The sequence below is a fragment of the Maribacter sp. IgM3_T14_3 genome (assembly GCF_049603095.1).
Lineage (GTDB): Bacteria > Bacteroidota > Bacteroidia > Flavobacteriales > Flavobacteriaceae > Maribacter.
Genome location: NZ_CP187138.1, coordinates 3,371,369 through 3,429,039 on the forward strand (window position 1 = coordinate 3,371,369; position 57,671 = coordinate 3,429,039).

Below are 57,671 nucleotides of genomic sequence, written 5' to 3' on the forward strand. Positions count from 1 at the left end.
GTTATAATATACATCACGTATACTAATAAGCTACACTTTTATGAGAACACTTCTTTGTTCTATATGTTGTTTGTTTCTTTTCTATTGGAACGTAACTGCACAGAATTCAGCCGATTGTAGAACAGCTATTCCTGTTTGTGCCGATCAGCCTATTATGGGTATTGCCGGTGGAACTGGTGATGTTGATGATTTTGACCCAGATGTTATACTTCAAACTGGGTGTTTAGAAAAAGGTAGTCTTTCTTCCGCAAATGTTGAGTTTAATACCTCTTGGTTCGTTTTTAGTGCAGGTACGGGTGGTCAGGTCGGTTTTGATATTGAAGCATTGGCTACTTCGGGCTCTACGCCAACTGCCGAGTGGGATTTTGCTGTATATGGTCCAGATGTTGATTGCGGCGATATAAGTAATGGTACTGCGCAGCCCATTCGTTGTAATTATGAAGTTAACGATACTAATTTTACCGGGCTAGGGGTTAACCCTGATAGTGGAGAAGAAGGTCGTGCATCATTAACGGGCAGTCAGAATACGTATGATGAATATTTAGATGTGTTACCTGGAGAGATATATTACATATTGATAAATAATTTTGCAGATAATTTTACTGGAGACCCTGAACCTTTTATGTTGACTTTTACAGGTAGTTCTGTAAGTGATAGTCAAGATACTGCTCTAGATTGTACTTTGCGTGACGAGTTTTTAGGATTGGATATCATTGCCTGTGAGGGTGATGATCCAATAACGATTAGTGCATTGAATTCACCTGCAGGTGCAGATATTGCTAGCGTAGAGTGGACGGTCGATTATGAAGATGATGGGGTAGTAGATGATACCTTAACCGGTTCTGGTGATTTCGGAGCAGAGTTGGTTATTATTAGTCCTAATTCTGGTCGGTATTTCGCTACAATTACTACCATAACCGGTACACCACCAACTGTGGCTGATGATAGTGGGGTTTTAGTCACCTTTTTTGGTACACCTATTTTAGACCGTGTCGAAACATTAGATAGTAACCTATCTATTGATCCTGATCAAAATAATATTGAATTTTTTGTCGAAAGTGATGGAGATTATGAATATGCGATTAACGACGGTGTATTTCAAGATAATCCTGTTTTTATGAATGTACCGCCAGGAATTAATACGGTTGTTATTAATGATAAGAATGGTTGCGGAATTACTGATCCTATAGAGTTTTTGGTAGTAGGATATCCTAAATTCTTCACTCCAAATGGAGATGGAATAAATGATTATTGGAATGTGGAGGGAATTGAAACATTAAACAATCCTGTTGTATATATTTTTGATCGATATGGTAAGTTGTTGAAGCAGCTTGGCGCAAATGATAGTTGGGACGGAAATTTCAACGGACAGCAAATGACTTCTACAGATTATTGGTTCCGTTTTGAATATAGTGATATGGAAGATAATCTACTAGTAGCAAAAACCCGAAAGACACATTTTTCATTAAAGAGATAAAAAAAGGGGAGCAAATTGCTCCCCTTTTTTTATACCTATTTTTTTAATTCTAGAAATTTATAGTGTAGCTCAAAGTCGCATTGGTCATACTTCTATCTATTGTGGCAGGTGTCGTAATACCAGCATTGAATAATCTATCACTAATATCTTGTTGAGAGCGGCTTAAGGCAAAATCTAATTTACTTCCACCAAAATTATATCCAATACCACCAGAAACGGCGTTTAAATCGCCAATGGTGTTTCCGTTTGCATACGGACTCTGTTCAAATCGATATCCTGCTCTTAGACTTACTTGTTGAATTCTATATTCACCACCAAGTCTAAATGTAGAAACAGCACCTAGATCACTCGCAATTTGAGAATTTACGGTCTGAAAACTAGGGTCGTTTGAAGGTCTTAACTCAGAATTTGAAAAATCTTGGTAACTGTAATCGAAACTTAATAATCCGTCTTTCGCAAATATAACTGCTAAGCTACCCGTCGCCTTAGCCGGAGTTTTAATGGTATATCTTTCGAATAAATTCACAATATTAAAATCAATGAAATTTATATCTTCATCAGCTAAATCTGAATTTATACGTTGAGAAAAATCATCTTCTAAATGATACCAAGTTGGCGATTGGTAGCTGCCACCTAATCGTACATTTTCATTCAATTTGGCAATTGCGCCTAGACTAAAAGAGAAGCCATTACCTTCTGTTTGCAGATAGTTGTCAAAAGTTGTTCTCTGAATTTCAGAATCAGGTAAGTATCCACCTTCGCTGAATTGATCATATTGAGTATAAAGAACGCTGTGGAAATTTAAAGAAGCTCCCAGATAAATATTCTCTTTGTACTGTGAAGCTGCGTTAATGGTAAACTTACTATTATAACCAGTGGTTCTTCTTAAAAAATCTTGATCAACGGTATCATATAGAGCGTTACTAGTATAATTGGTAGTATTGTCATCCTCAGTTTCTGGATCAAGAACACCACCATAGTATCCTAAAAATGTTTGTTGGTCTCTAAAACCTTGGGCAGAACCAATGTCAAGATAGGCTTCTTCTAGAAATTCGTTATCTTGTAAAAGAATGGACCCAAAAGGTGTACCCTGTGCATATTCAGAAAAATAGGTATCTATACCTTGGTTGCTGCGACCCGATACGTAATATTCATTATCGAAATTATTTACCAAGTCATAATGGAACGCCAAGGTGAATTTTTGCCAATCGGAATTCGAATCTGTATTTTTAAATACAAACGCACCACCCAGTTGATTCAATTCGACGTTATTGTCTTTAGTATTTAAAACGTTACCAAAATAACCGGCATCATTACTTGTATTGTAATTGGATCCCGATATGGTAAAAAGGCTATTATTGAAAACTGCAGATCCTGCTGGGTTTACATTCAATGATGATAAATCTCCACCTAATGCGCCAAATGCGCCACCCATAGCTTGAAAACGGGCAGTACCTTGAAGGTTTTCTGTGCCATATCGCAAGGCTTCGTTTATGTTTTGTGCAGTACCAATGGCACATGCCACTAGTAATACGAAAGTTAAATATCTCTTCATAGCAATGATTCAATTTTAAAGTAAGTTTAAATTTTAATTTCTTCCGCGGCTACTACTTCTACTAGAAGAGCCGGATGATCTTGATGAAGAACCGCTGCTAGAACTTCTAGAGCTGCTACCTGAGCTTCTATAAGAACTACCGCTAGAGCTACTTCTTCCTGAGCTATAGTTGCTGCTTCTTGAGCTGCTGCCAGAGCTACGGTAAGATCCACTATTAGAACCGCGTGAGCTTCTACCTGTAGAATAATTACCTGAGCTGCTGCCAGAATTTCTATATGTTGACGTTCGTGGCACGGCAACCCGGCTACTTGATCTAGCAGTACTAGAACTAGATGTTCTAGGGCTGTTGCTATATCTACTGCTATTACTATAGTTTCGAGAAGAGCTACTGTTGTATCTTGGTGTTGCTCTAGTGCTTCTACTTGTTCTATATGCTCTATTTTGATCTACGCCAACAGTTCTTCGTGTAGTCGTATTGCCTGAATAGGTTCTTGAACTGCGTGTATTTGCAGAACTTCTAGCTGTGGTTGAACGTGCAGTACTGTTTCTATATCTTGGTGAATCTCCTCTTGTGTTTACATTAGAACGACCTCTCGCTGCTGTTGAAGAGATGCCGCTATTGTTTGTATTTGTTCTCGTATAATTTCCTCTTCTTGAATTGTTAACGGCATAGCTTCTGTTCGAGAAACGGTTGTTTCTATTATAGTTTCGGTTTCCGTAACCGTAGCCATAACCATAATTAAAGCCGTTGCCATAGCCCCAGTTGTTCCAGCCATTGCCCCAATTATTCCATCCAAAACCAAAACCGCCGTAACCCCAGTTGTTCCATCCTAAGCCAAAACCACCGTAGCCCCAGTTGTTCCATCTATTCCATCTGTTCCATCCCCAAGGTTGACCCCATCCGTTTCCATAAAATCCGCCATAGCCAACATTGTTCCAGCCCCATCCATAAAGCCCGCCATTATTCCAGTTATTCCATCCATTGTCATGAATGTATATGCTGACGTCAGCATTATTACTTCCCCAGCTGCCGTAACCTTGGTAGTCATTTGCAGTGGTGTAATAATCTGTTAATTGATCTTGTTGAACATCTTGATTTAAATCATTACTAGTGTAAGAATCTACATCTGTAAAAATTTCTTCATTCAATATCTCGCCATATTGATCTGCTTTTTCACCAAAATAGTTCGTATAAGTATCCGTTTCAGGATTATTCCGTGTGTAATTTCTCTGTTCTGGTCTTCTTTCTACCGTCGTTGAGGTATCATCAGAATAAATACCATCATTGTCGTAATAAGAAGATTGTTGGTAAGAACCGCAAGAAGCCGTAATAACTGCCAAGGTTACCAACATTGTTATGTTTCGAAATTTGTTGTGGGGTGTAGAATATATCATCGGATCAAAATTATATTGTTGAACATATTAAAAATAACTAGTTTTACTCAATTATTATATACTAATATGCACAAAATTTGTGCCAAAGTCCAGATAATGAGTAAAAATTTGACTAAGAGAAGCGAGGATTATAGCAAGTGGTATAACGAATTAGTGGTTAAAGCTGATTTAGCCGAAAATTCTGGTGTACGAGGTTGTATGGTTATAAAACCATATGGTTTTGGTATTTGGGAGAAAATGCAAGCCGGTTTAGATAAAATGTTTAAAGAGACAGGGCATGAGAATGCCTATTTTCCATTGTTTATACCGAAATCATATTTTAGCAAAGAGGCTAGCCATGTAGAAGGGTTCGCTAAAGAATGTGCTGTAGTAACCCACTACAGACTAAAAAATGCCGAAGATGGTAGCGGAATCATCGTTGATCCCGATGCAAAGTTGGAAGAAGAATTGATAGTTAGACCTACTTCTGAAACCATTATTTGGGATACCTATAGAAAATGGATTCAATCATATAGAGATTTGCCACTTCTAATTAACCAATGGGCAAATGTTGTTCGATGGGAGATGCGTACGCGCTTATTCTTAAGAACGTCTGAGTTTTTATGGCAAGAAGGGCATACCGCACACGCAACGGAAAGTGAAGCCATAGCAGAGGCAGAGCAAATGATGAACGTTTATGCAGATTTTGTTGAAAACCATATGGCCGTACCTGTTATAAAGGGTACTAAAACGGAGAGCGAACGTTTCGCTGGTGCAATAGAAACCTATTGTATAGAGGCATTAATGCAAGACGGTAAGGCATTGCAAGCCGGTACATCGCATTTCTTAGGTCAAAATTTTGCAAAAGCTTTTGATGTAAAATTTGCAACCAAAGAAGGTGGTAAAGAATATGTTTGGGCAACCTCTTGGGGCGTTTCTACCAGATTAATTGGAGCGTTGATTATGACCCATAGTGATGATAACGGATTGGTAATACCTCCAAAATTAGCGCCTATTCAAGTTGTTATTGTTCCTATATATAAAGGTTTAGATCAATTAGATAAAATTTCTGAGACCGTAAATGTATTAGTAAAAGAACTTAGGGCTAAAGGTATTTCTGTGAAGTTTGATAATAGGGATACACACAAGCCAGGTTTTAAATTTAATGAGTACGAATTACGCGGAGTTCCTGTAAGATTGGCAATTGGACCAAGAGATCTTGAAAATGGCACTTATGAGTTGGTTAGAAGAGATACCTTGCAAAAAGAGACTGTTGCAGCGACAGATGTAGTAGCTAAAATTGAGTTTTTAATGGAAGATATTCAAAAGAATATGTACCAAAAAGCGCTTGATTATAGAACAAATCATATTACAGAGGTGAATTCTTACGATGAATTTAAAAAAGTTTTAAAAGAAAAAGGCGGATTTATTTCTGCGCATTGGGACGGTAGTAAGGAGACTGAGGAACGTGTTAAAAAGGAGACGAAGGCAACTATACGTTGCATTCCCATCGATGCAAAAGAAGAAGAGGGCACATGTATGGTAACAGGTAAACCGTCTAATAAAAGGGTGTTATTTGCGAAAGCTTATTAATTTTTTTAAAAAATAATAAGTAGGTGTTGTGATAGTAAAAAATATTTGTATTTTTGCATCCGCAATTGCGCAAAGTATGGTCCGTTCGTCTAGGGGTTAGGACGCCAGGTTTTCATCCTGGTAACAGGGGTTCGATTCCCCTACGGACTACTAATAAACAGTTGGATGTATTTCCAAAAAATTGACATAATGGTCCGTTCGTCTAGGGGTTAGGACGCCAGGTTTTCATCCTGGTAACAGGGGTTCGATTCCCCTACGGACTACAAAAATTGAATGGATGAGAATCCGAAGAAATTATAATAAATTATAAAATGGCAAATCACAAGTCGGCATTAAAGAGAATCAGAAGAAACGAAGCAGTTCGTTTAAGAAATAGATATCAGCATAAAACTACACGTAATGCTATTAAAAGATTACGTTCAGAAGAATCTAAGAAAGATGCAGAGGCTCTTTTTCCAAGTGTTGTTAGTATGATCGATCGTTTAGCTAAACGTAATATTATACATGATAATAAAGCTGCCAATTTAAAGAGTAAGTTAGCAAAGCACGTAGCTGCTCTATAATTTAGCTTTAAAGTAAAAACTTAGAGCCTTCCTTTAATTAGGAAGGCTTTTTTTGTTGGATCTTTTTTGATAGCCTATTTTATTTAAGTACTTCGTTTGCTATTCTAAGCCTTTTCATTAATATAAGACCTATGATAATGCAAGTGTAAAATACGCCTATAGAAATGTAGTGGTATTTAGATAAATTATGGAGGATGAAAAAGTCGTATTCAAAAGATAAGATATACATGCTTATAGGGTAGCATATGTAAAAAAACAAAATGCCAATACTTAGCCAAAATAAAAGATTTCTATATATAGGTAATCTATGTTTTGTAATTATCAGTTTATATAAATAGGTTGATACTGTGTATATTAAAATTACCGATCCGATAATGATGGCAAAATTTTGAGGTTCCGTAAAAAAGTCTTGAAGAAATAGATTGCCAATACACGTTAGTAAAAAAGTTATTCCACCATATTTAATTATAATTTTAGTGAGTCTATTATCGTTCAACTGATAATAGACATAAAAGAAATATAGAAAGAAAATAACATCATATATATTAAAAATTATGGTGTTGTAATTGTAATATTCTTGTCTGTATACTAATTGAATGTCATCTACGTCTCTTACTATTAATCCTAATACTTCTGTCAAGAATGTATAGGTAAGAAGTATTGGAAAATACCTTAATACCGTATCATAATAAAGTTGATATTTAATTAAGCTTAAAACCAACGCTATAAAATAGAGTGGCATGAAGTAATTATCCAATAGGTACGCTAACATAGTTTTGACCTTGTTATTGTAAAATTATTGATTCTTTGGTGGTGGTACACCAGATCCTCTATTTAAGGTTAAACTTTGTGACTCTTGTAGACTAAGTGTTGCTGTAGCTGTTGAATTAGAACTAGGTGCAATAGACGCATACACTTTGTTTCTTTCTTGTATACGAGTGCTGTATCCCTTTATATCTTCAAAGTCGTTAGTTAAGGGTACTGCTTGCTTGCCTTTTGCACCTTGTGCAATGTAGAAAAGGTAATCTCGTTTTCCGTCATTATAAGTAGGGGAAAGCATTATAGAATTCTGTCTAGGGTGTTTAATGGAGTCTTTTGTGTTTTCAAAAACAACTTCATTTGGGTAATTGGAAAAATAAAATCTTAAAGTCGAAATTTCTACACCCGCTTCATCTGCCTCTTGTTCTATGTATTCTAAATACTGTTTAATAGTTTTGTAATCATAGTACACAAACCTTCCTACATCAAACTCTTTTTCATCTTTATTCTGCCTGTTTAACGAATCTTCATAATGTTGAATTAGCGGTACTCTTCGCTTGCTATATGAATCATACATGCTTTTTGCTTGGGGAATTGCAACAATCTGATTTGGTGCTGTAACCTTACCGTTCCCTAAATCTCCCTCTTTTTTCTTTTGTTCACAACCACTTATTGCAAGTAGAGTAATAACACTAGTAATTAATTTCCAAATACTCGGTGATTTTTTCATTGTTAAAAAAATTAAGTTTATAATGGATTTAATAAATATAAACAATATTAAATAGGGGGGAGTAATTCAATGTTTATTATAGATATTTTAAATTTCTCAAAATTGGGAACTGCTGATCTTTTTTTTTGGTTGAAATAATTAAGACCTCAAAAGGCAATGCAATTGAGGTCTTAATTATTGTTAAAAAGCGAACTAATCCCAATGCTTTGGTGGAGGTCCACCTTGTCCAAAGTTAAATAAAGTACTTAATTGTGAACTTAAAATCTTGATTGGTTGTGGATTTAGGGTGTTTTTTGAAAAATCTAAAATATTTTCATTTGGTTTGTCAAAAGAGAAGAAAGAACAATTTCTATTTCCTTTAAGAGTTGGAGCAAAAAATAGTGTTAAGTGATTAGCATAAATTCCGGCATCTTCGTTATTCTGGTGTGCTGCAAAAACAACATTTATGCCCGATAATGAAATGTTGTTTAGAGCAGCTTGATCATCAAGAAAAGAAAGATATTCCTCAAATTCTCCCACTTCATAGTATACAAATCTGGTGTCTAATTCTACAATAGCTGAAAATGGAGCGGTTATAGCATCATGATAATTGTTGTATAGTGTAATTGCTTCTGCCGATGATATTGAATGGGAATTATGTAGGATTAAGCTTTGATCTACTGATTGTAATTTATCAAAATCTTTAACCGTACTGTATGGTTCTCCTGCAAAGCGATGTAAATAAGTGATTTTATTATTATCAAACGAAAATGCACGGTGCAGGTCTAATTGTTCATCGTATGTCACTGGCGCAATAAAAATTGTTCTTTGATTATTTTTATTAGCACCAAGCAAAAAAGCAAATCTCGATATTTTAATTTGTTTATCTGAGCAAAAGTTTGTAACGTATATAAAATAATCTTTTAATGCCTTATAATCAAACCAAACAGCTCTAAGTGAATTTTGTGTGTAATTTGCTAATCTAGTTTGGTAAAAGTTGTTATAATAGGTAGTTGCCTTATTCAAAGGAATAATTTTGCTTGGTATCTGAACCTGTCGTTTTTTTAATTCGGGTACAGCAATTACATAATCGCAATCCATCTCTTTTTTCATATTTTATAATTTAAGTTTAACAAATGATTTCTCCAAATTAAATATTTAATTTTAAATTATTTATGTTTAATGATAAATTTTTTATGGGAATTGTAATTTTTATACAAAAGGTTGTGAATAATTGCTTGTTTTCTGGATCAACAAAAATTTCTATATTGTATATCCGTTTAATGTCCATTAGCTGTAATACTTGCTATCACTAGTCTATCGAATATTCTTTCGCCAAAGTACCTTCTATTGAGCTTATAAATGAACTCATTTAAGTAAAGTTGTAGATACTTTGCTTTGAATTTGTGATAAGTTCCTACAAAATTGCGTTTTGCATTGCTTATGGCAATATGCACCCATTTTAAAGTCTCTTTTGTTGTTTGTTCGGTCGACTTCTCGCTGATATGTATATCTACATAGTAGGCAATGTTTAAATAGGATGTACTCTTATCCGTAAAAACGATAGAATCATCATTGGCTATTGCTTGTTGTAGTGTTTGGTTTGTCCCTTCCACTTTATGATCTGTTAGCACCTTTGCTTTAAAGTATCTGGCTTGCCGTTCTATTTTTCCCGTCTCTATGTCCTCAAGAATAGTGCTTTCCGCCATTATCATTACATTGTTCTTTGTCTTGCTACCACGCCCTGCCTTCTGTGTTTTGTGTTTATGAGCGGAGGCTTCTATTGTAAAATATCCTTCATCTGCCTCTATCATATCTTCCAGAGTATAGCGGTCATCTCGTTGCCCCATTGCCTTACGGAGCTTATGGACCATAGCCCAGATTGGCTCATACCGTTTTAAACCTAGTTGGCGCTGAATCTCTTTGCTGGAAAAACCTTTTTTGGTGGTACTCAATAGAAATATTGTTTTGTACCAAATCATAAAGGATAGTTTGGAACTCTCCATTATAGTGCCGCTGCGCAAGGATATTCTTGCATTACAACTCTTACATTGATAGCTCCACTTGTTCTTGAGCCAATAGTGATTTGTGCCTTGACATCTATGACAAACAACACCTTGCAGGTCTCGTTACTCTTTAAAGTGTAATCTACAACTTTGTTCATCTGTAAAATGTACCCCAAAAAGAAAATATATCCATATTTAACTATCTTATTATCAAATAAGTATACGAAATTATATTAGAATTAGGGGTGTTTACGGACATACAAAATTTCTATTATTACGCTCTACCTAAAAAAATGTAGGGAAAATTTGTAAGCCTTAAAATATCTTTAAATATTGCCGTTGAGCTAAACTTTTTTCAACCATTTTAGTGTGATTCTTAAAACAAGAAATTATCAGTGCTTATTAAATCTTTTCGTCCATAATTTAGGTTTTATTTCAATAAAAAAAGTCCCGATTTCATAAAGTAATCGGGACTTTGAAATATGTTCAAAAAATTCTATTGATTCATCGTCATCAAGAACTCTTCATTATTTTTAGTTTGTTTAAATCTTTGCTCAATGAACTCCATTGCTTCAACAGGGTTCATATCTGCAAGGTATTTACGCATAATCCACATACGTTGCAGTGTTGCTTCATCTAATAACATGTCGTCTCTACGTGTACTAGAGGATGTAAGATCAATTGCAGGGAAAATTCTTCTGTTTGCAATCTTACGATCCAATTGAAGTTCCATGTTACCTGTACCTTTAAATTCTTCGAAGATAACCTCGTCCATTTTAGACCCAGTTTCTGTTAATGCAGTCGCGATAATCGTAAGAGAACCGCCACCTTCAATATTACGGGCAGCGCCAAAGAATCTTTTAGGCTTGTGCAATGCGTTTGCATCAACACCACCACTTAATACTTTACCAGATGCAGGCTGTACAGTATTGTATGCTCTTGCCAAACGTGTAATCGAATCTAAAAGAATTACAACATCATGACCACATTCTACTAAACGTTTTGCTTTTTCTAAAACAATGTTAGCAACACGTACATGTTCTGTCGGTTCCTTATCGAATGTAGAAGCTACAACCTCCCCACGTACATTACGTTGCATATCGGTAACTTCTTCTGGTCTTTCATCAATTAATAGTATTATTTGATAAACTTCTGGGTGGTTTGCAGCAATACCGTTCGCGATATCTTTTAAAAGCATGGTTTTACCAGACTTTGGTTGAGATACGATCATACCTCTTTGTCCTTTTCCGATAGGGGAGAACAAATCGATAATACGGGTAGATATCGTGCTTTGGCGTTCTGCCAAATTAAATTTTTCTTGTGGGAATAACGGAGTCAAATGCTCAAATGACACACGGTCACGAACAATTTGTGGGTCTATACCATTAATTTTATTCACCTTAATAAGCGGAAAATATTTTTCTCCTTCTTTAGGTGGTCTAACGTTACCTAATACGGTATCTCCTGTTTTTAAACCGAAAAGACGTATTTGCGATTGAGAAACATAAATATCATCAGGTGATGATAAGTAGTTGTAATCAGATGAACGTAAAAATCCGTATCCATCTTGCATGATATCTAAAACACCTTCACTGGCAATAATAGAGTCGAACTCATACTCAGGTTCTTTATACCTATTTTTTAAATCCTTGTCAAAATTGCTTTTGTCGTGAGTAGGTCTCGGATTAGGTTTTTTACTGTGATTGTTATTCTGAGGAGAATTCTTTTTATTTGGCTGGTTTACAGCTTTAGGCCTTGGTCTAGGTCTTTTTTGCTCAACAGGTTCTTTTGAATCACCTTCTTGACTACTTTCAGTTTTAACCGCATCAACTTTTGCAGTAACAACTTTTTCAACAGCTACTTTTGCAGGAGCATTAGTTTCATTGTTCGTATTTTTTTCAACACGAGGTCTAGGTCTTGGTTTTGGCTTCGGTTGCGGTTTTTCTGCAGAAGGTTTACTAGCTACTTCTGTGGTTGCAGGAGCAATCGCCGCAGCAACTTTCGGATTCGCAGCTTGTAAGTCCAAAATTTGATAAACTAAATCTAGTTTTTTTAAGGTCTTGAATTTAGGAACCTTTAGTCCTTTCGCAATTTCCTGTAATTCAGGTAGCTTTTTTGATTTTAAATCTGAAATCTCAAACATTAAGTAGTAGAATAAATTATAAGTAGTTTGTATTGTAAGAAGTAAATATTTTTTTGGATAATCTCTAGGAATGTTTTCCTTGATTGGTAGGTGTTATGACTTGATAACGTAGCAATATTACAAATTATTTTGAATAAAATGGTTATAATTTTTGAAAAGACCTGTATTTTTGCAACGTAAAGTGGTAATTGAATTATGATTCAAAGAATACAAAGCCTTTATTTAATTATTGTAGCAATACTTACGGGTGTTCTACCGTTCTTCTTTAGTCTATGGATACATGTAGATGGTACAGAAGTATTTGCAAATAATGAAATGCTTATTTCTATTGCCTTTTATGTAAGTGCTGTTCTAGCTATTTGGGCTTTGGTACAGTTTAAAAATAGAAAAACCCAGTTTGTAATTAACAGGCTGAATATGATATTAAACTTTTTTTTATTAGGATTTTTCGTTTATCGATCGCTAAACTTATCCGGAGAGACTTTGGTTTCTGAGAAGGGTATTGGGATGTTGATTCCAGTATTTTCTATCATTTTTTTGGCCCTTGCAAATAAGGCTATAAAAAAGGATGAAGATCTTGTAAAATCTGTTGATCGCTTGCGTTAGACCTATAATCTTAGTAGTATTAGTGCGTTAAAACCCGGGGTAGTTTCCGGGTTTTTTTTATGCCCTTACTTTTCTGAAGTCAAAGTACCCATTTCCATAATTATCACAAAAACATTGCAATTCTTCTATCTCTTGTGATACACTGTTTACTTTTTCTTGAATTATTCGTGATACGGCCTTTCTATGTTTGTCCCAAGAAACAGCAAGGCTAACGATAGTCGTTAGTTACCCTGTATTTAAACTAAACATTTTAAAAATTACGATTATGAAAAACAGAAAATTTGCCCTTGTGGTATTAGCTAGTGCCATGACCACTTTCTTCATTAGCTGCTCAAATGATGATGCGGAAGTAGTAACGGTGACAGAGACTGTTGAAGTAGATTCTTCATTACCAGTTGGCGATTTATTGGTGAGCTTGAGTGGTAACTTGGTTGCAGAGAGTGGTACACCAACACAAGGATTGGTAGAAGTAGGTGTTGATACTGACAATACTAATTTTGTTCGTTTTGCAGATGATTTTACAACGGAATTAGGGACAGGTACAGTAGGTATCTTTCTTTCCACTTCTGCAGTTTTTACTCCGGATCCAGCAAATGGTAATCCAGATTTAATGTTAATAGGTAATGTAGCCGGTAATGGAGAAATGTTCATAAAATTGAGTGATACACCCGATGCTAAATATACACACATTGTTCTTTGGTGTGCTACAGCTAACATACCATTTGGAAATGTTGCTTTAAACTAATATAGTTTTTTACTGCCTTTGGGAATAGAGACACATGATTCTGTTTTTCTATGTCTCCCAAAGGCTTTTTTTATTGTGTTGTATAAAACAATAACTACACCCTAATATAAAACAATTATGGAAAAAATAAAAAACATCACATTCATATGTTGTTGCTTCTTCGCTTTTTATACCCAAGCACAAAGTGGATGGACGAGAGAGGCAAAAGGATTTTATCTTCAGGCATCGGCGGCACATTTCTCTTCAAATACCTATTATACTACAGAAGGTAGATTGGCTGATCAAGGAAGTACTTTTAATACGAGTGCACTATTAATTTATGGCGAATACGGAATTTCAGATAGGTTTACGGCAATTGTTGATTTGCCATTGGTTCGTTTAAATAGTTTTAGCACTACAGAAACTGTTGGCGGTGTAGGTAATATTCAACTAGGGGTGAAGTATAAATTATTAAAAAGCTTCCCATTGTCATTACAGGTCGCATTAGATATACCGACTAATGATGGTAGTAATTTTGCGCAATCGAATAACGCTAATGCCTTTGGTGAGTTTGATGAAATAAATCTACCGGTTTCTGATGGGGAGTTTAATGTGTGGACAACCCTTGCAGCTTCACATGGTTTTAAAAATGGTAAAACTTACGCCTCTGCTTTCTCCAGTGTTAATTTTAGAACAGAAGATTTTAGTAATCAATTTCAGGCAGGGGTAGAGCTAGGTCATTTGTTTTTTGACAAACTGTATCTAATCGGTAAGCTTAAAATTCAAGAAAGATTATCTTCAGAAAACAATGTGCAAAGTGGATCTTTCCTATTCGGCGAGGGTACTACTTTTACTAATTACGGTATCACTACTATGTACAAGGTAACCGACCATTTTAATGTAGTGGCCCAATATTCTGACTATGCCGGTTTTTTAGTGGAGCGCAAGAATATTTACGATGGCGGTACATTTTCTTTAGGGGTTTCGTTCGAATATTAAAGAGCTAAAATACAGGGTATAGATTAGTGAAAATACCCTGTATTTTATCTTTTGCCTAACTCGATTACTTCAAGGTCTTTGATATTATCACCCTCTATAACAAAACGTAACATGGTACGTACTTGATGAAAACCATGCTTTCCGCATGCTCCAGGGTTCATGTGTAAAACACCTAACTTTTTATCCATCATTACCTTTAAAATATGCGAATGTCCGGATATGAATAATTTTGGCGGATTTTCTCTGATCATATCTCGGGTCCTCATATTATACTTAGGTGGGTATCCTCCTATATGGGTTATAAAAACATCAACACCCTCACAAAAAAATCGGTTGTTCTCAGGGAATTCTTTTTGAATAATATGGTCGTCAATATTTCCATATACTCCTTTCAAAGGTTTTAATTTCGCAATAGCATCGGTTACATATAAAGATCCAATATCACCGGCATGCCATACTTCATCTGCCCATTTTACATGCTTTAAAATGGCGTCGTCTATATGCGAATGAGTATCAGAAAGTAAGAGTATTTTAGTCATTTTTAGATTTCAATTTGATTGGGAAAATAGATTCGTTGTATCGAGCAATTGATATTCTTATTTGACTTTGCTAGATCGAATGTTAAAACGTATCCTTTTTAATACCTTTGTGAAGTACAAAACTAGCACATACTTTTGAGATTCTTCATTCAATTTTCATACTTCGGTAAAGCTTATCATGGCTGGCAAAATCAGCCCAATGCTATAACTGTTCAAGAAGTGCTTGAGAACGGCATGTCTAAACTCTTAAATTTACCTGTTTCGCTTATGGGTGCAGGTCGTACTGATACCGGTGTTCATGCCAAAGAAATGTATGCCCATTTCGATATTGATGCTTTAGATAATATACCTGAATATATTTTTAGATTAAATTCTTTCTTGCCAAATGATATTGCGGTTGATCGAATTTTTGAAGTAGAAGATGATGCACATGCACGTTTTCATGCTACGGAAAGAACTTATGAATATCATATTGATAAAAAGAAAGACCCTTTTTCTACAGATTTGGCTCATTTTGTAAAGAAAGACTTGGACATAGCTCAGATGAATAGTGCCGCGGTACTGTTGTTGGGTAAAAAGGATTTTGAATGTTTTTCAAAGTCAAATACAGATGTGTACACTTATATTTGCGACCTAAGAGAGGCAAAATGGGAGCTAAAAAATGATAAACTTGTTTTTACGATTACAGCAGACCGATTTCTGCGTAATATGGTTAGGGCCATTGTAGGAACATTAATTAATGTGGGATTGGGTAAATACCCTGCAGACTATGTTAATACCATATTAAAAAGCAAGGAAAGAACAAAAGCAGGCGTTTCTGTTCCTGCAAAAGGATTATATTTGACCTCTATTGTTTACCCCAATACTATTTTAAAGAATGGATAAGGATTCTGGCAAAGCATTTGACACTCGTCTTTTTAAACGCTTACTCGCCTATACAAAACCGTACAAAATCACTTTTTATGGCGTTGCTTTGGCTGCCATATTATTGTCTTGTTTTGCGATTCTTACTCCCCTAATTGTCAAGAAAATTATTGATGAAGCCATAAAAGAAAGCAATGCAGAAATGTTGCTTAACTTAACAATTGCTATGTTGGTGGTGTTGCTTGGCCAAGTAATCTGTCAGCTAGCTTTTAATTATTATGCAAACTGGTTAGGCGAATCTGTTATTAAAGATGTTCGTATAAGTCTCTTCAAGAAAATGCTTTCTTTTAGAATGAAGTATTTTGATAATTCATCATTGGGCGTGTTGGTAACGAGAGCCGTTGCAGATATGCAGCGAATAGGTGAGATATTCAGTCAAGGATTTTTCGTTATTGTGGCAGATTTGCTGAAAATGGTAGTTGCTGCTGTTGTTATGTTATTTATAAATTGGAAACTCGCTTTAATTGTTTTTGCGCTGTTACCAATAATTATGTATGCTACAAGATGGTTTCAAAAAGCTATGAAAGTTGCTTTTACAGAAGTTAGGGCAGAGGTTTCTAACCTGAATTCATTTGTACAAGAACGTATTACAGGTATGAAAATAGTACAGCTATTTACCCGAGAAAAAATAGAAAGCGATAAGTTTAGAGAAATTAATGAAAAGCATAAGAAAGCTTGGTTGAAAACAGTTTGGTATAACTCCATTTTCTTCCCTATTGCTGAAATTGTTTCTTCACTTACCGTGGGATTAATTGTTTGGTACGGCGGATTGCAAAATGTCGCTAATATATCTACAGATATAGCAGGTACAATTTTCGCTTTTATTATGTTGATCGATTTGCTTTTTAGACCACTTCGTCAAATTGCAGATAAATTCAATACCCTACAAATGGGGATGGTTGCCGCTAATAGAGTTTTTAAAATTTTAGATACCGATAGCCATATACAAAATATAGGTTCTTTTGAAAAAGATGTAGTTAATGGCGATATCAAATTTGATGATGTTCATTTTGGGTACTTAGAAGATGAAGAGGTTTTACACGGAATTTCATTTGATGTAAAAGCAGGAGAAACAGTTGCTATTGTTGGTGCTACAGGTGCAGGTAAGAGTACAATAATAAATTTATTGAACAGGTTTTACGAGATTAATTCTGGCGCTATCTTGGTTGATGGCGTGGATATTAAAGAGTACAATTTATCATCATTACGCACGCACATAGCCGTAGTATTGCAAGATGTATTTTTGTTTGCCGATACGATTGCCAATAATATTTCTCTAAAAAACCCTGCGATAAGTGTTTCTGATATTGAGAATGCAGCTAAAGCTATTGGTGTAGACGAGTTTATAACGAGTTTGCCAGGCGGTTATCAGTATAATGTAAAAGAGAGAGGCACCATGCTTTCTAGTGGTCAGCGTCAATTAATTGCATTTTTACGGGCTTATGTGAGTAACCCAAGTATTCTTGTGTTAGATGAGGCTACATCATCTGTAGATACGTATTCTGAGCAATTAATACAGTCTGCCACAGATAAAATTACGCAAGGGAGAACTTCTATAGTTATTGCCCACCGTTTAGCTACGATTAAAAAAGCCGATAAAATTATTGTGATGGATGCGGGTAATATCGTAGAAACCGGTACACACAAACAACTACTAAAAAAAGGTGGTTACTATAGTAATTTATATGAGGCACAATTCTTATCTGAGGAGGTTGCTTAATTACGTTACCATTTTTTGAAATGTGTCAGTAAAAAGTGCTGTATAAATTTGTTTAAAAAATTAAGAGTTTCTTGAAAATTACCTACGTTAAATGAAATGCTCATTAATTAATAGATGCGAAATCATTTAAATTAAATACTCCGGTAAGCATTAAAATAAGCATTATACCCATTATCGTAATAAAGAAGATTGTAATAACTAAAAATAGGTAGATCACTGATTTCCACAATAGATTCTTAATTGAATATCTATTTAATCTTTGTAAGACATAAATTGAATAAAGAAGTGTTGCAACTAGAAGTGGCTTACTCATCTCCACATAGTAATCAGGATTAATAACTAAAGTACCTATACCTATTGGAAATGTTACTATGCTATAATGGGCCATTATGTAGATAAAAACTACAATGTATTCTGAGAAGTTGTATTTTATTTTATTGAAAAGTAGATAAGCTGGTAAAGCTAAAACAGGAAAATATATCAAAAACATAAACGAGCTGTAATCAAATACAAATTCTGAATATTTTTCTGCAAACTCAGGATTCATGTTATTTGACCCACCCGTAAAATCTATATTTGACGCATAGAATTTTTTAATCAAAAAAACGGTTATTCCAGAAAGGGTTAAGGCTATACCTAGATAACTAATTGGATTCAAATATTTCTTTCGAGTACCTGAGATATAACCACTCAATACTACTTCTGGCTTTGAGAATAGATGTAAAAATGTTTTAAGAAAGCTGTTATCTAAATTAAAATATCTTTCAAAAATATCGAAACTTAAATTTTTTAAAGTTATTCTGTGACGTATAACCTTAGCACCACAATCAGGACAAAAACTATAGTCTGTTCTTAGGTTGGTATGGCAGTTTTTACATTCCACTAAATCAAATCTTGTTTAAGCATATTCCCCAATTGGGTAATGGAATCGTAAAGAACAAATTCTCCGTTTTTAATATAAGATATCAATCCTGTTTCTTCACTTACTACGATGCTTAGGGCATCGGTCTTTTCACTTATTCCTACTGCGGCTCTATGTCGTAATCCAAAACGCAGCGGAATATTACGCTCGTTCGAAACTGGTAAAATTACTCTCGTAGCAACAATATAATTTCCAACGATAACAGCAGCACCATCATGTAGTGTACTGTTTTTGTAAAAAATACTTTCAAGAATAGGTTGGTTAATTTCGATATTCATTCGATCGCCCGTGCTCTTTATAAAATCTAAGGAGTTGCTGCGCTCGATAACCAAAATAGCTCCTGTTTTGGTGCTAGCCATTTTCTCGCATGCTTTTAATATGGCCTCAACATCTGTATCTGTGGATAAACCTTCTTGCTTTAAGAATTTGAAATGCTTTACAAAGTTTCTCTTATTTGCGAAATTTGTAGAGCCGATCATTAAAAGGAATTTTCTGATCTCTTGTTGAAAAACTATGATTAGGGCAATAAGTCCGACTTGCATAAATGCACCTACCATACTGCTAATCATTTGCATATCTAGCAATTCGGTCAATTTCCAAAAAGCCCAGACAATGACAATCCCGATAAAAATATTGATAGCAACCGATCCCCTAACTAATTTGTAGATATAGTATAGAAGTACGGCAACAAATATGATGTCTAAAACATCTGTAATCTTAAAGTCAATAAAATTTAAAAAATCCAATCAGTTCCGTTTTAGTAAAATTAAGAAAATTGATAACAACAAATAGATATAAACTTAGGCATTTAATTGTTCATAGAGTTTTACACATTCCATGGCTTCTTTTACGTCATGTACTCTAAGAATTTTAGCCCCTTTTTGCAAGCAGACCATATGTAATGCCGTTGTGCCGTTTAATGCTTGATCGGCAGTTATGTTTAAAGTTTTATAAATCATCGATTTTCTGCTGATGCCTGCCAATAATGGGTGTTCAATGATTTTCATTACTTCCATATGGTTTAAGAGCTCGTAGTTTTGGTGCAAATTTTTAGCAAAGCCAAAACCTGGGTCAATGATAATATCTTTTATTCCTAATGCCTTAGCAGCCACCAATCTTTCAGAAAAAAATGAAAGAACTTCTTTTACAACATCTTCATAATCTATTTTTTGCTGCATGGTTTGTGGTGTGCCGCGCATATGCATCATAATGTATGGTACGTGTAATTTTGCTACGGTGGGGAACATTTTGTCATCCTGCAATCCCGCAGAAATATCATTAATTATGGCAGCGCCATTTTCAATGCATTCTTTAACAACACTACTTCTAAAGGTATCTATAGAGAGTATGGTGTCTGGAAAATTCTTAAGAATTAAATCAACAATAGGTACAATCCGTTTTAACTCGGTAGCTTCATCAACTTCTAAAGCACCTGGTCTAGTGCTATAAGCGCCAACGTCAATGAAAGTGGCGCCTTCGTTTAGCATTTTGTCAACCTGATTTAGAATACTCTTTTCGTCTTTGTATTTTCCGCCATCGAAAAAGGAATCGGGAGTAACATTCAAAATGCCCATTACCTTGGGCTGATCTAATGATAAAAGTTTACCGTTGCAATTTATCGTCATTATCAATTTTTAAAAGGAATTTGTGGCATTTTCCAAGTTTAAACCGCCAATCTTGATGGTTACAATTTTTTAAGCGAAATTTACACAAATTAGATAGAATTACATGCTAGATACGGCAAAGGAATACGATGAAGTTATTGAGGTTTGTTTAAATCTGTTCCAGAAAAAAATGACAGATTACGGTAGTGCATGGCGAATTTTAAGATTGCCGTCGCTAACAGATCAAATATTTATAAAGGCACAACGAATACGTAGTCTTCAAGAGAACGATGTTCGTAAGGTTGATGAAGGTGAACGTTCAGAGTTTATTGGGATAATCAATTACTCGGTAATGGCATTAATTCAATTAGAACTTGGTGTTGTTGATCAGCCGGATCTAAATACTGAAAAAGCCGTAGAATTATACGCAAAGCATATTAAAGTTACTAAAGAATTGATGTTGAACAAGAACCATGATTATGGTGAAGCTTGGCGAGATATGAGAGTAAGTTCTCTTACAGATTTAATTTTACAGAAATTACTTCGAGTAAAACAGATAGAAGATAATAAAGGTAAAACTTTGGTAAGCGAAGGCATAGATGCCAATTATCAAGACATGATTAATTATGCTGTTTTTGCATTGATACATTTAGGCTCAGAATCAAAATAATAATAAGAATGAGGTATTTAGTAGGTGTCGTAAGAATTTTTGTTGGTATACTTTTTATTATAAGCGGATTTATAAAACTGAACGACCCTGTTGGTTTTTCTTTTAAGTTAGAAGAATATTTTAGTCAAGGTGTGTTAGATCTACCTTTTCTAACTCCTTTTGCATTGGCAATTTCAATTTTAGTGGTGATTGTTGAAGTCATGGTTGGTGTTATGCTAATACTGGGCTACAAACGAAAATTTACTATATGGACGCTAATCGCTATGATCGTGTTCTTCACATTTCTAACCTTTTACTCGGCTTACTTTAATAAAGTAACCGATTGTGGCTGTTTTGGCGATGCGATAAAGCTTACCCCTTGGGAGTCTTTTACCAAAGATGTGGTGCTTTTAGTACTAATTTTAATCATATATGTAGGTAGAAAATATATTACACCGTTAGTAAATTCAAAAGTCTTGACGACAGTTTTGGCAACATCATTTTTGGCTTGTGTTGGTTACATGTATTATGTATTAAATCACTTGCCAGTAATAGATTTTAGACCTTATGAAATAGGTAAGAACATTGAAGAGGGTATGAGTACACCAGATGATGCGCCTAAAGCTGTTTTTGAATACAGATGGAAGTTCAATGTAAATGGTACTGAAGAAATTCATATTAGTAATGGAGACTACCCAACTGTAGATGGGGAATTTATAGATGTTGAAACGGAGGAGATTCAAGCGGGTTATGAACCACCTGTTCATGATTTTACCATAGAGCAGGAAGGAGAAGACTTCGCAGCTTCTTTATTACAAGAACCAAAATTGGTTATGGTTATAGCCTATGATTTAAGAAAAACAAATTTAGAAGAGTTCAATAATATTAAAACAGTATCCGACAAGGCCATAAAAGCCGGATATAAAATAATAGGGATGTCAGCATCTGGACCAGATCAAACTGATGCTTTGGTAAAAGAGTACAACCTAGGTTTTGATTTTTACTTTACTGATGAGATTACTCTGAAGACTATTGTTAGGTCTAACCCCGGAGTATTGGTTTTAGAAAAAGGAACCATAAAACAAAAAGTGCATTACAACGATTTAGAAGATTTAATCTTCAATTAAGACATTAAAGCGAAATAGTATAATTAGAAATAAAACAACATGAGAGCAAAGATAGTAGCAGGTAACTGGAAAATGAACAAGAATTTGGAGGAAACTGAAACGCTTTTAGCAGAGTTGGCGGCAAAATTGCCAGATACGAATGCAGAAGTTATGGTTGCACCAACATATGTAAACTTGGCTAGTGCCGTACGTGCTTTAGAAAGTTCTAAAATTGAAGTTATTGCACAGAACATGCATTATGCCGAAAGTGGTGCATTTACTGGTGAGATTTCTGCAGATATGTTATTGAACATTGGTATCGATACCGCAATTATCGGACACTCAGAAAGAAGAGCTTATTTTGGTGAAGGCGATGAAATACTTTCAAAGAAAGTTATTACGGCTTTAAATAAAGGTATTCGTGTAATGTTCTGTTTCGGTGAGGAATTAGAAGATCGTAAATCTGGTAACCATTTTAAATTAGTTGAAAGTCAGTTAAAGAATGTACTTTTTAGTTTAGAGCCAGCTGCTTGGTCGAATATTGTTTTGGCATATGAGCCGGTTTGGGCAATTGGTACAGGTGAGACTGCTTCTCCTGAACAAGCTCAAGAAATGCATGCATTTATTCGTAAAACTATTTCAGAAGCATTTGATGCTACTATAGCTAATAATGTAACTATTCTTTACGGTGGTAGTGTTAAGCCAAGTAATGCAGAGGAAATTTTTTCTAAACCAGATGTTGATGGTGGTTTAATCGGTGGTGCCTCTTTAGTGGCTGACGATTTTATTGCGATTATTAAAGCTATTTAAGCGAAGTATTTAAAATGAGCGATACAGTATATATTGAATACCGTTTTACGGTAAAACCTAAAGATCCAGCTTCAGACCTTCTCATTGCAGAGTTGGGTGAAGCTGGTTTTGAAAGTTTTGTTGAAGAAGAAGATGATGTGTTGGCATACATTCAAAAAACTGATTGGTCTGAAGGTATGTTAGAGGATCTTCCGATACTACAGAATCCGAGATATGCATTCACCTACGACTATAAAGAAATAGAGCAAGAAAACTGGAACGCTACTTGGGAGCAAAATTTTCAACCTATTATTGTTGATGATATTTGTATGATTAGGGCTCCGTTTCATGATGCTATTGATGTGGATTATGACATTGTTATCGAACCAAAAATGAGTTTTGGTACAGGTCATCATGAAACAACTCATATGATGCTACAGCATATTCTTCAGCTAGATTTAAAAGGGAAGACGGTTTTAGATATGGGTAGTGGTACAGGAGTTTTAGCAATTCTTGCGGGTATGCGCGGTGCTACTATTATCGATGCCATCGATATTGATAATTGGTGTTATTTGAATGCCAAAGAGAATGTTGAGCGTAATAATATGGACTTCATTTCTGTTTACGAAGGCGATGTTGTTTTATTAGAGGGTAAGAAGTATGATTTAATTATCGCTAATATAAATAGAAACATTTTATTGGCAGATCTACCTAGTTATGCAAAATCTTTGAATTCAGGTGGCACATTATTGTTAAGTGGTTTTTACACAGAAGATTTAGAAATGATTACAGAAAAGTGCACTGAATTAGCGTTAAAGTTTGAAAAAAATCTTGAACGTAATAATTGGGTTGCTGCAAAATATGTAAATTAGGAGGTATTAATTGGAATATGATGGGTACAAGAGAAGAAATATCCGAAGAGCTACTTTTAGAAGAAGAAACGGTTCAACAAAATGAAATCGTTCTTTTTAATGATGAGGTCAATACATTCGACCATGTTATTCATACATTAATTTCTGTTTGCGAGCATTCACCAGAACAAGCCGAGCAATGTTCTTTAATTGTACATTACAAAGGTAAGTGTACGGTTAAAACTGGTGAGTATGAAGAATTAAAACCACAATGCTCTAAATTGTTGCAAGCAGGATTAAGTGCAGAAATTGTTTGAGTTAAACTCCAATGCTTTATAGAATTTTAAAATAGTATTGAAATAAAAAAATCCCTTGATTTACTCAAGGGATTTTTTTATTTCAATTAAACTCTTAAAAGAAATTTTAATAAGTCTTATTATATCAAGCTTATACTAAAGGTACTCCGTTCAAACGTTTTTCAATCTTCTTCTTTTTGACTGTAACTTCTTTCATTACATCCATCAAAGAAGAATCTTTGTTTTCCTTATATATTTCATTAATGCTTAAAATAAGTGCTTTTGCCTCTCTCGACGCTTCTACTCGGTCACTGGTAGACATATTACTCATTTTTCGACCTATAAATTCCTGAGCTTTTTCAAGTAACTCCATGTGCTGCTTTTTTTTCAAAGTTAACATAATATTCAAATTACGCAATTCTTTGTCAATTGTATATGCTTATAGGGCAATTAGATAATAGTATTTATGAACAATTTAACGAAAATGGGGTGTTTAGAGGTTAATTTTTTGGTTCTAATGTAAATTTTAGCTTTTCATTTTGTAAAATTTGTCTCTTTTGCGAGTTTGTATCATATAAATTGTGTTTAATTCAAGAGTTTTCCATTCTAAATTATAAATCGCTTAATTTGAATGATACAAATTGATAATTAATGTAAATTTCGATTGGTTTACTTGCTAAATATTTAAAATTAGATATATTTGTGTAATCGATTGCATAAAATTCAAAAGTTCTTCAAATATTATTTTAAGTTCATTTTATGCAATTGTAGAATTAGTAAGAGATGTGGTTTTATAGGTTGTGTTTGTTTTAATTCTTAATGTTGAATTTAGAATTACCAGCTCTTTAGTATAATCACATTGAATTTTGAAGAATAATGGGCATAGAATTTAGTAATTCTCTATGTAATCAGAACCGAAAAATAACGAGCAATGCTATGGTGAAAAATAAAACCTTTATAACTACTGATTTTCTATTGGAAAATAAATTTTCACAAAGGCTTTTTCATGATTACGCTTCTCAAATGCCGATCATAGATTACCATTGCCATTTACCTCCGAATGAGATAGCAAATAACCGTCAGTTTGAAAACCTGACAAAAATATGGAATGATGGTGACCATTATAAATGGCGTGCAATGCGAACTTTTGGTATCGATGAAAAATATATTACGGGCGATGCTCCAGACAAAGAAAAATTTCTTGAATGGGGTAAAGCAGTACCCTATACGTTAAGAAACCCATTATATCATTGGACACATCTAGAACTGCAACGTTATTTTGATATTGATTTATTACTAAATGCCGATACAGCTAGTGACATTTATGATGAGACGACGGCAAAACTTCAAACTGCAGAATATAGCTGCCAAAGTTTAATAAGCAAGATGAATGTTGAGGTTATCTGTACTACTGAAGATCCTACTGATAGCTTAGATCATCATGTTAAAATTAAGAGTAGTAATTTTAATACAAAGGTAAGTACAGCCTTTAGACCAGATAAGGCAATTGTTATTTCTAATGACACCTACCTTGAGTACTTAGAAAAACTTTCAGTTGTTAGTAAGGTAAATATCGATTCTTATAAATCTTTGTGTGATGCGCTTTCTTTACGATTGGACTATTTTGCTGAAAATGGATGTACACTATCCGATCACGGATTAAGCTATGTTCCGTTCAGAAAATTCACCGATGCTGAAATTGAAAATATTTTTCAAAAGAGGACGGAGAGAAAAGAATTGACTTTAGAGGAGGATGAAAAATTCCAAACTGCGATCTTATTATTTTTATGTGAACAATACCATTCTCGAGGATGGATACAACAATTTCATTTAGGTGCATTACGAAATAATAACGCCAGAATGACCCGTATATTAGGTCCGGATACTGGTTGGGATTCTATAGGCGATTATTCTCAAGCAAGAACCCTTTCCAGCTTTTTAAATGCCTTAGATTCTAAAGACAAACTTACCAAGACCATATTATATAATCTTAACCCAGCAGATAACGAGGTGTCGGCAACCATGATCGGTAATTACAATGATGGTAAGGTTAAAGGTAAAATGCAATTTGGTTCTGGTTGGTGGTTTATGGATCAAAAAGATGGCATGACAAGACAGTTGAATGCACTTTCTAATATGGGATTAATTAGTTGTTTTATAGGAATGTTAACCGATTCTCGAAGCTTTTTATCTTTTCCCAGGCATGAATATTTTAGAAGAATTGTGTGCAATCTTTTTGGTCAAGAAATGGAAAGGGGAGAACTACCACAAGATTTTGAACTGGTCGGTAAAATAATTCAAGACATTAGTTATAACAACGCTAAAGAGTATTTCAAATTCTAGAGTCGACATCAGGTCTACAAATAAAGTAGACGAATTAATTATAAAAAATACTGGTTTTAATAATCAGATAAGCTAAACATATGAAAAGTAAAAGAATACTATTTATGGTCATTTTGATGATCACCTTTATGGGGTGTGGTATTCAAAATGGAACGAAGACGTTACGTTTGGGTCACGGTCTAGATGTTAGCCATTCGGTGCATAAGGCGATGGTGAAAATGGCAGAAGATTTATCTACTCGTTCAGGCGGTAAGCTCAAATTAGAAATTTACCCTAGTCAACAATTAGGTACCGAAAGAGAATGTTTAGAACTTTTACAGATTGGCAGCTTAGATATGACCAAGGTTTCTGTTGGTGTTTTAGAGAATTTTGCACCTAAAATGAAGGTGCTTGGGTTACCTTTTTTATTTAGAGACCGTCAACATTCTTTCGATGTGCTTGACGGACCCATTGGAGAAATGCTCTTAAACGAAGGTGAGAAATATTGGTTAAAAGGTTTGGGGTATTATGATGCTGGTAGCCGTAGTTTTTATACGATGAATAAACCAATTGAAAAACCAGACGATTTAATCGGTGAAAAGATAAGGGTTATGGAAAGTGCTACTGCTGTTAATATGGTAAAAGCCCTTGGTGGTTCGCCAACTCCTATTTCATGGGGTGAGTTATACACTTCATTACAACAAGGTGTCGTTGATGGTGCAGAGAACAATCCGCCAAGTTTTTACCTATCTAGACATTATGAAGTTTGTAAATACTATTCTTTAGATGAACATACAGTTCTACCAGATGTATTATTGATTGGTACCTATGTCTATGATAAGTTGAATGAACAAGAAAAGAAGTGGCTGAATGAATCGGTAAAAGAATCTGTAAAATACCAGCGTATTCTTTGGGCTGAAGCAGAAGAGGAGGCTTTACGAGAAGTTCAAAAAGCAGGTGTACAAATCATAAGACCAGATAAAACGCTTTTTGCAGAAAAAGTACAAAGTATTTTCGAAGGTTATAAAGAGGATAAAGAAATGTATTCGCTTATCAAACAAATTCAAGAAACCAACTAGTGTACTATGCGAAGTAAAATAGATTCTGTTTTAGGCAAGACCTTGGTACTAATTATGTCAGTAATGGTCATAAATGTACTTTGGCAAGTATTTACAAGATATGTAACCGGTAATCCAAGTTCATTTACCGATGAGCTGGCTCGTTACCTTATGATTTGGATCGGTGTTCTTGGTGCTGCATACGTATCTGGGCAAAATCTACATGTGGCTATTGATATTTTACCATTAAGGCAGAGCAAAAAAACACAGAAAAAATTAAAAGTTATTGTAACCAGTTTAATTATTCTATTTGTCTTTTTTGCTTTTGTAATTGGGGGGTCAAGGTTGGTCTACATCTCTTACGTTCTCGGGCAACAATCACCAGCGCTGCAACTTCCACTAGCGGTAGTTTATCTTATAATCCCCATTAGCGGTTTACTGATTATGTATTACAAAATATCTGACCTAAAAAATATCAACTCATGATGGAGCATTTACCAATTATTGTTTTAGTACTAAGCTTTATCTGTTTGTTATCTATTGGTATGCCTGTAGCTTGGAGTATTGCAATTTCGTCATTATTGACCATGTTGGTTAGTATACCGGCAATGCCGGCATTCACTACCGTATCGCAGCGTATGGCGACCGGTTTAGATAGTTTTGCGTTGTTGGCAATTCCGTTTTTTGTTTTATCGGGAGAGCTCATGAACAAGGGCGGTATAGCCCATAGACTTATCGCTTTTGCAAAGACCTTAGTAGGCTCTTTTCCTGGCGGATTGGCTTTGATAAACGTCATAGCTGCTATGTTAATGGGAGCTATAGCAGGTTCGGCAATGGCGTCTGCATCTGCCATGGGAAGCATCTTAGGTCCTGAGATGGAAAAAGAAGGCTATTCTAAAGAATTCGGTGCTGCTGTAAATATAACCTCGGCGACTACAGGTTTAATAATTCCTCCAAGTAATGTATTAATTGTCTATTCTTTAGCAAGTGGTGGAGCATCTATAGCGGCGTTATTCTTGGCAGGATACATTCCTGGTATTATGACAGGGCTATTTCTTATGATTGTCGCATCTTTTTGGGCAAAAAAGAAAAAATATAAAGTAGGTAAACGCAGTAGTTTGAAAGAGGTAGGCAAAACATTTATTGATGCTTTACCTAGTCTATTTATGCTGGTTGTAGTTATTGGAGGTATCGTTACAGGAATTTTTACGGCAACAGAGGCATCTGCTATCGCGGTATTGTATAGTTTAATTCTTGGCTTTATTTACAAGGAGATTACCTTGCCGAAATTACCTAAAATATTATTAGATTCTTCAGCAACGACTGCAATAGTTATGTTGTTGATTGGTTCGTCTATGTGTATGTCTTGGGCATTGTCTTACGAAAATATTCCGCAAGATATCAGCAGCGGACTTTTAAGTTTAAGTGATAATAAGATCGTCATTCTTTTGATCATCAACTTGCTGTTGTTGTTCGTCGGTATTTTTATGGATATGACGCCTGCCGTTCTAATTTTTACACCGATATTCTTACCGGTAGTGACCAAACTAGGACTCGACCCTGTTCATTTTGGAATCATCATGGTATTGAATCTTTGTATTGGTCTGTGTACACCGCCTGTAGGATCGGTATTGTTTGTTGGGGTAGGGGTAGCTAAAACCACTATTGAGAAGGTATTTAAACCCTTGCTACCTTTATTTATAGCGATGATTGTTGCACTATTCTTGGTTACTTATATTCCGCAATTAAGCTTATGGCTACCAAGTTTATTTGATTTGTAGCATTACGCTATTATAGTTAAAGGCTGAATGGAGATTGTAGGTAGATGAAATTATAATTTACTTGTGTTTGATAGATGATTCCCTAATAATCAATTTAGCAGGTAGCACAACGTCTTTGTGAATTTTCACGTTTTGATTACTTTCAATCTGATCTAAGAATACTTTTGCTGCCATTTTGCCCATTTCTACGGGCGACTGATCTACAGAGCTAATAGAGGGTTCTAAAAATTGAGTAAAGGGTTCGTTACTGAATCCTACGACACAAAAATCTTCAGGTATTTTTACAGCTATGCTTTGAAGGTATTTTACGGCTCCCAATAAACCATTATCCGTAGAAGAGAAAATAGCATCAGGTGGTAGCGGTAATTTCATGAGTTTTTCAGCAGCTTGTTTACCTGCTTCCATATCACTTTTTAAGGTAATTACGTAATCGCTATTGTAGGCTACACCATGTTTTGATAGTGCATCTTTATAGCCTTTAAATCTGTTGTTATACAGTTCAATATTTTGGTCCACATTAAAATGGGCTATTCTTTTACAGCCTTGGTTTATTAAATGTTCGGTTGCATCAAAACCACCTTGATAATCATCTATGGTTACCGTACTTATATCATCAAAATGTAAAACACGATCAAAAAATACGAAGGGTGACGATTTTTTTAAAACCTGATGTAATTGATCTTTATTCTCTTTCTTAAATGAGGTCGAGACTAAAATACCATCAACTTGGGCATTTATTAAATTTTGGATAATTTTCTTTTCACGATCATTTTCTTCATAGGTCTGAGATATGATAACATGAAATCCTTTAGGGTAAAGTTCTTCTTCAATACCACGAATAACAGAGGCAAAAAAGTTTTTATTGATGAATGGTACTACTACACCTACATTATTACTTTTACCACTTTTAAGGGCAACGGCAAGCCTATTTTGTTTGTAATTTAATTTTGTTGCCGTGGCAAGAACGAGATCACGGGTTTTCTCGCTAATTTTCGGATTATTGTTTAATGCCCTAGAGACAGTAGCTGCCGTAATATTCAGCTCTTTTGCAATATCGTAAATAGTGGCTTTCTTACTCATATAAAAGTGTAGGGCAAATTTACGATTTATGAATTATAGGGCGCCTCTAAATAGCTATAATTAAAGAGGCTATTTATATTTTAAAGCAAAAACCTTCTTCAACTTTCTTTTGGTATTTATCTTCATCGAACTCAAATAGAAATGCTCCTTTTTTAGATGAGCTCATATCTTTTTCTTTCAATTTAGTTAAGAGGTCAAAAGAGTTGAATTTATTGATGAAATTTCTTTTGTCCAATTCAGTATCTAAAATTGCCTCATATAGCTTTTGAAGCTGACGCATGGTAAATTTTTCTGGCAAAAGTTCAAATCCGATAGGTTTAGTGCCAACTCTATTTCGAAGCGATGTTAGCGCATCTTGTACCATATCATTATGGTCAAAAATTAATTCGGGAAAATCTTTTAGATCAAACCATTTTATAGGGTTTTGCTTTAAAAGATCCTTACAATGATGAGCAATATCGATTAATGCAAAATATGTTACCGATATGGTTCTTTCTTCTGGGTCACGGTCTAATTTAGAATACGAGTGAACCTGCTCCATATAAACATTGTTCAGTCCGGTTAAATGATTCAGAATTCTTGTAGCCGCTATATCTAAATCTTCCTCTTTTTTAAGAAATCCGCCTATTAGAGACCATTCGCCTTTTGCTGGTTCAAAATCCCTTTGAACGAGTAATATTTTTAACTCCTCTTGATAAAATCCGAATATAATACAATCTACTGCAAGTAAGACTTTGTCTTCTTTGCGATAATTATTCAAAACCATTTATTAATTTTTGCGAGCCTAAATTAACAAGATTGAGTGAGATAAAAATGATTTAAATACGAAAAGGTTTGAGCACTATTCCCTATAGTTGTCTATTATCAAATAGGTTAGTGCAATTAACGACCATGGTTATAGAACTGTATTAGAAAAATTTACTTTCTTTAAATTTTGTGAGTTACTGAAAAATACAGAGCTCGCGAAATTTCAAGAATTATTTCAATAGTATTAATTTAGATTATTGCCATTTGAAAATAATAGTCTCATTTTTTTTAAATTCGTTTTTGTTACATCTGTAATAAAGTAGTAATTGTTGTTAGGTTAGAATAAAATTTATCGATTTATTTAAAATACCACGACATCACAAATAAATTCATGAGATTAGCTAAAGTCAATATTCTGTCAATTATAATGTATATAATTTTGACAGGATGTTTAGCTTGTAATGAAAATATGAAAAATAAGGTAGCCCCAAAAAAAGATAATACCATGCAAATTGAAAAAAGTTCTTATGGTACCACTACCAATAATGAAAAAGTAACACAGTTCATATTGCGAAATAGAGACGATATTTCGGTTACTATTATTACGTATGGGGGTATAATAACAGAAATACTGACTCCTGATTCAGAGGGGAGAATGGATAATGTTGTACTAGGTTTTGACAACCTCGAACAATATGAAAAAGAAAACCCTTTTTTCGGAGCCTTGGTTGGTCGGTACGGAAATAGAATTGCAAAAGGAAAATTTACTTTAAATGATACGGAATATACCTTGGCTGTGAACAACGGAGAAAATTCTTTACATGGAGGATTAAAAGGCTTTGACAAGGTTGTTTGGATAGTTGAGGAAGTAAAAGAATCAGATTCGTTTGTCTCTTTAAAATTAAGCTATCTAAGTAAAGATATGGATGAGGGGTTTCCTGGGAATTTAAATACTGTGGTTACGTATACTTTAAATAAAGACAATAGTTTAGATATTCTGTATGAAGCAACTACAGATAAAACTACAGTGGTCAATTTAACACAACATTCATATTTTAATCTATCCGGAGATTTTTCTAAAACGATTGACGACCATAAAGTGGAAATAGATGCAGATCAGATTGTACCCGTTGACAGAACTTTAATCCCCTTAGGTAATCTAGCGTCAGTAGAAAATACTCCTTTCGATTTTAGAAAACCTAAATTGATTGGAGATGGCATTGATGAAGATAATGAGCAAATGAAACTAGGGGCTGGTTACGATCATTGTTGGGTACTCAATAACCAAGAAAAAGGATATCGTTCAGTTGCGAAAGCTTTGCACCCAAACTCTGGGCGCTTGATGGAAGTGTTGACCGATCAGCCAGGTATGCAATTATATACTGGTAACTTTTTAGACGGAACTTTACCTATGCCAGGTGGTGGTGCCTATGTAAAGCGAAGCGGATTCTGTTTTGAAACTCAGCACTATCCTGATTCTCCAAACCAACCTCAATTTCCGAGTACTACATTAGAACCAAGTGAGAAATATATGACCAGAACAACGTATAAGTTCTCTGTACAATAACCAGAACAAATTCCTGCTGATTACGATTATTAGATAATTAGAGCTAATTTAGAATTTCATGTTACATTTATTTGAACTTCAATTATAATTCACATTTCTTAAGAGTGATTTTACATCGCTAAGCCGATAAAAGTTACATTTTCAATAGTATATTAACAACTAAAAGATATGCACGCTAAATTGTTATCTATCCTTTTTAAATTTTAAGAACTGTTGAATTTTAGTGTGGTTCTTCTTATGCCGTTTTTTAAAAATTAGAATATTTATGATGATATTCTTTATTGGAAAATAATTGTCTCTCAACAATCGATTTTTCAATTTGTAAGTTGTAATTTTTACATGGCTATAGCGTGTTAGTAATTTTAGCATTTGAGATAATTAAAGCTGAAACCGCATACTATTTTTATACACTAAAAAGGAGATTATGCAAAAACCAAATAAAAGATTAGCAGGACAAACCTGTATCGTCACCGGTTCTAGTGATGGTATCGGTGAAGCTGTAGCAAAGGCAATGGCGATGGAAGGTGCCAATATTGTCGTTAATTATCACAGTAGTAAAGAAGAGGCCGAAGAGGTAGCGCACTGGATCAGTAAAAATTCTGATGCTGGTAATGCAATTGTTGTTAAATGCGATGTTAGTAAAGAAGATGAGGTTAAGGGTATGTTCAAGAAAACTATTGCTGAATTTGGTACTGTAGATGTCTGTGTAGCTAATGCCGGTATGCAATTAGATCATCCACTTCATGAAATGCCACTAAAAGATTGGCAAAGAGTGATAGATGTAAATCTTACAGGTCAGTTTCTTTGTGCCAAAGAAGCGATAATTGAGTTTAAAAGAAGAGGAATGCGACCAGAGATCTCTAAATCTCTAGGTAAAATTATACACATGAGTTCTGTTCATGAGGTTATACCGTGGGCAGGTCATGCCAATTATGCTGCTTCGAAGGGCGGATTGGTGATGTTAATGCAAACGATTTGTCAAGAATATGGTCCAGATAGAATTAGATGTAACTCCATTGCGCCGGGTGCTATAAAAACAGATATTAATAAAGATGTCTGGAGTAACCAAGAAGGGAGAGATGGCATGCTGAAATTAATACCTTATAAACAAATAGGCATACCAGAAGATATTGGTAGTGTGGCAAGTTGGTTAGCTTCCGATGAATCTGAATATATAAATGGTACCACTATTTTCGTAGATGGCGGCATGACCTGTTACCCAGGCTTTACTGGCAACGGGAGTTTGCGCAGCAACTCCATTTCGAATAAAAATAAATGATTTGTTTTGATTTATAGGACCCTAAGCGAAGGTTTTATAGCCGGTTCTTTTGTGGTAAACTAAATTTCCAAGAAAAGGAAAGTCGCCCAAAATGGCTGAAATGGCTCCGAATAGGGCAAAAAATATGTCGACAAGCCTTTTGAGCCTGTCCTTCAACACTTTTGGGTCAAGAATGGACACAAGTCTGCTAAGGTTGTAGCATATCATGATCAGGTTTACCTCGGAGAGCACGTTCTGTTTTCCTTTCATCAATGTATGGGTGAAGCCCCATTGTCTTTTGATGGTCCCGAACTGGTGCTCGGTGATCTGTTGCCTGAGCCTATAATATTCCGGATTTTCCTCCACTCTTTTCTGGTTTTCCTCCAAGGCCTCCTGATAAATGGAGCGCTCTATGAAGCGTCCGTTCTTGTTCGTGGTACAAAGGTGCCTTACGGGGCAGACCTTGCAGGCCTGTCGGTTCTTGTAATGCTTGACCTTGTGGCCCGCCTTATTGTAAACGGTTCCATTGGTCACCAATATCTGTCCGTCGGGACAGGTATAGGTATCCATTTCCCTGTCGTATTTAAAATCGACCATGGGATAAAGGCCGTTGTGTTGGGAAGAATGCTCCTTTGGGGATGAGTAAGTTGTTATCCCGTTCTTGGTGCAGATGTCCAGGTGTTTGCCCGTGGTGTACCCTTTATCGGTAAGTGTCCTCATTTTTTCCACGCCCAAAAGTTGCTTTGCATCGAGTGCCATGGGCGAAAGTGCGTGTGTATCGTTTACGGTGCCCGTGTCGTTGTTGACGAAGAGTTTGTATTTTGCATCACACCCTGCCTGCACGTTATAGCCCACATTGATTATGTTGCGGTGCAGTACTACCGATCTGGCATCGGGATCGGTAAGGCTGATCTGTCGTTCCCCACTGGTGCGCAGCTCTTCCCCGATGTTGCGGTATCTTTCCTTCTTCGATTCCTGGTAGGCAATTTTGTCCTGTATTTTTTCGGTATCCGAATCTCCGTCCTCGGCATCAAGTTGTTGTTGGTATTCCAGTATCTTGTTGTCTATGTACTCGATATGGCGGTCGATCTTGTTCTGGTTGAAGTTGTTCTTCAGGGCGTTCTGGGCCCTTATCTTGAAGGAGTCGATGGCAATGGTCTCGCCTTCGATTAGTTCCCAATCCTTGAGCAGCACCACAAAATACCTGAATGCCCCTTTGAAGGCTTTTGGGTTACGCTTTCTGAAATAGGCTATTTTCCTTGCGGACGGCCTTAGTCCCTTCAGGAGCCATATGACCTCGAGGTTTACCTTGCAGGCATGTTCCAATTGGCGGGAGGAGCGCAGTTTGTTCTTGTAGCCGTAGAGATAGAGTTTGAGCATGTCCGAGGAACGATATGGTGGCCTGCCCTCGTTGTTCAGCACGTCCCTGAACCCCAGGTCGCCCATTGGGAGGATATCCACGAACATATCGACGATCCTTGCCCACGAATCGGGACCCAGGCAGGATTCGAAATCCATCATTACGAGTTGGTCCCTGTCAAAACCTGTTATAAAATCCATACCATTAAGATAATCAATATCAATACGTTATGGTATTGGCCGTGCTAAAGGAAATCAACAAAGTTATTAAGAAAGGGTAGGTTTTTGCGCAGTCTGACGGTTAGTTTATAAACATGAAAAGCCACCCAATGGGTGGCTTTCTTTTTTTGTTATGCAATGAATTATTTCATCATTGGCTTGTAATCAAATTTTTGTCCGCCTACAGATGCATCTGCCATTAATCCTGCTTTTGGTAAAGCAAATACGGCAACACCATCTTTATATTTAGCATTTACTGCTACGCCAGACTTTAAGGCAACTGCAGAAGCTTCTGCAGAAAATTCATAATCTCCGTCCTTAAATTCAGCCAAATCGCCTGCTGTTTCGAAGAAAATAACTTCTGTAATCGCTTGTCCGCCGGCCTGTAGACCTACACTTAATTTTTTCAAATTTGCCATACCGATCATAGTCCCATTTTCATATACTACACCATTACCTGAGGCTCCGCCGATAATAAAACCTCCTTTACCCACATTAGGGAAAATTACATACCCGGCAGAGTTAGTAAAGAACTGGTCTAAACCGACTTCCATTTTCATCAGTTTATCTTTTGCCTTACTAGCATCTTTAATAATTTTCTGATCTTTACTAGTTTGTGCGTTAAGACCGTTAGCTAAGAATAATAGCGTGGTAAATGTTATTGATTTTAAGATTTTCATTTGTTCTAGTTTTTATATTAATTTATTTTTCTTACACCAAAGGTAGATTTAAGCAAGGGTCTAGATTATCTTAAAACCTATAAATTTTGATTCAAAAGGATGTTAAATATTTGTAAATCAGTTAATTGTAAGTTAAAATAAGAGAATTTAAAATTTCCATAGCTTTATAACTGTTTCATTGAATGGAGGTTATCTTACAAATCGATATCTTAAAAATTTGTTAATTTAATTTAGATGTTCTATATTCATTAAATATTAAAATCTAGATGATATGGAGAATAACGAGAATTTTTTAGATTCGAAGATGATTGCAAATTTTATTATTGCATTTGCATTACTATTTACAGCAATCTATTACTTTAATTATTCTGAGGAAATTGAAGAAGAGGTGAATATGGTTATTGTGAATTCATTACAAGACGCCAACAATAGCTTAGCCGAGCAAGAACCTGCTCGTAAATAATAGAAATTTCTGACCATAACTATAGACTGCCAATTCATTGTATTGGCAGTTTTTTTTTGAGCTATCTTTTTCCAATAATGACGTTAGCGATTAACGCGGTAACAATCATTAATATGCCTAATAAACTCCATGTAGAATAAATATCTCCGAACCAGAAAATGCCTACCATAATAGTAAAAATCACTTCAATATATTTTAGAGGTGCTACTAAATTGGTTTTAGCTATCTGAAAAGCCTTGGTCATAAATACTTGACCAAAAAAACCGAATACGCCTAAACTTAACAAAAGAAGCCAATCTGTACCTATTGGCGTTACCCAGTTGTTAATACTTAAAAGAGCGCCTACTATAGTACCAACGAACATAAAATAGTTTACGATTACCAAAGGGTGATCGCTATTGCCTATTTTTCTGATTAGTACGTATACTAATCCGCTGAAAACGGAAGCTGCTAAGACTAGAAGTAAACCTGTTGAATTAATATTTTGGTCAAACCCTTTTAAAACCAAAACCCCGGCGAAGGCAAATAAAAAGAGAAACCATTGAATTGGTTTTAGCCTTTCTTTCAATAAAAAAACGGCAAAAATAGCGGCATATATAGGTGCTAAATATCGTAAAGAAACAGCAGTGCCAACGGGTAGGTACTTAAGAGACATAAAGAATAAACTCATTGCTATTATGCCGGCAAGTGCCCTAAAAATCATGAATTTACGATTATTGCCTAGAATGGGTATACCCTTTACTAAGATATATGCCGTAGCAAGAACTAGTGACCCTATGGTTCTAAAAAATACGATTTCAAAGGTGGGTATATGATCTAGGTATTTTACAAACGAATTCATTAAACTAAATGAAAACGTACTTATAATCATAAATAAAATAGCCTTCTTCACAGTAATTTAAATTGAATTGCAAAGTTACTTGAGGTAATGAGATTTTTTGCTAACTAATCTGTAAAATAGCAATTAGGGTATACGTTTTATCAATGTATTAATTTTAGGTAGTAAACTAGTAGTTACGAGCAGTCAAAGCAATTTTAAATAAGGACACGCTAAAAATTAATACAGCATTTTGTCAATTTAATTTTTAATGTCAATGAAAGATTGACTCCCTTTAATTACCTAGATACATAAACCTAATTGATAATCGCCAAACTATTTGTTATAATAGATAAATCGTTCGAGTTACCTTTTAGAAATCTCTTAACTTGGCATATTAAAGTTTATTTTCGATTTGGTATATGTTTACAACCGAACTGAATTTTATACATATTGAATAAAGTAGAGCTGATGAATGAATTATTGTCATTAAAAGATAAAAATTATGCGCTATCTGGCGGAACAGGGACTTTAGGTGGTTCAATCGCCAAATATTTAATTGAGAATGGTGCAACTGTGTTATTGCTGGGTAGGTCTGAAGATAAATTACAGGAAAAACAGCATGAATTAAATGCATTGGTACCCAATAGCACGTTTATCTTCAAGGTAGATGTTATGGACGAAGCCGAGCTTACCGATTTGAAGAATACGATTAAAAAGGAGTTTCATCACTTAGACGGATTAGTGAATTTGGCTGGTGGCAACTTACCTGGCGCTACCTTGAAACCTGATCAGACGGTTAGGGATATTTCAATGGACGATACTAGAAAAGTTGTTGATATAAATTTATTCGGTACCGTGATCCCGACAGTTATTTTAAGTGAATTAATGGTTGAGCAAGGTTTTGGCTCGATTGTGAATATTTCTTCAATGGCTGCAAAACAAACCATTTCTAGGGTACTGGGGTATTCAATGGCTAAAAGTGCTGTTGATATATTTACAAAATGGATGGCTAATGAATTGGCATCCAAACATGGAGATAAAATTAGAGTAAACGCCGTAGCTCCGGGGTTTTTTATTGGTAATCAAAACAGAAGATTATTAACTAATGAAGATGGATCTTTCACTGAAAGGGGAAACAGTATAATCAATAACACCCCAATGGGTCGATTCGGCGATGCTTCTGAGCTTAATGGTATGGTTCATTATCTTTTAAGTGATGCATCTAGTTTTGTTACAGGTAGTATTTTTGATGTTGATGGCGGGTTCAGTTCTTTTTCTGGTGTATAATCCAAGTTTCTTTAGTAGTACTTTTTTAATCATTTAAATTTTCTCATGCATACCAAGCTTCTTTTTTTACTTTTTATAAGTTGTGTTTTATTTTCATGTGAGCCTACAATAAAAGATGCTACTGTTTGGCTTACTGACTATACCATTGAAGAGGGTTTTAATTTAGATATTATTGCAGCTGAACCTCTTTTAAAAGCTCCCGTAGCAATCGATTTTGATACAAAGGGAAGAATTTGGGTGGCACAAATGCCCGGTTATATGGACGATTTGCAAGGATCTGGCGAGGAAGATCCTTCTGGTAGTATCGTTATACTTGAAGATTTGGATAATGACGGTATTGCTGATCAATCAAAAGTTTTTATGGACAGCCTAGTGATGCCCCGTGCTTTGGCGCATGTATATGGGGGATTGTTATATGCTGAACCTCCATTTTTATGGTTTGTAGATATTAAAGATGATAAACCGGTAAACAAAATAATGGTAGATTCCATTTATGCGGTAGACGGTAACCCAGAACATCAACCCAACGGACTAGAATTAAATATTGATAATTGGATTTATAACGCAAAATCTAATTTTAGATATAGAAGGGTAGCAGGTGTTTGGGAAAAAGAACCCACCACTTTTAGAGGGCAATGGGGAATAACACACGATAATTTTGGTCGATTATATTACAATGATAATTCTAGAATTTTATTGGGTGATTATGCGCTACCGAATACGCTTATCGATAATAAATTTTTTACACCGAAAGCTAGTTTAGATAAGTTATTGACCAATGACCAAAGAGTTTACCCTGCTTTTGCTGGCTCGGTAAATAGAGGATATGCAAAAGGTGTTTTAAATTCCGATAGTATTTTAGTGAATGCTACCGCTGCATGCAGTCCTTTAGTGTATAGGGGAGGTGAGTTTACGCCTGAATATGATGAAAATGTATTTATATGTATACCTGAGGGTAATTTGGTAAAGCGAGCTCTTTTAACTTTTACAGGAGATTCTACAATAGCAAAACAAGCTTGGGAAAATAAAGAGTTCATTACATCTACAGATGAAGGTTTTAGACCTGTGAGTTTAAAGAACGGTCCTGGGGGGAATATGTACATTCTAGACATGCATAGAGGTATGATCGGGCATCATGCATATATGAGTCCGTACCTTAGAGATAAGGCCAAAGCGAAAGAATTAGATACAATCGTAAATTTTGGTCGAATTCTTAAAGTATCTCATAAAGATGCTTCAGTTAAAGAAATACCAGATTTTGACACATTAAACGCAAGTGAATTGCTCTTATTATTAGAGAGTGATAACGGATGGATCCGCGACCGAGCTCAACATTTTCTAGTTTTTAAAGAATTTAAGAATAGTATAGAAGCAGTAAAAGATGTGGTGCTGAACTCTAAAAACCCATGGAGTCAAATTCATGCATTATATGTGCTTGAAGGTTGGAATGTTTTGACTTTTGATTTTTTAGACAAGGTTATAGCAAACGGCAATGAAAATACCACATCTCATGCTTTAATTCTTTTAAAAGATTTTTCATCCGAAGAAAATACAGAAAAAGCGGCAACTATATTTAAAGGTGTTTTAGATCGTAATATTATTGGTCTAGACCTTTATTTAGGCAGTATTTTGGGAAGTTGGATACGGGTTGATGAAAATAGATTCACACCCTTTATGATGGAAATCTTACGTCGAAGACAAAATAACAGCACCATAGTAGATGCTGTAATTGGCGGATTATCTGATGTTGATGCTATTATTTTTAAAAATAGAGAAATTCTGAACACATTAAAACATACACCCTTTGTGAATAAACTGGCACGAACAATTTCAGATAAAAATGCGGGTAAAATGAATTCAATTTTTACTCAAGAAGTTACCAATGAAGATACACGTACAAGCGGAGCTAAAATGTTTTTTCAGATATGTGCATCTTGTCATGGTGCAAACGGAAAAGGAATAGAAGGTCTTGCTCCACCACTAATGAACTCTGAGCATGTAAAGAATACAGAACGTTTGGCATTGATTGTTTTACATGGTTTAGAAGGTCCCGTTCATGTAAATGGCGAAGAGTACAATATCAACTTGGCAATGCCCGGTCTTATCAGAAACGAGACAATAAGCGATACCGACATTGCTAATATTATATCATACGTAACCAATGCCTTTTCAGATGAACCCAAAAGATTAAATACAAAACGTATACAAGAACTAAGGAGTGTGAAGTCTTCAACCGGTATGGAATTCACAGAAAGAGAACTTCAAGCACTAGATGATTAATTGAACTGATTATATACTTTTTCTAATACCCATTTCTAGTCCTCGCAGTTCAGCCAGACCTCTAAGTCTACCAATACCAGAATAGCCAGGGTTTGTTTTCTTTCTCAGATCATCTAACATTTTATGTCCGTGATCTGGTCTTAAAGGCATTCTTGTATCTTTTCTGCCAGCGGCTTTTCTTTTATTCTGTTCCTTTATTAATGCTTTCAGAACCGAAAACATATCTACATCACCTTCTAAATGATTTGCTTCATGAAAATTACCATCGGCATCACGCTGTGTACTACGTAGATGAATAAAATGAATACGGTCCCCTAAACGTTCTACCATTCCGGGTAAGTCATTATCCGGTCTTACTCCGAATGATCCAGTGCAAAAAGTTAATCCGTTATTCGGACTATCTACAGCATTGTACAAATCAACAATATCTTGTTCTGTGCTTACCACGCGTGGTAGACCTAAAATCGGGAACGGTGGGTCATCTGGATGTATACACATACGTATGCCAGCCTTTTCAGCTACGGGTATAATTTCAGATAAAAACGCAAATAAATGTGCTTTTAATTCTTTAGAACCGATGTTATTATAGGTGGATAAAATTGTATTGAACTCTTCTAACGAATACCCTTCTTCTGCACCAGGTAAACCAGCTATAATATTGCTTATTAATTTGGTTTTATCGTCTTCAGAAAGTGATTTTAAATATTCTTTAGCGGCACTTTTTTGGGCTTCTGAATAGGTGTCCTCAGATCCTGGTCTTTTCAATAGATATAATTCAAAAGCAGCGAAAGCAGTAGCTTCAAAACGTAGTGCGGTAGAGCCATCTTCTACTTCATAATCTAAGTTGGTTCGTGTCCAATCCAATACAGGCATAAAATTGTAACAGACCGTATCTATACCACATTGACCAAGGTTAGCAATGGTTTGTTTATAATTCTCATAATAAACTTTATAATCTCCTTTTTGGGTCTTTATTTGCTCATGTATAGGAACACTCTCTACAACAGACCACGTTAAGCCAGCGGCTTCTATACTATTTTTACGCGCTATAATTTCCTCTATTGGCCACACTACACCATTAGGAATATGGTGTAGAGCACTTACTACACCTGTTGCACCTGCTTGTCTTATATCTGATAATGATACGGGGTCCTTTGGACCGTACCAACGCCATGTTTGTTCCATTAATTATAATTTTTGAGATGTAATACGGAATTATATATCTTTAATTTCCCATCCTGGCTCATATGTTCTAGACCATAACTTCATGGCTTCTCTATTGAAAATTCGACCTGTAGTTTCATCAACTTCAAAAGAGTCATCTATTCTAGAAGCAATATTAGCATAATGGGTTAACATTTGGCTAATAGCACCCTCGTCAATTGGTGAAGTTAATGCAGCTTTTCCTCTTATAGCATCAAAAAAGTTAACGGTATGCAATGTAGACATATCACCACCACCGCCAAGTGCAGTGCCAGCTTCTTCGCCAGATGATAAGTTTTCTTTGATTAAGCCTCCTTTTTGATCAAATAATTTATAACCACCACGATCTATGTAAGCTGTACCCTCAGATCCCGAAACTATAGTTCCTCTACCATATTTATTTCCATATTTATGATAACCTGTTCTACTATTACCATCCCATTTTATGGTTTTATTCCCAGCAAATTTAAAAGTAGCCTCCATAGTATCGTACATTTCCCAACCATCATCTTTGTAATGGTGTTTTCCCGCATCTACAGATACATGTTCAGGGTAGGTAACGCCTAGAGCCCAGCGGGCAATATCTAATTCATGGGTTGCATTATTACCCATTTCTGCAGTACCATAATCCCACCCGTACCAATGCCAATTATAGTCCCAAGTATTATCTGTGTACTCGCGCCTTGGAGCCGGACCTTGAAAAAGGTCCCAATCTAGACCTTCTGGTGGGTTGGTTTTTGTTTGTAGAGGTACACGACCTCTTCCACTAATGTAAAATGCAGTTGCTTTATACACATCGCCAATAATACCATCGTGAATTTCTTTTATAATTTCTTGTGATTCTAATGCTGAGCGTTGTTGATTCCCCATTTGAACCACTTTATTGAATTTCTTTTGATAGGCAACTACCAATTCACCTTCACGCGGATTATGGCTACATGGTTTCTCTAAATACACATGCTTGCCAGCTTGCATTGCCATACATGCACCTGGTGCATGCCAATGATCTGGGGTAGCCATGAAAATTGCATCTACCTCTTTATCATCTAAAATTTTACGTATGTCATTCTCTAATTTTGGCTTGTTACTTAATTTATCACTTACTTCAATTAAAGCCTTATCGCGTTGACTTTTCATTACATCGCACAGATAACTAAGCTCTACATTGTTTTTCTTGTGGGATATAGCGGGTATATACGCCGGATATCTTCTTCCTAAACCTTGAATTGCCACATGAATTCTATCGTTTGCACCAATTATTTTAGAATAACTTTTAGCCGTCATTGCATTTGCGCTAGTGCTAGCAAATGTTGCACCTACGGCACCAAGGGCAGTTTTCTTAATAAAATTTCTTCTGTTTGAACTCATGATGATTATTCTTTAGTGTTGTTGATAGAACGAATTTTAATATTTTTGAAGGATACAAGATCGCCGTGGTCTTGAAGTAAAATTTGACCCTTTTCTAGCTCTCCGAAATTTGGCCATTTCGCATATTTACTTTCAGCTACTAACTTTCTGTATTCATCACTCTTTCTTTCGTATTCAAGCACTTTTGTACCGTTTAACCAATGCTCTACGTGATTGTTTTTAGAAATTATGTGAGCAGTGTCCCACTCTCCAATTGGTTGAATTGGCTTATTCACATCTGCCTGTATTAAATCATATAACGAACTAACGGTTCTACTGCCTTCATGGTTACCCAGTTTTGCATCGGGGTGAAGGTTGTCATCTAAAATTTGATATTCTAAACCTATAGAAGAGCCTTCGCCTTTGTTAATATTTGTATCTACATAATACTTAATCCCACTATTGGCACCAGGTGTTAATTTGAAATCTACTTTTAATTCAAAATCCCCATACAATTCTTCAGTAACAATATCGCCACCAGCAGTAGATTCTGCACCGCCAGAAGCCAATACACTTAAAACTCCGTCTTCAATTTTCCATCCCTGTTCTGGAAACTCTTCCAATTTGGCACCTTTCCATCCATTTGTTGTCTTCCCGTCCCAAAGTAATTCCCAACCATCTTTTTTCTCATCAATTGATAATTGATTTTTAGTGATAATTGGGATAAGTGGCGATGTTCTTGAATATTTAGAAACACTATCTGTAATGATTTTGATATTTTTCCAAATAATATCGGTTCCGGCTTTTTGATCTTTAGAAATACTATGAAGCTGTAAACTGATAAATCCTTTAGCTGTTTTATCATCTATAAGGTATGCTGCAGGTACATCATTTACCCATGTTTTTATAGTATCGCCAATAGCTTCTATGCGGTAATGGTTCCAATCATTTTGCTTAAAAGCTTTTTGTGCTTTTGGGTTGTCGGTCATTGGATTTAACCATCCACGTCTGCCTTCATCATATATTCCGCCACTCCATGCTCTTTCAGATGGGTCGATTTCCACTTGATACCCATGTACTCTACCATTCTGATAATTAGGTATACTATTACTTCTAATCTGTATACCTGAATTCATGGAAGAATCAACCTTGTAATCCAATTCTAAAATAAAATTGTCATATAATTTTTCGGTAGATAAAAAGGTGTTCGGTGTACCATGTGTGGTTGTACCAACTATGGTACCATCTTTTATAGTGTAAGTGGCCTCGCCACCAAGCTTTTGCCAACCGTTTAATGTTTCTCCATCAAATAACGCTACCCATGGGGTATCATCTTTTGGGTTTTCTTTACAACTCGCAAAAATTAAAAGAATTAGTAAAGCAATTGTGTTTGCTGTTGTTCGCATCTTGTTCATTTTGTATTTTAAATTTGGATATGGTTTGATTGTGTTATTCAGGATAAATATCGCTATTAATTCAATTTAATGCGATATATATAATGTGTAATCGATAACTTTTGTAAATATTATTGATTTTTAACTAAAATATTAAAAATTTGATAACATAAAAATTTTTTATTTTTTGTGTTTGAGTCTTTATCTAATGTATTAACAGGATGTTAACATTTGTGATTTTATCATTTCTTTTTTATTGATTTTTTAGATTAAAAAGGCACATAAAAATCATTTATGGCATCTTTTTACTCATATCTATTACCAGTACGGTCATGAAATATCTAGTTTTAATCACAACAAATTTTATGCTTTTATAAAAGATAAAAAACTAGTAGTCTTTTCTTTTAATATTCAACTGTACTAAAACTCAACAACTAATCGAATTAACAAAAAATACTTTCGGTGGTATCTGTTTTATTTTAAATAGAGTTCTTCCTTATTTCTTTCCGCTAGCTTCCATTCATATTATTAAATGCTAATCTGCCTTATATTGAAGTGTAATACTAGGACTATTGCTACTACAGTGATTCTCGATTGAACTATCGTTATAAAACTTTTTGCACGTGAAAGAGTAATCTAAAATAAGATTGAGAATGGGTTAAAGTAAGCATAATTGGCTTCTATGAATTAAATAATTTTTAGAGATAAAAGTCTAATCCCTATTTTTTATAATCGCATCATTTTTATTTAATCGATAGCAAATTTTCATGATTTGTTGCTGATGCAGATTACAATAATTCATTTTATATAACATCTAAAAAACAAAAAACCCTGCAAATTTTAAATTTGCAGGGTTTGGATTCTTGTGACCTCGACTGGATTCAAACCAGTAACCTCTTGAGCCGTAATCAAGTGCGCTATTCAGTTGCGCCACGAGGCCATTTTGATTTTTCCCTTAGCGGGGTGCAAATATATTTCTTTTTACATTTACCACAAAATAAAGAAGACAATATTAAATTAATTTTAAAAGCTTAATTAGAGATATACCTAATTTTCCGAAGGAAGGAGTCATTTTTAAAGACATCACTTTGTTACTACAAAGCCCAACTACTCTTAAAGAAACGGCAAACGCGCTGTTTCATTTATTAGAAGGACAAAAAATAGACAAAGTGGTAGGTATGGAAAGTAGAGGTTTCATATTTGGACCTATTTTAGCCGAAAAACTCGATGCCGGATTCGTGCCAGTGCGCAAGTCAGGCAAATTGCCATCTACTACCATAAGTGAAACATATGACCTAGAATATGGCACAGATACCTTAGAGATTCATATTGATGGTATCGAGAAAGGCGATAGGGTATTAATACACGATGATGTTTTGGCAACAGGTGGCACTGCAAGTGCAGCTTGTAAATTAATTGAAAAATTAGGAGGAGAAATAGTGCAATGTAATTTTCTTATTGAGCTTACTTTTCTTGAGGGCGATTCTAAAATAAGTAACTACCAGGTAAAATCTTTAATAAAATATTAGTCTAATGCATTTGTGGTAACGAAATATCGCCAGCCGATTAAAGCCATTTGTAACTTACTTGCTTTAGATAAATCTAAACGTTGTTTGCTATAAGAGGGTAGCAATACTTTATTAAGCTTGGCAATTAGTTTGTATAACTTCGTTTTCAAAGTAGTAGTTTTTACAAAAATACATAAATAACGCAGCGTTTGATCGAGTTGCAAGGTTTCTATGCATAAAGATCTGTAAAATATTTATCGATAAACCAAGGTAATGATTATACTAAAAATTAAGACAATTATTATTTTTATCAAAGCAATCATGGTAGTTGGATTTTAGTGGTTGATTTAATTTATTGATTGTTTTGGAAAGGTATAGTTGTGGTGTACTTCTTACAAATGTAAAATGTTAAATTAGACACTATCCCATTAACTGTGTAAGTTAAAAATAACAGGGGTTGGACTTTTATCTAAAGTCTGACCCTTTTTTCATAGATCGTCAGGAACTGATTTAGGATTATGCCCCAGTTCCTTACAGGCATCGACCACTTTTTGGTGGCCTCCCTTACCGCCAAATATACGGATTTCATCACGGCATCGTCCGTCGGGAAGGACAGCTTGTTCTTGGTGTACTTCCTGATCTTGCCGTTCAGGTTCTCGATAAGGTTGGTGGTATAGATTATTTTCCTGATCTCGATGGGGAACTCGAAGAACACGGTAAGCTCGTCCCAGTTGTCCCTCCAGCTTTTGACGGCATAGGAGTACTTCCCTTCCCATTTGTCCGCAAAGTCCTTTAGGGCGGCCTTCGCCGCAGCTTGTGTAGGTGCGTTGTAGATAAGTTTCATATCTGTTGTAAAGGCTTTTTTGTCCTTCCAGACAACGTACCTACAGGCATTCCTTATTTGATGCACCACACATATCTGGGTCTTGGATTCGGGGAACACGTTCTTGATGGTCTGGGTGAACCCGTTCAGATTATCGGTTGCGGTTATCAGGATGTCCTCGGTGCCACGGGCGCGTATATCGGTCAGTACGCTCATCCAAAAAGCGGCGGACTCGTTCTTGCCCAACCAAAGCCCAAGGACCTCTTTCTTACCGTCCCTGCGCAATCCTACCGCGATATAGACCGTTTTGTTGATGACCTTCGAGTTCTCGCGTACCTTGAACACGATCCCGTCCATCCAGACGATAAGGTATATCGGTTCCAATGGCCTGTTCTGCCAAGCGACGATGTCCCCGGAGATCTTGTCGGTTATCCTCGATATGGTGGATGTGGAGATATCGAAGTTGTAGACCTCCCGTATCTGCTCTTCGATATCGCTGTTGCTCATTCCCTTGGCATAGAGCGATACGATCACGTTCTCGATACCGTCGACCATATTACCGCGCTTGGGCACGATCATGGGGTTGAAACTGGCATCCCTGTCCCTTGGCACCGCGATCCTTGATTCCCCGAAGGAGGTACGGACTTTTTTGGTCGAATGGCCGTTACGTGTGTTCCCGTTCCTGGCCTTTCCATGTTTGTCATAATCGAGGTGGCCGTCAAGCTCGCCTTCCAGCATCTTCTCGATACCACGTTTTTGGAGTTCTTTCAGAAAACCGTTCAGCTCGTCACCGGTCTTGAACTGTTTTAAGAACTCATCGTTGAATAATTCCTCTTTCTTCATAATGGTGTGAAAATTTAAAGTTAAAAAAATAGCGGGGGCATGCCCCCGCTATTTTTTTATTTACACACTTTATGAGATAGTCCTTTAAATTATTGCATTTGACTACTAATATGTAAGTATTTTAATAGAATTAATTACATTATAGTATCATTAGCCTAGTCTATAGTTGTATATTGAAATCATAACATTCATTTAGGTTTTAGATTGGTATAATCGCAGGTGGTATTTTGTATGATTTTTCAAATTGTAGGCATAAAAATTGCTAAAATGGGTTAAATTTTACAGTTTCATTATTTAATACAAGAAAGCCCGATGTTTTTAAAACCATCGGGCAGTTATAATAGCTGTAAAGCTTTATTTTTTAGTAATGATCTCTATGACTCCGTTTTTACCCTCTTCCCCATATTTCTGTTTCGCAGATTCACCTTTTATTACATTCATAGAAGCAATAGTATTTGTATCTAATTTATTAACGGTTTCAGAATTGCTTTTTATGCCATCTACAAAATACATAGGTTCTTTAGTGTCATCATTCGTAGAAAATTTAAACTCACTTTTTTCATCTTCAACTATTTTGATGTCATAATCGTTGGATGTTGAAGAACTGATTGAAACTTGTTTATTTTTACGTTCTTTTGAACTTTTAGACTCGGTCGCTTTTTGATTAGCACTTTTAATTGATATACTGTTCATGACCGTATTAATTATTATATATGTAGGGTCAATAGTGTCATTGTCTGAAACTGTGTTAAAACGACTGTTTACCTCGCCTTTGGATTTGCTTAGACCACTAATTTGTAATGATAGACTCTGTATCTCTTGATTTTTATTACGTACAGCGGTGTATGATAAGTCGAAATTGTTGTCAGCTAAATAAACTTTGATTTTCAATAGCTCTGAATCGGTAGTGTTCTTGTCTATGACCGCTTCAATTATATTTTTTGTATTGATAGTTTCATTGATACTTTCAGATTTGTAATACTCTCGGGTATTAAAACTGATTAAGAATAGCCCTAGTAATGGTAGAATGCATAAACTTTTTAACGCGTTTACTTTTTTTGACTTTTGTTGATTGATCATAACGATTCGTTTTTTGATTAATGAATTAAAAAATGGATTAATGATAGATAATTGATGATTACTTATTACTTGTTGTAGAAGTGTATATTGATAAGCTTTTTTATTTTGTAATATTTGAGCGTTGTCACTATCTGCAAGAAACTCTAAATTTTGTTTTATCGCTGTTCTGTAAAACCAGGCTATTGGATTAAACCATTGCAGCGTTAAAAAGACTTCTATAAGTATAATATCAAATGAGTGTTTCTGTTTTACATGTACCTCTTCATGAGCTAAAATAGTTTCTAGTTCTTGCTTTGTATGGACATTGGGATTGTATATAATATAATGGAAAAACGAAAATGGTGCTAATTGCTCCTTTGTAGTTATATGAGTAGCTGTTCCTATATTTTCAATAGTTCCTTGATGGATAAGTCTTTTAAGTTGTACTGTTTGGCGGATTAATTTATATAAAAATATACAAAGACCAGAAGTATATATAATGATAAGGATAATAAAGGGCGATATTCTTTTTATAAGCGGTTGTTCGATATTAGATGTAGCTAAATTTGTTGAATTCGTCCAGTTTATAAAAGGTATGTCAATAAAATTGGTGATGTAGATACATGGTAATATCAATGAGACAAGTATTCCAACAATTAAATAGCCTCTATTAAATTTAAAAAGGGTTTCTTTTCTAAGTAATAGGTGATAGCACACAAAGAACAGGAACAATATGAAACTAGACTTTAGTAAGTAATAACAGAATGCTTCCATCTATTTTCCGTTTTCAATTAAATTGATAATTTCTTTTAATTCTTTCACCGAAATTTTTTCTTCCTTGGCAAAAAAGGAAACAAGGTTTTTATAGGAATTATCAAAATACCCTACCATATCTTCATTTATAAATGCTTTGTAATACTCTTCTTTTTTAATTATTGGGTAATATTGGTGTGTTTTACCAAACGCGGTAAAACCTACAAATTTCTTCTCTTCTAAATTTCTTACAATTGTAGATAATGTATTGTAATGTGGTTTACTTTCTGTGATTTCTTCCATTATCTCTTTGACAAAAGCTTTTTTTAGCTGCCATAGAATTTTCATTATTTCCTCTTCTTTATTCGTAAGTTTTTCCATCATAAAATAATTATACGGCTAATGTAAACTATTTTTATAGTTTTAAAACTATAAAAATAGTTATTTAACGATAAATTTAGTTTTCATATCATATCATTTGTCATATGCCAAGAGATATGTTCTAATTATATTTACCAAAATTCTTTTCATGCAAGATTTCTTATTTATAGTTGGCGGACTCATATTATTAATTGCAGGTGGAAACTGGCTATTGAAAGCTGCGGTAGATTTATCGTTGAAATTAAAGATTCCGAAAATTGTAATTGGTATGACCGTGGTGTCTTTTACAACATCGGCGCCAGAACTGATTGTGAGTATAAATGCGGCTCTTGACGGGTTTCCAGATTTGGCCCTAGGTAACGTGGTTGGTTCTAATATCGCAAACCTGGGTCTTGTACTGGCTATTACGATTTTGTTGAGCCCTATCGATGTCAGTAAAAGTTTCTATACCACAGATTGGCCGGTAATGATGCTCGCCTCTTTACTATTTTTCTTCTTTATATATTTTGACGGAGTATTAGAGCAATATGAAGGTATAATAATGGTCATTTTCCTCTTCTTGTTCTTAGTGTATTTGTTACGTTTTCAAAAGCCTGCGGTTATCGATGAAGAAGATGAACCAGATGTTATGATGCCTACGTATAAGACCGCTTTATTCTTAGGTTTGGGTGGCGGAGCGCTTTGGGGCGGATCTGAACTATTGATTAATGGGGCAGTGGGTATGGCGACCGTATTCGGTGTAAGTGAACGTGTAATTGCCATAACAATTGTTTCTATTGGTACAAGTATTCCTGAACTTGCAGCGTCAATAATTGCCGTCATAAAAAAAGAAAAAGCTATTTCTTTAGGGAATCTAATTGGGTCTAATATTTTTAATCTACTTGCAGTTTTAGGTATTACTTCTATAATTACCCCTATTACCGTTATGGATCAAGGTTTGCTGACAAATGATATCTTCTGGATGTTGGGTATATCTTTTCTTATTCTACCATTGGTTTTTATACCAAAAGGATTGCGTTTGGGTTGGAGAGATGGTTTGATATTAATAGGAGTCTATTTGTCCTTTATATATGTTACCATAGGGTAAGTAAAAGTTTTTAAAAATTAAACCAATAAAAAACGCCCTGAACAAGTTCAAGGCGTTTTTAGTATAATCAACAATTAATTTGGTATTAGAATTTAGCTGTTTTTACAGTTTTAATGATTCTAGCAGCAATTTTGTATGGATCACCATTAGAAGCTGGTCTTCTATCTTCTAACCATCCTTTATAACCTTTTTGTACTGCAATTAGTGGAATACGTATAGAAGCTCCTCTATCGGAAACACCCCAAGAGAAATCATTTATTGAAGCAGTTTCGTGTAAACCTGTTAAACGTTGGTCGTTAAACTCACCGTAAACCGCAATATGTTCTTTTACAAATGGTCTAAAAGATTCACAGATTGCAGCATAAACCTCTTTACTTCCACTAGTTCTTAAAGCAGTGTTAGAGAAGTTAGCATGCATACCTGAACCGTTCCAGTCCATATCTTTACCTAATGGTTTTGGATGGTACTCAATATAATAACCATATTTTTCAGTTAATCTGTCAAGAAGGTATCTTGCAATCCAGATTTCATCACCAGCTTTTTTAGCGCCTTTTGCGAATAATTGAAATTCCCATTGTCCTGAAGCAACCTCTTGGTTAATTCCTTCAAAGTTTAAACCTGCCTCGATACATAAATCAGCATGTTCTTCAACTAAATCTCTACCGTGAGTATTTTTACCACCAACTGAACAGTAGTACATACCTTGTGGTGCAGGGTAGCCTCCAATAGGGAAACCTAATGGTAATTGAGTTTTAGTATCCATAATAAAATACTCTTGCTCAAAACCGAACCAGAAATCATCATCTTCGTCATCGATGGTTGCTCTTCCATTAGATACGTGAGGTGTTCCATCAGGATTCATAACTTCTGTCATTACTAAATAACCGTTGATTCTGTCTGGATCAGGATAAATAGCTACAGGTACTAACAAACAATCAGAAGAACCGCCTTCAGCTTGTCTAGTAGATGATCCATCGAAAGACCAATTACCTAATTCTTCTAAAGTTCCCTTGAAATCTTCATGCTCTTCAACTTTCGTTTTGCTTCGCATGTTTTGTGTTGGAAAGTATCCATCTAACCAGATGTATTCTAATTTAATTTTAGCCATAATATGTTCGTTATTTTTTAATAAAAGACAAACAAAAATATGTTTTTTATCAATCTGTACGAATTTTTGAGGGGGTTAATCTGTAAAAATTAAATTTATTGTTATCAACCCCTATTTTTTATCGGGTATTTTATCATATTTCTATTTATTGAACGTAATTTTGTCAAATTAACAATGTATTTACATATGATATCATCAAGATTTGCTGCAATTGCCGAAAGCCAGAAGAGAACTAGTATTGCTGTTGAGGAGAAAGGAAGACGGTCTGACTTGTTCGGAGTCAACGTGTTCAATCAAAAAAAGATGTTGCAATATCTTACCAAAGATGCTTTAGAAAGTTTAAAAGGTACTATGGTTTCGGGATCTAAAATTGATCGCAAAATAGCCGATCAAGTTGCCGAAGCTATTAAAGGTTGGGCAATTACCATGGGTGCTACGCATTACACACATTGGTTTCAGCCCTTAACGGGTTCTACGGCAGAAAAGCACGATGCATTTTTTGATCTTTTGCCAGATGGTACGGCATTAGAAAAATTTGGTGGCGGACAATTAGTTCAGCAAGAACCAGATGCTTCGAGTTTTCCGAGTGGTGGAATTAGAAATACGTTCGAAGCAAGGGGATATACAGCTTGGGACCCTTCTTCACCAGCTTTTATTTATGGTACGACCTTATGTATACCTACTATTTTTGTTTCGTATACGGGTGAAGCTTTAGATAACAAAGCTCCTTTATTGAGAGCGTTAAGTGCCGTTGATGATGCTGCTACAGCTGTTGCGAAGTATTTCGATAAAACGGTTACAAAGGTTAACGCTACCTTAGGTTGGGAGCAAGAATATTTTTTGATAGATAAGGCGCTTGCCTATTCTAGACCAGATATAATGATGACGGGTCGCACTTTGGTGGGTGAAACACCTGCAAAAGGGCAACAGTTAGATGACCATTATTTCGGAGTAATACCGAGTCGTGTATTAAGTTTTATGAGCGATTTGGAAAAGGAATGTACTAAACTCGGTATCCCGGTGAAAACAAGACATAATGAAGTGGCTCCGAATCAGTTCGAATTGGCTCCTGTTTTTGAAGAAGCCAACCTTGCCATTGATCATAACTTGTTGTTGATGGATGTGATGGATAAAATTGCAGTTAAGCACCATTTTAAAGTACTTTTTCATGAAAAGCCATTTGCTGGTATTAATGGTTCTGGTAAACATAATAACTGGTCATTGGCTACAGATACCGGGGTAAATTTATTGAGTCCGGGTTCTACACCGATGAAGAACTTACAATTTTTGACTTTCTTTATTAATACGATAAAAGCAGTTGATACCTACGAAGAGCTTTTGCGTTCTTCAATTGCATCGGCAGGTAATGATTATCGTTTGGGAGCAAATGAAGCTCCGCCAGCTATTTTTTCCATTTTCGTTGGTACTCAGTTAAGTAGTGTGCTTGATGAGTTAGAAGGGGTTTCTAAAGGTAAGTTGTCTCCAGAAGAAAAAACAGAACTGAAATTAAATGTCGTAGGTAAAATTCCAGAAATTTTGATGGACAATACCGATCGTAATAGAACATCGCCTTTTGCCTTTACAGGTAATAAATTTGAAATGCGTGGCGTTGGTGCAAAAACAAATTGCGCTAAGCCAATGACCGTTTTAAATACAATAGTTGCTAAGCAATTAAGAGATTTTAAAAAAGAGGTCGATATATTGATCGATAAAAAAAGCTTGAAAAAAGATGAAGCTGTGTTCAACGTGCTTCGTGAGTATATAAAAACATCGAAGCGTATTCGTTTTGATGGTGATGGCTACAGTGCAGATTGGGAAAATGAGGCGAAAAGAAGAAAATTAAGTAATAATAGAAATACGCCTGAAGCTCTTGAAATATTAACCTCTAAAGAGAGTATTGCACTTTTTGAGACAATGAACGTAATGAGCGAGGTTGAAATTTGCGCTCGCCAAGAAGTAGATTTAGAAAATTATATTATGCACGTACAAATAGAGGGTAGGGTGTATAATGAATTGGTTTATGGTTACATTATGCCTGCAGCTCTAGAATACCAAAACAGGCTGATAAAAAATGTTGCTGGTTTAAAGGAGATCTATGGGGCTGCACATAAAAAATTCTCTGAGGGTCAATTAACTATGATCGAAGAAATTGCAGAGCATGTGGTCGGTATCAAGAAAATGGTAGACGCGATGGCAGATGCTCGTAAAAAAGCAAATGCTATGAAAGACACTAAAAAGAAAGCAGATTCGTATTGCAATAATGTAAAGCCTTATTTTTCAGAAATAAGAATGCATAGCGATAAATTAGAAAAGTTGATGGACAATAACCTGTGGCCACTAACAAAATACAGAGAATTATTATTTATTGAGTAAGTCGAATTCATAATTAAAAAAAATGAGGGAATATTAAGCTGAACAACAGTGGCAGTTTTAATGATTCCCTTATTTTTGCCACAAATTTAAGTTATGTCCACATCAAGCAGTGAAAGATATCAGCAACGAGGCGTGTCTGCCTCAAAGGAAGATGTACACAATGCCATCAAGAATATCGATAAAGGTCTTTTTCCGAAGGCATTTTGTAAAATAGTCCCTGATTATTTAACAGGTGATGAAAATTATTGCTTGGTAATGCATGCTGATGGTGCGGGCACCAAGTCTTCTTTGGCATATATGTACTGGAAAGAAACCGGAGATATCTCTGTGTGGAAAGGTATTGCTCAAGATGCATTAATCATGAATATTGATGATTTGATCTGTGTTGGGGCAACCGATAACATTATGCTTTCTTCTACTATAGGTAGAAATAAAAATAAAATTCCGGGTGAGGTGCTATCGGCAATAATAAATGGTACCGAAGAATTGATTAATGATTTAGGGGAATTTGGTATTACAATTCACTCTACGGGTGGTGAAACTGCCGACGTAGGTGATTTGGTAAGAACCATTATTGTAGATTCTACAGTTACTGCTAGATTAAAAAGAAGCGATGTTATCGACAATGCGAATATAAAAGCAGGAGATGTAATCGTTGGCCTAGAGTCTTTTGGTCAAGCTAATTATGAAAAAGAATATAATGGCGGAATGGGAAGTAACGGACTCACTTCTGCCCGACATGATGTTTTTTCAAACTATTTGGCAGATAAATTTCCAGAAAGTTTTGACGCAGAAGTACCTAAAGATCTTGTCTATTCTGGTACTATAAAGTTGACCGATAGGGTCGAGAATTCGCCGATCGATGCAGGTAAATTGGTGCTGTCGCCAACGAGAACTTATGCGCCTATCGTTAAAAAAATACTTTCAAAATATAGTTCAAATGAAATCCACGGAATGATTCATTGTAGTGGAGGGGCACAAACAAAAATTCTTCATTTTATTGATGAATTACATGTGGTAAAAGATAACTTATTCGATGTGCCACCACTTTTTCAATTGATTCAAGAACAGTCTGGTACAGATTGGAAAGAGATGTATAAAGTTTTTAATTGTGGTCATAGATTAGAGTTTTATCTTCCTGAAAATATCGCAAATGATATTATTGAAATCTCGAAGAGTTTTGGTGTAAATGCCCAAATTATTGGTAGGGTAGAGGCTTCAGATTCTAAAAAACTAACAATTTCAAGTAAGTATGGCACCTTTGTGTATTAACGTATACGATTAGGGTAAATAAATCGTTCTTTTTGTATAAACCTATCTTGCTATGGAAAGAAAAGAATTTTTACGAACGCTTGGGGCGGGTGCTGCCTTTGCAATTACTTTTCCTTGTTTAGGAAGCTGTTCAAAAGATAGCGACGTAGAAGGTGATATTGTAGCCCAACCAACAGATGTAGATTTTACAATTGACCTTGAGTCTACTGAAGCTGCAAAGCTGGCAAATAATGGTGGCTTTATTCTGAAAAATTTAGTGGTTGTTGTTAAAAATCTAGAAGGTGAATTTGTTGCTGCAACTCAAATTTGTAGCCATGAGCAATATGATCAAGTACGTTTTGTAAATCAAGACGGTGGTATTTTCTATTGCGATGTTCACGGATCTAAATTTTCTCAAACTGGTACGCCGTTAAATGAAATTCCGAACAGCACATCTAAGGCATTAAAAATTTACAATACCAGCCTTGAGGGTTCTATATTGCGTGTTTTTGAATAATCATCGCGCAACATATCATTAAACCACAACTACACCAACCTAACTTATTTATTCTTTATGTTCATATGTATCCCCAATTAGAGAAATAAGTGAAAAAGATTTATGCCTTAATATTATGTCTAATGACCTGCTTTGCGTACGGTCAAGAGAAAAAGTATGTAACGGTAAAAAAATCGTACGAGGTAATGGGTGGCGATTTTGATATCACGGTAATTTCTGAAGATGAAGAGCTGGGTTATATTTATATACAAGAGGCTTTGGCAGAAGTGCAAAGAATCGAAAAATTAATTTCTTCTTGGGATGAGGAATCCGAAACTAGTTTAATTAATAAAAATGCAGGTATTAAGCCTGTACCTGTAAGTTGGGAGCTTTATAAATTAATAGAGCGATCCATTTTATTATCAGAAATAACTGATGGTGCCTTTGATATTACATTTACGGCATTGAACGATATTTGGAAATTAGATGGTAGTATGGAAGCCATGCCTACCTCGAACGATGTTAAATCTATAAAGCAAAAAATCGGATACAAGAATATTATTCTAGATAGCAAAGAGCAAACGGTTTACTTGAGTAAAAAGGGAATGCGTATTTCTTTTGGTGGTATCGGTAAAGGTTTTGCGGCAGATAAGGTAAAAGCTTTGTTAGTTTCTAATGAGGTTAAGGCGGGTATCATCAATATAGATGGCGATATTACCACATGGGGTACAAAAGTGACGGGAGATAAGTGGCTTATAGGGGTGGTGAACCCTGATCAAAAAGGCGGCATATCTTCTTGGATACCGATTCTTGAATCATCGGTTGCTACTACTGGTAGCGACGGTAATTTTATACTATCGGGCAATGAAAAATACACTCATATTTTAAATCCGAGAACGGGTTATCCGGCGACGGGTATACTTAGTGTGTCGGTTTTTGCCAAAAGTGCCGAAACATCAGATGCATTAGCTACTTCAGTATTTGTAATGGGTATCGATGCAGGGCTTGCGCTTATCAATCAACTGGGAGATACAGAGGTAATCATTGTAGACAGCACCAATAAAATGCATAAAAGCAATGGCATCTTGCTAAACTAGCTTTTCTTTTAAAGAAACACATTCTTATTTTTTAATTCATACCATAATAAACACTTTAGTGTGTCTGTAATTTTATTGTAAATTTGCCATACAAGTGAAGTAAGCATATGATAGACAAG

At 35.3% G+C, this 57,671-nt stretch carries 52 protein-coding genes, 3 tRNA genes and 1 pseudogene (1 of these 56 cut by a window edge); 31 read left to right on the plus strand and 25 right to left on the minus strand.

Annotation, left to right across the window (positions count from 1 at the left end; all coding sequences use genetic code 11):
• The first annotated feature begins 40 nt into the window (after positions 1-40).
• Positions 41-1,477, plus strand: coding sequence for a T9SS type B sorting domain-containing protein (locus tag ACPF9A_RS15075; protein WP_423998264.1), 1,437 nt, complete (start codon positions 41-43; stop codon positions 1,475-1,477).
• A 49-nt stretch (positions 1,478-1,526) separates the two neighbouring features.
• On the opposite strand, the gene ACPF9A_RS15080 is transcribed toward ACPF9A_RS15075, so the two are convergent.
• Both ACPF9A_RS15080 and ACPF9A_RS15085 read right to left on the minus strand, forming a co-directional pair.
• Positions 1,527-3,032, minus strand: coding sequence for an OmpP1/FadL family transporter (locus ACPF9A_RS15080; protein ID WP_423998266.1), 1,506 nt, complete (start codon positions 3,030-3,032; stop codon positions 1,527-1,529).
• 33 nt (positions 3,033-3,065) lie between these two features.
• Positions 3,066-4,427 (minus strand): hypothetical protein, encoded by a 1,362-nt coding sequence (locus ACPF9A_RS15085; protein ID WP_423998268.1) that lies wholly within the window; start codon positions 4,425-4,427, stop codon positions 3,066-3,068.
• Positions 4,428-4,523: 96 nt separating this feature from the next.
• Here ACPF9A_RS15085 and proS point away from each other — a divergent pair, with 96 nt between their 5' ends.
• The 4 genes from proS (at position 4,524) to rpsT (ending at position 6,562) form a co-directional block, all read left to right on the plus strand.
• Positions 4,524-5,999 (plus strand): proline--tRNA ligase, encoded by a 1,476-nt coding sequence (gene proS, locus ACPF9A_RS15090; RefSeq protein WP_423998270.1) that lies wholly within the window; start codon positions 4,524-4,526, stop codon positions 5,997-5,999.
• Between the two features lie 78 nt (positions 6,000-6,077).
• A tRNA-Glu gene (locus ACPF9A_RS15095) sits at positions 6,078-6,149 on the plus strand.
• 41 nt (positions 6,150-6,190) lie between these two features.
• A tRNA-Glu gene (locus tag ACPF9A_RS15100) sits at positions 6,191-6,262 on the plus strand.
• A gap of 48 nt (positions 6,263-6,310) precedes the next feature.
• On the plus strand, positions 6,311-6,562 hold the full coding sequence (gene rpsT / locus ACPF9A_RS15105) for a 30S ribosomal protein S20 (RefSeq protein ID WP_133672272.1): 252 nt from the start codon (positions 6,311-6,313) through the stop codon (positions 6,560-6,562).
• Between the two features lie 796 nt (positions 6,563-7,358).
• Here the strand turns inward: rpsT and ACPF9A_RS15110 are convergent.
• The 4 genes and pseudogenes from ACPF9A_RS15110 to rho all read right to left on the minus strand — a co-directional run bounded on the left by ACPF9A_RS15110 (position 7,359) and on the right by rho (position 12,179).
• Complete coding sequence (locus tag ACPF9A_RS15110) at positions 7,359-8,051, minus strand: hypothetical protein (protein WP_423998272.1); 693 nt, start codon at positions 8,049-8,051, stop codon at positions 7,359-7,361.
• A gap of 192 nt (positions 8,052-8,243) precedes the next feature.
• Positions 8,244-9,143, minus strand: a complete 900-nt coding sequence (locus ACPF9A_RS15115; RefSeq protein ID WP_423998274.1) for a hypothetical protein — start codon at positions 9,141-9,143, stop codon at positions 8,244-8,246.
• Between the two features lie 167 nt (positions 9,144-9,310).
• A pseudogene (locus ACPF9A_RS15120) lies at positions 9,311-10,225 on the minus strand (IS1595 family transposase).
• A 307-nt stretch (positions 10,226-10,532) separates the two neighbouring features.
• Complete coding sequence (gene rho / locus ACPF9A_RS15125; RefSeq protein WP_423998276.1) at positions 10,533-12,179, minus strand: transcription termination factor Rho; 1,647 nt, start codon at positions 12,177-12,179, stop codon at positions 10,533-10,535.
• 195 nt (positions 12,180-12,374) lie between these two features.
• On the opposite strand from rho, the gene ACPF9A_RS15130 reads away from it, so the two are divergent.
• From ACPF9A_RS15130 to ACPF9A_RS15140, 3 genes are all read left to right on the plus strand, one after another.
• Positions 12,375-12,785 (plus strand): DUF4293 domain-containing protein, encoded by a 411-nt coding sequence (locus ACPF9A_RS15130; protein ID WP_423998278.1) that lies wholly within the window; start codon positions 12,375-12,377, stop codon positions 12,783-12,785.
• A 265-nt stretch (positions 12,786-13,050) separates the two neighbouring features.
• Positions 13,051-13,530, plus strand: coding sequence for a hypothetical protein (locus ACPF9A_RS15135; protein WP_423998279.1), 480 nt, complete (start codon positions 13,051-13,053; stop codon positions 13,528-13,530).
• A gap of 117 nt (positions 13,531-13,647) precedes the next feature.
• Positions 13,648-14,508: a hypothetical protein gene (locus tag ACPF9A_RS15140; RefSeq protein ID WP_423998281.1), complete on the plus strand. Its 861-nt coding sequence runs from the start codon at positions 13,648-13,650 to the stop codon at positions 14,506-14,508.
• A gap of 44 nt (positions 14,509-14,552) precedes the next feature.
• Here ACPF9A_RS15140 and ACPF9A_RS15145 read toward each other — a convergent pair whose 3' ends face one another.
• Positions 14,553-15,047, minus strand: coding sequence for a metallophosphoesterase family protein (locus ACPF9A_RS15145; RefSeq protein WP_423998283.1), 495 nt, complete (start codon positions 15,045-15,047; stop codon positions 14,553-14,555).
• A gap of 135 nt (positions 15,048-15,182) precedes the next feature.
• Here ACPF9A_RS15145 and truA point away from each other — a divergent pair, with 135 nt between their 5' ends.
• On the plus strand, positions 15,183-15,932 hold the full coding sequence (truA, locus tag ACPF9A_RS15150; protein WP_423998284.1) for a tRNA pseudouridine(38-40) synthase TruA: 750 nt from the start codon (positions 15,183-15,185) through the stop codon (positions 15,930-15,932).
• Entirely contained in the window at positions 15,925-17,691 is a 1,767-nt protein-coding gene (locus ACPF9A_RS15155) for an ABC transporter ATP-binding protein (RefSeq protein ID WP_423998286.1), read from the plus strand. The genes truA and ACPF9A_RS15155 overlap by 8 nt, the downstream gene beginning before the upstream one ends.
• Positions 17,692-17,794: 103 nt before the next feature.
• Here ACPF9A_RS15155 and ACPF9A_RS15160 read toward each other — a convergent pair whose 3' ends face one another.
• From ACPF9A_RS15160 to folP, 3 genes are read right to left on the minus strand one after another with little or no spacing between them, the layout of a single operon-like run.
• Positions 17,795-18,574: a DUF3667 domain-containing protein gene (locus tag ACPF9A_RS15160; RefSeq protein ID WP_423998288.1), complete on the minus strand. Its 780-nt coding sequence runs from the start codon at positions 18,572-18,574 to the stop codon at positions 17,795-17,797.
• A complete protein-coding gene (locus ACPF9A_RS15165) occupies positions 18,574-19,359 on the minus strand; it encodes a diadenylate cyclase (protein WP_423998290.1) in 786 nt (261 codons plus the stop codon). Before ACPF9A_RS15165 ends, ACPF9A_RS15160 begins: the two co-directional genes overlap by 1 nt.
• A 54-nt stretch (positions 19,360-19,413) precedes the next feature.
• Positions 19,414-20,238: a dihydropteroate synthase gene (gene folP, locus ACPF9A_RS15170; protein ID WP_423998292.1), complete on the minus strand. Its 825-nt coding sequence runs from the start codon at positions 20,236-20,238 to the stop codon at positions 19,414-19,416.
• Positions 20,239-20,341: 103 nt separating this feature from the next.
• Between folP and ACPF9A_RS15175 the strand changes: the two genes are divergently transcribed.
• The 5 genes from ACPF9A_RS15175 to ACPF9A_RS15195 are packed head-to-tail and all read left to right on the plus strand — an operon-like array spanning position 20,342 to position 23,929.
• Positions 20,342-20,887, plus strand: a complete 546-nt coding sequence (locus tag ACPF9A_RS15175) for a DUF1599 domain-containing protein (RefSeq protein WP_423998294.1) — start codon at positions 20,342-20,344, stop codon at positions 20,885-20,887.
• Between the two features lie 8 nt (positions 20,888-20,895).
• Positions 20,896-21,993 carry a BT_3928 family protein gene (locus tag ACPF9A_RS15180; RefSeq protein ID WP_423998296.1) on the plus strand — a complete coding sequence of 366 codons (1,098 nt, stop codon included), beginning with the start codon at positions 20,896-20,898 and terminating at the stop codon, positions 21,991-21,993.
• A 39-nt stretch (positions 21,994-22,032) separates the two neighbouring features.
• Positions 22,033-22,782, plus strand: a complete 750-nt coding sequence (gene tpiA / locus ACPF9A_RS15185; RefSeq protein WP_423998298.1) for a triose-phosphate isomerase — start codon at positions 22,033-22,035, stop codon at positions 22,780-22,782.
• A 14-nt stretch (positions 22,783-22,796) separates the two neighbouring features.
• Positions 22,797-23,633, plus strand: coding sequence for a 50S ribosomal protein L11 methyltransferase (gene prmA / locus ACPF9A_RS15190; protein WP_423998300.1), 837 nt, complete (start codon positions 22,797-22,799; stop codon positions 23,631-23,633).
• A 20-nt stretch (positions 23,634-23,653) separates the two neighbouring features.
• On the plus strand, positions 23,654-23,929 hold the full coding sequence (locus ACPF9A_RS15195; RefSeq protein WP_424004489.1) for an ATP-dependent Clp protease adaptor ClpS: 276 nt from the start codon (positions 23,654-23,656) through the stop codon (positions 23,927-23,929).
• A gap of 130 nt (positions 23,930-24,059) precedes the next feature.
• Here ACPF9A_RS15195 and ACPF9A_RS15200 read toward each other — a convergent pair whose 3' ends face one another.
• Entirely contained in the window at positions 24,060-24,281 is a 222-nt protein-coding gene (locus tag ACPF9A_RS15200; RefSeq protein ID WP_423998302.1) for a hypothetical protein, read from the minus strand.
• A 563-nt stretch (positions 24,282-24,844) separates the two neighbouring features.
• Between ACPF9A_RS15200 and uxaC the strand changes: the two genes are divergently transcribed.
• From uxaC to ACPF9A_RS15220, 4 genes are all read left to right on the plus strand, one after another.
• Entirely contained in the window at positions 24,845-26,251 is a 1,407-nt protein-coding gene (uxaC, locus tag ACPF9A_RS15205; RefSeq protein ID WP_423998304.1) for a glucuronate isomerase, read from the plus strand.
• Positions 26,252-26,331: 80 nt separating this feature from the next.
• Positions 26,332-27,309 (plus strand): TRAP transporter substrate-binding protein, encoded by a 978-nt coding sequence (locus ACPF9A_RS15210; RefSeq protein WP_423998306.1) that lies wholly within the window; start codon positions 26,332-26,334, stop codon positions 27,307-27,309.
• 6 nt (positions 27,310-27,315) lie between these two features.
• Positions 27,316-27,774 carry a TRAP transporter small permease gene (locus ACPF9A_RS15215; RefSeq protein WP_423998308.1) on the plus strand — a complete coding sequence of 153 codons (459 nt, stop codon included), beginning with the start codon at positions 27,316-27,318 and terminating at the stop codon, positions 27,772-27,774.
• Positions 27,774-29,069: a TRAP transporter large permease gene (locus ACPF9A_RS15220; RefSeq protein ID WP_424004491.1), complete on the plus strand. Its 1,296-nt coding sequence runs from the start codon at positions 27,774-27,776 to the stop codon at positions 29,067-29,069. Before ACPF9A_RS15215 ends, ACPF9A_RS15220 begins: the two co-directional genes overlap by 1 nt.
• A gap of 57 nt (positions 29,070-29,126) precedes the next feature.
• Here ACPF9A_RS15220 and ACPF9A_RS15225 read toward each other — a convergent pair whose 3' ends face one another.
• Both ACPF9A_RS15225 and ACPF9A_RS15230 read right to left on the minus strand, forming a co-directional pair.
• Positions 29,127-30,149, minus strand: coding sequence for a LacI family DNA-binding transcriptional regulator (locus ACPF9A_RS15225; protein WP_423998310.1), 1,023 nt, complete (start codon positions 30,147-30,149; stop codon positions 29,127-29,129).
• A 73-nt stretch (positions 30,150-30,222) separates the two neighbouring features.
• Positions 30,223-30,915, minus strand: coding sequence for an NUDIX hydrolase (locus ACPF9A_RS15230; RefSeq protein WP_423998312.1), 693 nt, complete (start codon positions 30,913-30,915; stop codon positions 30,223-30,225).
• A gap of 450 nt (positions 30,916-31,365) precedes the next feature.
• Here ACPF9A_RS15230 and ACPF9A_RS15235 point away from each other — a divergent pair, with 450 nt between their 5' ends.
• Both ACPF9A_RS15235 and ACPF9A_RS15240 read left to right on the plus strand, forming a co-directional pair.
• Entirely contained in the window at positions 31,366-32,463 is a 1,098-nt protein-coding gene (locus ACPF9A_RS15235; RefSeq protein ID WP_423998314.1) for an aldose epimerase family protein, read from the plus strand.
• A gap of 424 nt (positions 32,464-32,887) precedes the next feature.
• Positions 32,888-33,742, plus strand: coding sequence for a glucose 1-dehydrogenase (locus tag ACPF9A_RS15240; RefSeq protein WP_423998315.1), 855 nt, complete (start codon positions 32,888-32,890; stop codon positions 33,740-33,742).
• Positions 33,743-33,763: 21 nt separating this feature from the next.
• On the opposite strand, the gene ACPF9A_RS15245 is transcribed toward ACPF9A_RS15240, so the two are convergent.
• Positions 33,764-35,281 (minus strand): IS1182 family transposase, encoded by a 1,518-nt coding sequence (locus ACPF9A_RS15245; RefSeq protein ID WP_423997090.1) that lies wholly within the window; start codon positions 35,279-35,281, stop codon positions 33,764-33,766.
• Between the two features lie 161 nt (positions 35,282-35,442).
• Positions 35,443-35,979, minus strand: a complete 537-nt coding sequence (locus ACPF9A_RS15250; RefSeq protein ID WP_423998316.1) for a hypothetical protein — start codon at positions 35,977-35,979, stop codon at positions 35,443-35,445.
• A gap of 271 nt (positions 35,980-36,250) precedes the next feature.
• Between ACPF9A_RS15250 and ACPF9A_RS15255 the strand changes: the two genes are divergently transcribed.
• A complete protein-coding gene (locus ACPF9A_RS15255; RefSeq protein WP_423998317.1) occupies positions 36,251-36,442 on the plus strand; it encodes a hypothetical protein in 192 nt (63 codons plus the stop codon).
• Positions 36,443-36,503: 61 nt separating this feature from the next.
• On the opposite strand, the gene ACPF9A_RS15260 is transcribed toward ACPF9A_RS15255, so the two are convergent.
• On the minus strand, positions 36,504-37,334 hold the full coding sequence (locus tag ACPF9A_RS15260; protein ID WP_423998318.1) for a DMT family transporter: 831 nt from the start codon (positions 37,332-37,334) through the stop codon (positions 36,504-36,506).
• Between the two features lie 378 nt (positions 37,335-37,712).
• Between ACPF9A_RS15260 and ACPF9A_RS15265 the strand changes: the two genes are divergently transcribed.
• Both ACPF9A_RS15265 and ACPF9A_RS15270 read left to right on the plus strand, forming a co-directional pair.
• Positions 37,713-38,549, plus strand: a complete 837-nt coding sequence (locus ACPF9A_RS15265; RefSeq protein WP_423998319.1) for an SDR family oxidoreductase — start codon at positions 37,713-37,715, stop codon at positions 38,547-38,549.
• A gap of 45 nt (positions 38,550-38,594) precedes the next feature.
• Positions 38,595-40,829 (plus strand): DUF7133 domain-containing protein, encoded by a 2,235-nt coding sequence (locus tag ACPF9A_RS15270; RefSeq protein ID WP_423998321.1) that lies wholly within the window; start codon positions 38,595-38,597, stop codon positions 40,827-40,829.
• Between the two features lie 9 nt (positions 40,830-40,838).
• On the opposite strand, the gene uxuA is transcribed toward ACPF9A_RS15270, so the two are convergent.
• The 4 genes from uxuA to ACPF9A_RS15290 all read right to left on the minus strand — a co-directional run bounded on the left by uxuA (position 40,839) and on the right by ACPF9A_RS15290 (position 45,713).
• The gene (uxuA, locus tag ACPF9A_RS15275; RefSeq protein WP_423998322.1) at positions 40,839-42,014 is read right to left on the minus strand and encodes a mannonate dehydratase; all 1,176 of its coding nucleotides are present in this window, start codon (positions 42,012-42,014) and stop codon (positions 40,839-40,841) included.
• A gap of 30 nt (positions 42,015-42,044) precedes the next feature.
• Entirely contained in the window at positions 42,045-43,400 is a 1,356-nt protein-coding gene (locus ACPF9A_RS15280; protein WP_423998323.1) for a Gfo/Idh/MocA family protein, read from the minus strand.
• A gap of 5 nt (positions 43,401-43,405) precedes the next feature.
• Complete coding sequence (locus ACPF9A_RS15285) at positions 43,406-44,785, minus strand: 3-keto-disaccharide hydrolase (RefSeq protein ID WP_423998324.1); 1,380 nt, start codon at positions 44,783-44,785, stop codon at positions 43,406-43,408.
• Positions 44,786-45,639: 854 nt separating this feature from the next.
• Positions 45,640-45,713 (minus strand) — tRNA-Arg (locus tag ACPF9A_RS15290).
• Between the two features lie 76 nt (positions 45,714-45,789).
• Between ACPF9A_RS15290 and ACPF9A_RS15295 the strand changes: the two genes are divergently transcribed.
• Positions 45,790-46,302 (plus strand): adenine phosphoribosyltransferase, encoded by a 513-nt coding sequence (locus tag ACPF9A_RS15295; RefSeq protein WP_424004493.1) that lies wholly within the window; start codon positions 45,790-45,792, stop codon positions 46,300-46,302.
• Here the strand turns inward: ACPF9A_RS15295 and ACPF9A_RS15300 are convergent.
• The 4 genes from ACPF9A_RS15300 to ACPF9A_RS15315 form a co-directional block, all read right to left on the minus strand.
• Positions 46,299-46,451, minus strand: a complete 153-nt coding sequence (locus ACPF9A_RS15300) for an SsrA-binding protein (RefSeq protein ID WP_423998325.1) — start codon at positions 46,449-46,451, stop codon at positions 46,299-46,301. The genes ACPF9A_RS15295 and ACPF9A_RS15300 overlap by 4 nt on opposite strands.
• A gap of 299 nt (positions 46,452-46,750) precedes the next feature.
• Positions 46,751-47,947, minus strand: coding sequence for an IS256 family transposase (locus tag ACPF9A_RS15305; RefSeq protein ID WP_423997793.1), 1,197 nt, complete (start codon positions 47,945-47,947; stop codon positions 46,751-46,753).
• A 354-nt stretch (positions 47,948-48,301) separates the two neighbouring features.
• Positions 48,302-49,780, minus strand: coding sequence for a M56 family metallopeptidase (locus ACPF9A_RS15310; RefSeq protein ID WP_423998326.1), 1,479 nt, complete (start codon positions 49,778-49,780; stop codon positions 48,302-48,304).
• The gene (locus tag ACPF9A_RS15315; RefSeq protein WP_424004495.1) at positions 49,781-50,140 is read right to left on the minus strand and encodes a BlaI/MecI/CopY family transcriptional regulator; all 360 of its coding nucleotides are present in this window, start codon (positions 50,138-50,140) and stop codon (positions 49,781-49,783) included. It lies immediately after the preceding gene.
• A gap of 148 nt (positions 50,141-50,288) precedes the next feature.
• Here ACPF9A_RS15315 and ACPF9A_RS15320 point away from each other — a divergent pair, with 148 nt between their 5' ends.
• Positions 50,289-51,227: a calcium/sodium antiporter gene (locus ACPF9A_RS15320; protein WP_423998327.1), complete on the plus strand. Its 939-nt coding sequence runs from the start codon at positions 50,289-50,291 to the stop codon at positions 51,225-51,227.
• Positions 51,228-51,312: 85 nt separating this feature from the next.
• Here the strand turns inward: ACPF9A_RS15320 and ACPF9A_RS15325 are convergent, their stop codons facing one another.
• On the minus strand, positions 51,313-52,335 hold the full coding sequence (locus tag ACPF9A_RS15325; RefSeq protein ID WP_423998329.1) for a glutamine synthetase beta-grasp domain-containing protein: 1,023 nt from the start codon (positions 52,333-52,335) through the stop codon (positions 51,313-51,315).
• Between the two features lie 186 nt (positions 52,336-52,521).
• Between ACPF9A_RS15325 and ACPF9A_RS15330 the strand changes: the two genes are divergently transcribed.
• The 5 genes from ACPF9A_RS15330 to prfA form a co-directional block, all read left to right on the plus strand.
• Positions 52,522-54,708, plus strand: a complete 2,187-nt coding sequence (locus ACPF9A_RS15330) for a glutamine synthetase III (protein ID WP_423998330.1) — start codon at positions 52,522-52,524, stop codon at positions 54,706-54,708.
• A 93-nt stretch (positions 54,709-54,801) separates the two neighbouring features.
• Complete coding sequence (locus ACPF9A_RS15335) at positions 54,802-55,980, plus strand: AIR synthase related protein (RefSeq protein ID WP_423998331.1); 1,179 nt, start codon at positions 54,802-54,804, stop codon at positions 55,978-55,980.
• Positions 55,981-56,032: 52 nt separating this feature from the next.
• Entirely contained in the window at positions 56,033-56,476 is a 444-nt protein-coding gene (locus tag ACPF9A_RS15340) for a ubiquinol-cytochrome c reductase iron-sulfur subunit (protein WP_423998332.1), read from the plus strand.
• A gap of 122 nt (positions 56,477-56,598) precedes the next feature.
• Complete coding sequence (locus ACPF9A_RS15345; protein ID WP_423998334.1) at positions 56,599-57,552, plus strand: FAD:protein FMN transferase; 954 nt, start codon at positions 56,599-56,601, stop codon at positions 57,550-57,552.
• A gap of 107 nt (positions 57,553-57,659) precedes the next feature.
• Positions 57,660-57,671: the 5' portion of a peptide chain release factor 1 gene (gene prfA, locus ACPF9A_RS15350; RefSeq protein WP_423998336.1), read on the plus strand. It continues 1,065 nt past the right edge of the window; only the first 12 of its 1,077 coding nucleotides appear in the window; it begins with the start codon at positions 57,660-57,662; the stop codon falls past the right edge of the window.

What these genes read in the sequence shown, in the direction of transcription:
- ACPF9A_RS15270 (WP_423998321.1), top strand. Translation starts at nt 38,595, where the DNA reads ATGCATACCAAGCTTCTTTTTTTACTTTTTATAAGTTGTGTTTTATTT.
- ACPF9A_RS15340 (WP_423998332.1), top strand. Translation starts at nt 56,033, where the DNA reads ATGGAAAGAAAAGAATTTTTACGAACGCTTGGGGCGGGTGCTGCCTTT.
- ACPF9A_RS15155 (WP_423998286.1), top strand. Translation starts at nt 15,925, where the DNA reads ATGGATAAGGATTCTGGCAAAGCATTTGACACTCGTCTTTTTAAACGC.
- ACPF9A_RS15320 (WP_423998327.1), top strand. Translation starts at nt 50,289, where the DNA reads ATGCAAGATTTCTTATTTATAGTTGGCGGACTCATATTATTAATTGCA.
- ACPF9A_RS15115 (WP_423998274.1), bottom strand. Translation starts at nt 9,143, where the DNA reads ATGAAAAAAGAGATGGATTGCGATTATGTAATTGCTGTACCCGAATTA.
- ACPF9A_RS15235 (WP_423998314.1), top strand. Translation starts at nt 31,366, where the DNA reads ATGAAAAATAAGGTAGCCCCAAAAAAAGATAATACCATGCAAATTGAA.
- folP (WP_423998292.1), bottom strand. Translation starts at nt 20,238, where the DNA reads ATGACGATAAATTGCAACGGTAAACTTTTATCATTAGATCAGCCCAAG.
- tpiA (WP_423998298.1), top strand. Translation starts at nt 22,033, where the DNA reads ATGAGAGCAAAGATAGTAGCAGGTAACTGGAAAATGAACAAGAATTTG.
- ACPF9A_RS15135 (WP_423998279.1), top strand. Translation starts at nt 13,051, where the DNA reads ATGAAAAACAGAAAATTTGCCCTTGTGGTATTAGCTAGTGCCATGACC.
- ACPF9A_RS15310 (WP_423998326.1), bottom strand. Translation starts at nt 49,780, where the DNA reads ATGGAAGCATTCTGTTATTACTTACTAAAGTCTAGTTTCATATTGTTC.
- ACPF9A_RS15245 (WP_423997090.1), bottom strand. Translation starts at nt 35,281, where the DNA reads ATGGATTTTATAACAGGTTTTGACAGGGACCAACTCGTAATGATGGAT.
- ACPF9A_RS15210 (WP_423998306.1), top strand. Translation starts at nt 26,332, where the DNA reads ATGAAAAGTAAAAGAATACTATTTATGGTCATTTTGATGATCACCTTT.
- proS (WP_423998270.1), top strand. Translation starts at nt 4,524, where the DNA reads ATGAGTAAAAATTTGACTAAGAGAAGCGAGGATTATAGCAAGTGGTAT.
- ACPF9A_RS15305 (WP_423997793.1), bottom strand. Translation starts at nt 47,947, where the DNA reads ATGAAGAAAGAGGAATTATTCAACGATGAGTTCTTAAAACAGTTCAAG.
- ACPF9A_RS15330 (WP_423998330.1), top strand. Translation starts at nt 52,522, where the DNA reads ATGATATCATCAAGATTTGCTGCAATTGCCGAAAGCCAGAAGAGAACT.
- ACPF9A_RS15200 (WP_423998302.1), bottom strand. Translation starts at nt 24,281, where the DNA reads ATGGAGTTACTTGAAAAAGCTCAGGAATTTATAGGTCGAAAAATGAGT.
- ACPF9A_RS15255 (WP_423998317.1), top strand. Translation starts at nt 36,251, where the DNA reads ATGGAGAATAACGAGAATTTTTTAGATTCGAAGATGATTGCAAATTTT.
- uxaC (WP_423998304.1), top strand. Translation starts at nt 24,845, where the DNA reads ATGGTGAAAAATAAAACCTTTATAACTACTGATTTTCTATTGGAAAAT.
- ACPF9A_RS15285 (WP_423998324.1), bottom strand. Translation starts at nt 44,785, where the DNA reads ATGCGAACAACAGCAAACACAATTGCTTTACTAATTCTTTTAATTTTT.
- ACPF9A_RS15110 (WP_423998272.1), bottom strand. Translation starts at nt 8,051, where the DNA reads ATGAAAAAATCACCGAGTATTTGGAAATTAATTACTAGTGTTATTACT.
- ACPF9A_RS15315 (WP_424004495.1), bottom strand. Translation starts at nt 50,140, where the DNA reads ATGGAAAAACTTACGAATAAAGAAGAGGAAATAATGAAAATTCTATGG.
- rho (WP_423998276.1), bottom strand. Translation starts at nt 12,179, where the DNA reads ATGTTTGAGATTTCAGATTTAAAATCAAAAAAGCTACCTGAATTACAG.
- ACPF9A_RS15140 (WP_423998281.1), top strand. Translation starts at nt 13,648, where the DNA reads ATGGAAAAAATAAAAAACATCACATTCATATGTTGTTGCTTCTTCGCT.
- ACPF9A_RS15080 (WP_423998266.1), bottom strand. Translation starts at nt 3,032, where the DNA reads ATGAAGAGATATTTAACTTTCGTATTACTAGTGGCATGTGCCATTGGT.
- ACPF9A_RS15145 (WP_423998283.1), bottom strand. Translation starts at nt 15,047, where the DNA reads ATGACTAAAATACTCTTACTTTCTGATACTCATTCGCATATAGACGAC.
- prmA (WP_423998300.1), top strand. Translation starts at nt 22,797, where the DNA reads ATGAGCGATACAGTATATATTGAATACCGTTTTACGGTAAAACCTAAA.
- ACPF9A_RS15180 (WP_423998296.1), top strand. Translation starts at nt 20,896, where the DNA reads ATGAGGTATTTAGTAGGTGTCGTAAGAATTTTTGTTGGTATACTTTTT.
- ACPF9A_RS15230 (WP_423998312.1), bottom strand. Translation starts at nt 30,915, where the DNA reads ATGGTTTTGAATAATTATCGCAAAGAAGACAAAGTCTTACTTGCAGTA.
- ACPF9A_RS15195 (WP_424004489.1), top strand. Translation starts at nt 23,654, where the DNA reads ATGGGTACAAGAGAAGAAATATCCGAAGAGCTACTTTTAGAAGAAGAA.
- ACPF9A_RS15215 (WP_423998308.1), top strand. Translation starts at nt 27,316, where the DNA reads ATGCGAAGTAAAATAGATTCTGTTTTAGGCAAGACCTTGGTACTAATT.
- ACPF9A_RS15280 (WP_423998323.1), bottom strand. Translation starts at nt 43,400, where the DNA reads ATGAGTTCAAACAGAAGAAATTTTATTAAGAAAACTGCCCTTGGTGCC.
- ACPF9A_RS15345 (WP_423998334.1), top strand. Translation starts at nt 56,599, where the DNA reads ATGACCTGCTTTGCGTACGGTCAAGAGAAAAAGTATGTAACGGTAAAA.
- ACPF9A_RS15085 (WP_423998268.1), bottom strand. Translation starts at nt 4,427, where the DNA reads ATGATATATTCTACACCCCACAACAAATTTCGAAACATAACAATGTTG.
- uxuA (WP_423998322.1), bottom strand. Translation starts at nt 42,014, where the DNA reads ATGGAACAAACATGGCGTTGGTACGGTCCAAAGGACCCCGTATCATTA.
- ACPF9A_RS15175 (WP_423998294.1), top strand. Translation starts at nt 20,342, where the DNA reads ATGCTAGATACGGCAAAGGAATACGATGAAGTTATTGAGGTTTGTTTA.
- ACPF9A_RS15250 (WP_423998316.1), bottom strand. Translation starts at nt 35,979, where the DNA reads ATGAAAATCTTAAAATCAATAACATTTACCACGCTATTATTCTTAGCT.
- ACPF9A_RS15225 (WP_423998310.1), bottom strand. Translation starts at nt 30,149, where the DNA reads ATGAGTAAGAAAGCCACTATTTACGATATTGCAAAAGAGCTGAATATT.
- ACPF9A_RS15130 (WP_423998278.1), top strand. Translation starts at nt 12,375, where the DNA reads ATGATTCAAAGAATACAAAGCCTTTATTTAATTATTGTAGCAATACTT.
- ACPF9A_RS15325 (WP_423998329.1), bottom strand. Translation starts at nt 52,335, where the DNA reads ATGGCTAAAATTAAATTAGAATACATCTGGTTAGATGGATACTTTCCA.
- ACPF9A_RS15335 (WP_423998331.1), top strand. Translation starts at nt 54,802, where the DNA reads ATGTCCACATCAAGCAGTGAAAGATATCAGCAACGAGGCGTGTCTGCC.
- ACPF9A_RS15075 (WP_423998264.1), top strand. Translation starts at nt 41, where the DNA reads ATGAGAACACTTCTTTGTTCTATATGTTGTTTGTTTCTTTTCTATTGG.
- ACPF9A_RS15240 (WP_423998315.1), top strand. Translation starts at nt 32,888, where the DNA reads ATGCAAAAACCAAATAAAAGATTAGCAGGACAAACCTGTATCGTCACC.
- ACPF9A_RS15220 (WP_424004491.1), top strand. Translation starts at nt 27,774, where the DNA reads ATGGAGCATTTACCAATTATTGTTTTAGTACTAAGCTTTATCTGTTTG.
- rpsT (WP_133672272.1), top strand. Translation starts at nt 6,311, where the DNA reads ATGGCAAATCACAAGTCGGCATTAAAGAGAATCAGAAGAAACGAAGCA.